This is a genomic window from Burkholderiales bacterium (assembly GCA_035560005.1).
GTDB lineage: Bacteria > Pseudomonadota > Gammaproteobacteria > Burkholderiales > Eutrophovitaceae > DASRFY01.
This window is the reverse complement of the sequence record DATMAN010000039.1, coordinates 1-56,460: the sequence shown is the minus strand read 5'-3', so window position 1 is coordinate 56,460 and position 56,460 is coordinate 1. Positions and strand designations below refer to the sequence as shown.

Below are 56,460 nucleotides of genomic sequence, written 5' to 3'. Positions count from 1 at the left end.
ACGATGACCTTGTCGCCCGGATCGACCAGATTGACGAAGCACATCTCCATACCGACCGAGCCGGGTCCGGACACCGGGAAGGTCAGTGCGTTCTTGGTGCGAAACGCATAGCGCAGCAGCTCCTTGAGCTCCTCCATCATTTCCACGAAGACCGGATCCAGGTAGCCGATGGTCGGCCGGCCCATCGCGGAAAAGACGCGTGGGTGGATCTCCGAGGGACCAGGTCCCATCAGGGTGCGCTGCGGTGGATAGAACGGGCCGATCTTCCTGACGGGCTTGGCGTCCATGAACGGGTTTCCTGTCACTGCACAAAAAAGAATCGCGCCCGGAGGGGCGCGACAGCGGCGAAGTGTAGGTGATGCCGCGCGGATAAACAAGCTTCAGTCGGGCTTGCGGCCTAGCACCCAGCGGAAGATCACCATGCCGGCGATGACGGCGGCGAGAAAGGCCCAGACGCGCGGGTCGCCGAAGCCGGCGGAGACCACGGCCGGTCCCGGGCAGAAGCCGCTCAGGCCCCAACCCACGCCGAAGATCGCCGCGCCGGAGACCAGGTTTGCGTCGATCTGCGTGCTTTCGGGCACGAAAAAGCGTTCGTCGAGCAGCGGCGCGCGCCGTCGCAGCGCCGCCCGGTAGAGCAGCGCAAAGACCGCGACCGCACCGGCCATGACGAACGCAAGCGATGGATCCCATCGGCCGGCGACGTCGAGGAAGCCGATGACCCTGGCGGGATTGCTCATCTGCGAAACGATGAGCCCGATGCCGAACAGCAGGCCGCAGGCGAAAGCAACGAGCGCGCGCTTCATGCCAGCAGGTGCCGGGTCAGATACACGGCTGCCACACCGGTCGCCATGAACACGCCGGTGGCTACCAGCGAGCGCGGCGACAGGCGCGAGACGCCGCACACACCGTGGCCGCTGGTGCATCCGCTGCCGAGCTGCGTGCCGAAGCCCACGAGCACTCCAGCCAGGACAAGTTGGGCGTAGCCGGCATCGAGCTGGAACTGGACCGCCCAAGGCAGGGCGACTGCGGCGCCCGCCCCCGACACCAGCAAGCCGGCGAGGAAAGCCCAGCGCCAGCCGCCCCGTGGCTCGCGCAACAGCACGGCGCCGCCCAGGACATTGGATACCCCTGCGATACGGCCCAGCAGCCACCACAGGCCGGCGGCGGCCAATCCGATCAGCGCGCCGCCGAGCAATGCCGGTACTGGCGCAAACTCTGCCACGTTCATGGGGTCAACTGCTCTTGACGGATTTGGGAAGCGGAAGCCGGATCAGCGTGGCCGGGTAGCGCTGCTCGTCGAGCGCAAGCTCCCCGGTCAGGTAGGCTTCATCTTGCGTCTTGAGCTTCGCGAAGTCGAAGCACCTCGGATCGAGCAGGTGGGAAGGCACGACCCGCTGGAGCGCGGCGAACATGGTCTCCAGCCTGCCCGGGAAACGCCGCTCCCAATCGCGCAGCATGTCCTTGACGACCTGGCGCTGCAGCTTGTCCTGCGACCCGCACAGGTTGCACGGGACGAGCGGGAACTCGCGCAATGCCGCATAGGCCGAAAGGTCCTTCTCCCTGCAATAGGCGAGGGGGCGGATCACGATGTGACGTCCGTCGTCGGAGGCCAGTTTGGGCGGCATGGCCTTCAACCGGCCGCCGTGAAACAGGTTGAGGAAAAAGGTTTCCAGGATGTCATCGCGGTGGTGTCCGAGCGCGATCTTGGTGGCGCCCAGCTCGGTGGCGGCGCGATACAGCGCACCACGCCGCAGCCGGGAGCACAGCCCGCACAGGGTCTTGCCCTCGGGGACCACGCGCTTGACGACGCTGTAGGTGTCCTGCTCGAGGATGCGAAACGGGACGCCGCGGGCGCCCAGGTATTCGGGCAGTACGTGCGCGGGAAATCCGGGGTGTTTCTGATCCAGATTCACCGCCACGATGTCGAAGTCCACCGGGGCGTGCTCCTTGAGCGAGAGCAGGATGTCGAGCAGGGCATAGCTGTCCTTGCCTCCGGACAGGCACACCATGACCTTGTCCCCGGCTTGGATCATGTCGAAATCGGCAATGGCTTCCCCCACCAGGCGGCGCAGCCGCTTGGCGAGCTTGTTGCCCTCGTAGACCTGTCTTTGCGGATCGAACATGTACTTACTTTACCCGAAAGACCTCGAAGCCGACGGCCTCGCAATCCGGGTAGACATCGGGCTTCTCGCTCGCCACGCGGGCGGCGATCACGCCGGGCTTTTCCAGGCACACCGCGAGGATGCGCTCGCAGAAGGTCTCCTGGAGATGGAAGTGCCCGCTGTTGGCGATGCGCTCGATCTCCTCGCGCAGAAAGTCGTAGTCCACCGTCTCGCGGATCGAGTCGCGCTCGATGCGGCCTTCCGGATCGAGGTACAGATCGACATTGACGATCACGCGCTGCCGCGCTGCCTTCTCGTGGGCGTGTATGCCCATCGAGATCTGCGTGACGAAATTGCGCAGGAAGATGCGCCGCGCCTGCTTCAGCTTGAGCGCGACCGCCATTTCCGCAGCCCCGCGTGGCTGCGCCACGTCGATCTTCATCTATTTCGCCTCGAACTGCACGTCGCGCCGCGACGGCCACAGGTGCTGTCCGCCATCCACGACAATGGTCGTTCCCGTGAGCGCGCCGGCGGCCACCGCGTAACGCACGGCCTGCACGATGTCGGCCGGCTCCGAGCTGCGCCCGAGCGGCGCCAAGCGGTGCGCGCGCTGGAAGTTCTCGTCGGTCTGCTGTCCGCTGCGCAGCGTGATCCCCGGCGCGATGCCGCACACGCGTACGCGCGGCGCCAGCGCGAGCGCCAGCAGCCGCGTGGCGCCCTCCAGCGCGATTTTGCTGAGCGTGTAGGACAGAAAGTCGGGATTGAGATTGAAAACCTTCTGGTCGAGCAGGTTGATCACGCAGCCCACGGTGTCGGGCGGAAGCTGTCTTGCCAAGGCACGCGCCAGCACGATGGGCGCGCGCAGGTTGACGGCCTGATGGCGATCCCACTGCTGGACGTCGAAGGCGTCCACGTCGTCGTATTCGAACACCGAGGCATTGTTCACGAGCAGCGAAAGCGGGCCGAGCCGGCGCGCGCATTCGGGCACCAGTTGCAGCACGGCCTTCGGATCGCCCAGATCGCAGTCGATCGCCATCGCATGCGCGCCCTGCGCGCGCAGCGCACGCACCAGCGCTTGCGCCTCGTCGCGCGAGTGGTGATAGTGAACCGCGACGTCCCAGCCGTCCTCGGCCAGACCGAGCGCGATCGCGCGTCCGATGCGCCTGGCCGCGCCGGTCACCAGAGCGGCCCTGCCGTATCCTGGGGTCTCGTTCATCGGCGGCTGGAAAGTTGCGGCGTTCGCGGGTGGCGGGAAGAATGGCGATTCTAGCCCAAGCGCCTCCCGCTCTTGCCATGCCCGCAGCGCAAAGCACTGTCAGTCCCAGACTGCCCCTGCCCGGGGCGGACGCGCTCGCGGCAAGCCAGGCGCTGCGGGCCCGCATCGCCTGCGAAATCGACGCCGCGGGGGGATGGATCTCCTTTGCCCGCTACATGGACCTTGCGCTCTACGCCCCCGGCCTGGGCTACTACACGGCGGGCGCCGCCAAACTCGGAGAGTGCGGCGATTTCGCGACTGCGCCGGAGATCTCCCCGCTGTTCGCGCGCGCCGTGGCCCGACAGCTGGCTCAACTCGTCGCGTCGGGCGCGGAGGAGATCCTGGAGCTGGGTGCGGGCTCGGGAAGGCTCGCAGCCGGCGCGCTGCTCGAAATGGAGCGCGGCGGGCGTCTGCCGCAGCGCTATCGCATCCTGGAAGTCAGCCCGGAGTTGCGCGAGCGCCAGCGCGCGCTGCTTGCCAGCCACGCACCGCGGCTGCTGGAGCGCGTGTCGTGGGTCGATGTCCTGCCCCGGCGCATCCATGGCGTCGTGCTGGCCAACGAAGTGCTCGACGCGCTTCCGGTGCACGTGGTGGCCTGGCGCGAGCAGGACATCCTGGAACGCGGCGTGGCGCTGGAAAGCGGCGCGTTCGTCTGGCGGGAGCGGCCGGCCGACGCGCAGCTTCTGCGCGCGGCGCAGGCCATCGAGGTTGCGCCGCCTTACGTGAGCGAGATCGGCCTGCACGCCCGCGCACTGGTCGCTACACTCGCGCAGCGTCTGGAGCGCGGCGTATTGCTGTTCATCGACTACGGATTCGGGCGCGCCGAGTACTACCATCCGCAGCGCAACACGGGAACGCTGATGTGCCATTACCGGCACCGGGTGCACGACGACCCTTTCGCGCTGCCCGGCCTGCAGGACATCACGGCCCACCTGGACTTCACCGCCGTCGCCAAAGCGGCGCAGCAGGAAGGCTTGGCGCTGCTGGGCTACACCACCCAGGCGCAGTTTCTGCTGAACTGCGGATTGATCGATCTCCTGAGGGAGACGCCGGCCGAGGACGCCGCACGCTACCTTCCGCAGGCCGCAGCGGTGCAGAAACTCGTCTCGCCCGCGGAAATGGGCGAGCTGTTCAAGGCGATCGCTCTGGGCCGGGGGGTGGAGCCACCCCTGCTGGGCTTTGCCCGCGGCGATCAGTCGCGGCTTCTCTGAATGGACATTCTGCGCACACCCGAGGAGCGTTTCGTCGACCTGCCCGGATTTGCGTTTGCGCCGCGCTATCTCGACGATCTGCCGGGCTACGAGGGGCTGCGGCTGCACTACGTCGATGAAGGACCGGCGCACGCGGAGGTGTTTCTGTGCCTGCACGGCGAGCCGACCTGGGCGTACCTCTATCGACGCATGATTCCGGTGTTCGTGGGTGCAGGGTTGCGCGTGGTCGCACCCGATCTCTTCGGGTTCGGCCGCAGCGACAAGCCGGCGGACGATGCGGTCTACGGGTTCGATTTTCACCGCGGCCTGCTCAGCGCGTTCATCGAACGTCTGGATCTGCAGCGCGTGACACTGGTGTGCCAGGACTGGGGCGGCTTGCTGGGCCTTACCCTGCCGATGGAGATGCCGCAGCGCTTCGCGCGCCTGCTGGTGATGAACACCGCCCTCGGCACCGGGGACGTTCCCCTGCCGGAGGGCTTTCTCGCCTGGCGCAAGTGGGCTGCGGAGCACCCGGACATGGAGGTGGGCAAGCTGCTCGGTCGCGCCTGCCCGCATCTGACGGCTGCGCAGCGGGCGGCCTACGATGCACCGTTTCCCGACGGACGCTACAAGGCCGGGGTGCGGCGCTTTCCGCAACTGGTGCCCGACCGCCCCGACGCACCCGGCGCGGAAATCTCGCGGGCGGCGCGCGACTGGTGGTCGCGCCAGTGGAGCGGCGAGGCGTTCATGGCGATCGGGATGCAGGACCCGGTGCTCGGGGCGCCGGTGATGCGGCAGCTGCAGCGGACGATCCGCGGCTGCCCGGCGCCGATGGAGGTCAGTGAAGCCGGCCACTTCGTTCCCGAATGGGGCGATAGAATCGCTGCCGCCGCGCTGGCAGCATTTCGTGCTTACTGATTGACCCACCGCAGAGATACGGAGGCGCACGGAACTGCGAAGAACAGTTGTGCTCCTGTGTCTCGGTGATTGATCGAACTGGCGAATGCACATCCACATCCTCGGCATCTGCGGCACATTCATGGGCGGCATCGCGGTCATCGCGAGGCAGGCCGGTTATCGCGTCACGGGTTGCGACGCCAACGTCTATCCGCCGATGAGCACCCAACTTCAGGCGCAGGGCATCCATCTGATCGAAGGCTGGGATCCGAAGCAGATCGACCTGAAGCCGGACCTGTTCGTGGTCGGCAACGTGGTCTCGCGCGGCAACCCGCTGATCGAGGAGATCCTCGATCGCGGGCTGCCTTACGTCTCAGGGCCCCAGTGGCTGGCCGAAAACGTGCTGCGCTCCAAGTGGGTGCTCGGGGTGGCGGGCACCCACGGCAAGACCACCACGAGCGCAATGCTCGCCTGGATTCTCCAGCAAGGGGGCTTGAACCCGGGTTTCTTGATCGGCGGCGTGCCGATCAACTTCGACGTCTCCGCACGCGAAACCGGCTCGGCCTTCTTCGTGATCGAAGCCGACGAATACGACACCGCGTTCTTCGACAAGCGCTCCAAGTTCCTGCACTACCGGCCGCGCACCGCAGTGCTGAACAATCTGGAGTTCGACCACGCCGACATCTTTCCCGATGTGGCGGCGATCGAAACCCAGTTCCACCACCTGGTGCGCACCGTTCCCGGCAACGGCCTGATCGTGGCCCACGGACGCGAGGCGACCATTCGGCGCGTCATCGAACGCGGCTGCTGGACGCCGGTGGAGTGGCTCGGTACGGCCGACGGCTGGGCCGCCGGCGACCCTGCCGATGACGGCGCTTTCGAGGTGTTCTTCAATGGCAAGCCGCAGGGCCGGGTTCACTGGGCGCTGCTGGGCGAGCACAACCGCATGAACGCGCTGGCGGCGCTGGCCGCGGCCCGCCACGCCGGCATCCCGGTCGCGAGGGCCGTCGAGGCGTTGAGCACGTTCCGCAACGTCAAGCGGCGCATGGAACTGCGCGGGACGGCCGGTGGCGTGACCGTCTACGACGATTTTGCACACCATCCGACCGCGATCGAGGCGACCATTGCGGGACTGCGCAAACAAGTCGGCGGCGCCCGCATCCTGGCGGTGCTGGAGCCGCGCTCGAACACGATGAAGCTCGGCGCGATGAAGGAGGCCTTGCCAGGGAGTCTGGCTGCGGCCGACCGGGTGTTCTGCTACACCGACGGCCTGAAATGGGACGCGCGCGCAGTGCTCAGCCCACTGGGTGCGCGCGCCGAGTGTCACGGGGATCTCGAAACGCTGGTGAAGGCCATCGTCGCGGCTGCTCGAGCCGGCGACCAGGTCGTAATCATGAGTAACGGCGCCTTCGGCGGGATCCACGCCAGGCTCCTGGAGGCCCTGGCGCGGCGCTGATTCGCCTTCAGGTTCTTCGGTGGGCGCCATGTGTTCGCAGGCTCTTGGGCACTCGGCGCACGCGCCTGACCTCGGCTGTGATGTCGCCAAGCCGGGAGTCCATGGGCAGTCACAATCCGAGCACGCACCACCGTCTCTGTCAGGATGATTCTCTACATTCACGGATTCAACAGCTCGCCGGCGTCGCACAAGTCGAACCAGCTCCGCGAGTACCTGCGCAGAACGCGCCCCGGAACGGTCTTCTCCTGCCCCGCATTGTCCCACTGGCCGGCGCAAGCGATCCGCACGCTCGAGTCCGAGGTACGACGGGCGGGGACGGAAGGCGTCACGCTGGTGGGCAGTTCCCTCGGTGGCTTCTATGCGACCTGGCTGGTCGAGCGCTTCGATTGCCGCGCGGTGCTGGTGAATCCGGCGATCACCCCCCAGGAGGGATTGCGGGCCTATCTCGGGCCGCAGCGCAATCTCTATACGCAGGAACAGTACACGCTCACCGAGGAGCACCTGCAGCAGCTGGCTGCGCTGTATGTGCCCGGCTTGCGGCGCGTCGACCGTTATCTTCTGCTGCAGACCACCGGCGACGAAGTGCTGGACTGGCGTAAGGCGGTTGCGCGCTATGAAGGCTGCCGCCAGATCGTGATTCACGGCAGTGACCACGGTTTCAAGGAGTTCGAACAGTATCTGGAAATCGTGGCTTTATTCGCGCGCGTATAATCGCGGCCTCCCCCTGTCCCTCCGGTCTGTTTCCTGCTTTGCGTCGCCCGCCATGAATGTCCTGTACGAGGAGGATGGCGCCTTCAAGGCCGCCACGGTGCTGGAGGACCACAACACCTCGCTGCAGGTGCAGACCCAGCACGGCAAGCGCGCCAAGATCAAGAGCGTGGCGGTGCTGCTGCGCTTCGAGCACCCGTCGCTCAACGATTTCATGCGCGAGGCGCAGGCGATCGCTGCTTCGCTCGATCCGGATTTTCTCTGGGAAGTGTGCGCACAGCAGGAATTTTCCTTTGACACACTGGGGCGCGAGTACTTCGGGCGCGCGCCCCGGCCGGAAGAAGCGGCCGGGCTGCTCATGCGCCTGCATGCAACACCGACGCACTTCTATCGCAAGGGCAAAGGGCACTACAAGCCCGCCCCGCCCGAGGCGCTCAAGGCGGCCTTGGCCTCGATCGAGCGAAAACGCCGCCAGGCGCAGCTGCAGGCCGAGTACGAGGCGCAGTTGCGGCGCTTCGAGCTGCCCGCCAGCTTTCGCCCTTTACTGCCGCAACTGCTCTACAAGCCGGACCGCAACGCGATCGAGACCAGGGCCCTGGAAGCGGTCTGCGGCGAGCTGAAGCTGTCGGTACCGCGGCTGCTCGAACGGTGCGGGGCGCTGCCCTCCACGCACGACTATCATCTGGGCCGCTTCCTGTTCGAGCATTTCCCATCCGGCACCGGCTTCGCCCCGGGGCTTGCGGCCGAAGTCCCGACCGGATTGCCCGATGCCGGGGTCGAAGCCTTCAGCATCGACGATGCGACCACCACTGAAATCGACGATGCCTTTTCGGTCCGCGCCCTGTCGAACGGCCACTGGGAGATCGGGATTCATATCGCGGCGCCGGCCCTGGGCATCGCACCGGGCTCGGCGCTCGACGCCGAAGCCGCCAGACGCCTGTCCACCGTTTACTTTCCGGGCGACAAGATCACCATGCTGCCGCCGCCGGTGATCGAGCAGTTCACCCTGTCCGAGGGGCGCGAGTGCCCCGCGCTGTCGATGTACCTCGAAGTGACCCCGGAACTCGCACTGGCGGGCACGCGCACGCGGATCGAGCGCGTGCACATTGCGCGCAACCTGCGCCACGACCTGCTCGACCAGGTCTTCGACGAAGCCGCGGTGAGCACGGGACGGGTAGCCTCGCCGTACGGTGAGGCGCTGCTTGTGCTTTACCGGCTGGCGCTGGGCCTGGAGAAGGCGCGAGGCCGGGCCGACAGCACCGCTCAGCGTGTGGAGTACAGCTTCCACATCGACAACGACCGCGTGCGCATCGTGCCGCGCCGGCGCGGATCGCCGATCGACAAGGTGGTCTCGGAGCTCATGATCCTGGTCAACAGCACCTGGGCGCGGCAGCTGTCCGAAGCCGACGTCGCCGCGCTGTATCGCGTGCAGAGCAACGGCAAGGTGCGCATGTCCACGGTGCCGGCGGCGCATCAGGGCCTCGGCGTCGAGCAGTACGTGTGGGCGAGCAGCCCGATCCGGCGCTACACCGATCTCATCAACCAGCGCCAGTTGCTGGCGTGGGCGCGCGGCGAGCCACCGGTCTACGGCAAGGGCGACGAACGGCTGCTCGTAATCCTGCGCGATTTCGAATCGGCCTACGAGGCATACGCGGAGTTTCAGCGGCAGATGGAACGCTACTGGTGCCTGCGCTGGCTGCTGCAGGAGCAGGTTACGGTTGCCACCGCGCAGGTGGTCCGCGAAGACCTGGTGTGCCTGGAGTGCATTCCCTTGTACTGCCGCAGCGCTTCGCTGCCTGCGCTCGCGCCCGGCACACGGGTCGAGGTGACGCTGTCCCGCGTGGACTTGATCGAGCTTTCCGTGCACTGCGAGTTCCGTGCGACGCCGGCCCCGCAGCACGCTGACACCGCCGCCGCGGCGCCTTAGAATGGCTCGCGTCGTCAACGCCGACTAGGTCTTTTGCCGGAACAGATCCTCACTGCGACGGGTTCGCAGACCGGTTCGTCCACGCCCGCGCTGTCGCACCTGCTCGTATCCGCCGACGCACTGCCGGTGGCGATGGCCTTCTCCATCGTCCTGCATGCCTTTGTGCTCCTGATCACGTTCAGCGGCCCGGATTCCGCGAACGACAAGTTCACCGCGCAGCTCGACGTGGTGCTGGTCAACGCGCGCTCATCGGCCAAACCGGCCAAGGCCGATGCGCTCGCCCAGGCTCATCTCGACGGCGGCGGCAACACGCAAGCGGACCGCCGCGCGCAGTCCAATCTGCCGGCCGTGCGCGACAGGGAAGCGGCTGATGCGGTCGAGCTCGCAGCGCGCCGGGTGCAGCAGCTCGAGCAGGAGGCGCAGCGGCTGCTGCAACTGGCTTCCGAGAAGGCCCTGAGCGAGGCCCGCGACAAGCCGGTGCGGCAGACTGGCGCTCGCGACAAGCCCAACGAGCCGGCCACGGAACAGCGGCGGATGCTCATCGCCAGACTGGAGGCCGAGATCGCGAAGGACTGGGAGGCCTATCAGAAGCTGCCGCGGCGCAAGTTCATCGGGGCGCGCACCGAAGGCGTGGTCTATGCCGATTACGTGGACAAGTGGCGGCAGCGCATCGAAGCGGTCGGCACCGCGAACTTTCCCGAAGAAGCAAAGCGCAGGCAGATCTTCGGCTCGCTGTTGATCACGGTATCGATCAAAGCCGACGGCACGGTGGAAAAGATCGAGATCGAGCGCTCCTCCGGACACAAGGTGCTGGACGCCGCGGCGCTGCGCATCGTGGATCTCGCCGGGCCTTTTGCGCCGTTTCCGCAGCCGATCCGGGCGCAGTACGATGTGCTGTCCATCACCCGCAACTGGTCGTTTACACGCAGCGACCTCGAAGTCACCATCGAGCAATGACCGACCGCTACGCCGTGATCGGGAACCCGGTCGCGCACAGCAAGTCACCGGAGATCCACGCGCTGTTCGCCCGACAGACCGGCCAGGACATCGAGTACGTGCGCCTGGCCGCGCCGCTGGACGGCTTTCGCGCCACGGTGCAAGCCTTCGTCGCCCAGGGCGGCCGCGGCGCCAACGTCACAGTGCCCTTCAAGCTCGAAGCGTTCGATCTGGCGCACGAGGTGTCGGCACGCGCCAAGGATGCGCGCGCCGCGAATTTCCTGAAATTCGAGGGCGGACGCATCAGCGCCGACAACACCGACGGGTACGGATTGGTGCGCGACATCACGATCAATCTCGGCGTGACGCTGGCCGCCAAGCGCGTATTGTTGATGGGCGCCGGCGGCGCGGCACAGGGGGTGCTGATCCCGCTGTTGCAAGAGCGTCCGGCGATCCTGACGATTGTGAACCGCACCCCGGACAAGGCGCTGCGGCTGGCGGAGACCACGCGCCATCACCCGGCGGCCGAACACAGCGTGATCTCCGGAATCGGCTATCCGGACCTGGCGGGCAAACACTTCGACATCGTCATCAACGCCACCTCGAGCAGCCTGTCCGACGCCTTGCCGCCGCTGCCAAACGCCTTGTTCGCCGCGGGTGCGCTGGCCTACGAGATGGTGTACGGCAAGGGCCCGACCCCGTTTCTCGCCTTCGCGAAGGCTCAGGGCGCCCAAGTGCTCGCGGACGGCCTCGGGATGCTGGTCGAACAGGCGGCCGAGTCGTTCCGCCTGTGGCGCGGCGTGCTGCCGCAAACCCGCCCGGTTATCGAGGCGCTGCGCGCAAACTGAGCCGATGACGTACGTCGGCCGTCTGCTCGGCCGCCTTCTCGTGCTGGCGGCCGCCCTGCTGTTGATCTATCAGTCGTGGCTGTTCGGCCACGTGGTCTGGTGGGTCTGGTTCAATCCCAAGACCACGGCGTTCATGGACGCGCGGCTCGAGGTCCTGCGCGATGCCAATCCGAAGGCCAAGCTGCAGCACCAGTGGGTGCCTTACGAGAACATCTCGGTGCATCTCAAGCGCGCGCTGATCGCCGCGGAGGACGCCAAGTTTCTCGACCACGAAGGCTTCGACTGGGAAGCGATTCAGGAAGCCGCCGAGAAGAACCTGCGCAGAGGAAAAGTCGTGGCCGGCGGCTCCACGATCAGCCAGCAACTCGCCAAGAACCTCTTTCTGTCCGGCAGGCGCACGCCCTGGCGCAAGCTGCAGGAGGCCGCGATCACCGTGATGATCGAGACAGTCATGTCCAAGCGCCGGATTCTCGAGATCTACCTCAATGTGATCGAATGGGGCAACGGCGTGTTCGGCGTCGAGGCGGCCGCCCGCCACTACTTCGGCACCAGCGCGACATGGCTCTCGCCCTGGCAGGCGGCGCAGCTTGCCGCCATGGTGCCAAGACCCCGCTTTTACGACCGCGTGCGCTCCACGCCGTTGCTGCAACGGCGCACGGCCGCGATCCTCGAGCGCATGGAGATGGTCCAGGTTCCCTGATCGCCATCGGGCGCAAGCGGGCACCGGGCGCTCGCATATATATAATCGCGCGGTCATGCTCCGCCGCCGATGCTGATCCATCCTCAGTTCGATCCCGTCGCCCTGCAGCTCGGCCCGATCGCCGTGCGCTGGTACGGGCTGATGTACCTGCTCGCGTTTGCGCTGGCGCTGATACTGGGGCGCTATCGCATTGGCCGCCAGCCCTGGCTGAAGCTCGTCAACCGCGACCTCGACGACCTGCTCTTCCTGTGCGTGATCGGCGTGGTGCTCGGCGGCCGGCTCGGCTACGTCATTTTCTACAAGCCGCTCGAGTATCTGCACGATCCGCTCCGCATCCTGTTCGTGTGGGAGGGCGGCATGTCCTTTCACGGCGGATTCCTCGGCGTGGTCGCCGCGCTGTGGTGGTTCGCGCACTCGCGTGGCCGGCACTGGTTCGAAGTGACCGACTTCATCGCGCCGCTGGTGCCGCTGGGCCTGGGCGCGGGACGCATCGGCAACTTCATCAACGGCGAACTCTGGGGCCGACCGGCCGAGGTGCCTTGGGCGATGGTGTTTCCCCAGGTCGACAGCATCGCGCGGCATCCGTCGCAGCTCTACGAGTTCGCTTTGGAGGGGGTGGCGCTCTTCGCCCTGGTGTGGATCTATTCGCGCCGCTGGCGTCCGGTCGGCGCGGTTTCCGCGATATTCCTGATCGGCTACGGGGTGCTGCGTTTCCTGGTCGAGTTCACTCGCGAGCCAGACAGCTTTCTGGGGCTGCTCGCACTGGGACTGTCGATGGGGCAGTGGCTGAGCATTCCCATGTTCATCGGCGGCATCGTCATGCTGATCTGGGCCAACCGCCGGGCGTTGGCCCGTGGGGAGAAAAAGGGTTAGAATCGGCTGCCTGTTTCCGGGGACGTAGCTCAGCTGGGAGAGCGTCGCGTTCGCAATGCGAAGGTCGGGAGTTCGATCCTCCTCGTCTCCACCAGAAAACCGAAGGCCATCCATGCGGGTGGCCTTCGGTTTTTCGGGGACGCCGCGCCCCATGCGCGGTCGCCACGGATGGATGAGTGCGCAGCGCGTCGACGACGGGACTGCCTTCGCTACCGGTGCTCAAGACAAGTCGCGATGAAGGCCCTGGCGCCCGCAGTGTACGGGGCAGAAATGCGGGCAGATCCTAGTCGTCGTCGACCGGGGCGCGAATCTTCCAGTGCTGCCAGAGTGGTTCGGGGCAAAGCACCAGGACGTATTCGCAGTAGTCGACCAGGTCTCTGTATTCCGCTTCTTCGTCGGACAGCACCGGCTCGATTGCCGACGGTGGCACATCGATGTCTCTGTTGCGCATGGTCTGAGCACCTCTGCAAAGGCGCCCGGGACTTTCTCCACGATCACGCGATCGTTTTCACTGGTTCCCGTGACACACCCGGGCGCATTCTCGACCGCGCATTCGCCATGCCAGCGCAGGCTGTCAGAAAACCGACAGCGCAGGCGCATCGAAGAACCTGAACAGCCGGGGGTTGATGAGTTGTCGGACAGTCGACAGCAGAGCGCGTTGCCAGCCCGTCAACAAGCCGCCCCGACACGACACCGGGCGACGCCGCGCGGCGTCAGCCGGCGTGCAGAGGGTTTTGCGACGATTGAGGGACTTTAAAGAAACCTCGCCAGCACAAGGGAGGTAATGCTGGCGAGGCGCCGCCCGAAACTGCCTGGAACGGCTTGAAGCAGCATCCTACGCAGTCGGGAGGCTTGGACTGATCGCCCCCAAGTCTCCCGATTACAGGCAATGATAGAAGTCTGACCGCCGGCGATCAAGGGCCGATCGAGTCCCTGGCCGCAGATCGTCGTGCCGCGGTGCCTCGCTTGGCGCCAAAATGGGCGCTTATGCCTTGCGCACCCGGTTGCGCTGCACTATGGGCGGCCGGGCACTGGTCGACGGAGATGCCAACATGAATTCGCAATTTCCCGTTTCGGCGCGTCGCTTCGCGTGGGTCGCCTTGGCCGCGCTTGTCGCGCTGCTCGTCTGGTACGCGGTCCCGACGGTGGAACACACGGTGTTCGGGGCCGACGCCGTTCCCAGGCCAGTGACGCCGCGGGGCGACCTCGCCGCGGACGAGAAAGCCACCATCGAGCTGTTCGAGCGATCGAAGAATTCCGTGGTCTACATCTCGACCAGTCAGCGCGTGATGGATCTTTGGACGCGCAACATCTTCACGATTCCGCGCGGTACCGGTTCGGGTTTCATCTGGGACGAGAAAGGGCATGTGGTCACGAACTTCCACGTCGTGGCGGGCGCGGCGGAGGCGCGCGTGCGGCTCAACGACGGGCGCGAGCTCGTCGCGGCGCTGGTCGGGGTGAGCCCCGCGCACGATCTGGCCGTACTGCGCATCGGCGTGGGGTTCAGGCGCCCGCCGCCGGTACCGGTCGGTACCAGTCACGATCTGAAGGTCGGCCAGAAGGTGTTCGCCATCGGCAACCCGTTCGGGCTGGACTGGACGCTGACGGTGGGGGTGGTATCCGCGCTGGACCGGTCCTTGCCATCCGAGGACGGGCGCAGCGTCATCGAACACCTGATCCAGACCGACGCCGCCATCAATCCCGGCAACTCGGGAGGTCCCCTGCTCGATTCGGCCGGCCGGCTGATCGGCATCAACACCGCAATCTACAGTCCATCCGGTGCTTCGGCGGGCGTGGGCTTCGCCGTTCCGGTCGATACGGTCAACCGCGTCGTCCCGCAGCTCATCGCCCGCGGCAAGTATGTGCGCCCCGCGCTCGGCATCGAGGTGGACGAAGCGCTCAACCGCGTGGTCACCGAGCGTCTGGGTACACCGGGGGTGGTGGTGTTGCGCGTCAACCCCGACGGCGCGGCGGCCGCGGCCGGGCTGCGCGCCGCGAGGCTTGGGCCCGACGGCAGCTTCGTGCCGGGGGACATCATCACGGCGGTGGAGGACAAGCCGGTGGACAGTGTGGCGAAGCTGCTCGCCGCGCTCGACGACTACGAGGTCGGGCAGAGCGTGCGGCTGACGGTGCTGCGCGATGGGCAGAAGCGGCAGATCAACGTGGTGCTGCAACCGGGGAGCTGAGCTTGGCGGTCATTTGGTCAGGCGGCGCAGGAACACCCCCATCTCCCGGGCAGCCTGCTTGTCGCCGCGCGCCTCGGCGGCCTCGATGCCGCGCTGCCAGGCCGCCTGCGCGCCTTGCGCGTCCCCCGTGCGCAGACGCGCCTTGCCGAGCAGCTTCCAGGCGGCGGAATAGCCCGGGTCGAGCGTTGTTGCCCGCTCCAGGTGCCCGATCGCGAGCCGATCGTCGCCGAGCTTGAAATACTCGTTGCCCAGACTGAAGCGCAAGACCGCATTGTCCTTGCCTCTGGCCAGCAGCGCTTCGAAACTGCGGATCGCGCGGTTGCTCATCGCGGCCTTCTCCAGTGCCGGTACGCGCTAGATCTCGATGCGAGTACCGAGCTCCACCACCCGGTTGGCTGGAATGTTGAAGAACACCGTCGCGCTCGAAGCATTGCGCGACATGGCCGAGAAGAGTTTTTCCCGCCACAAGGCCATGCCGTCCCCCATCGTCGGCACCAGTGTCTGGCGCGACAGGAAGAAGGAGGTCTCCATCATGTTGAACTCCAGCCCGTGCTCCCTGGCGAGCGCGAGCGCCTTGGGAATGTCGGGTTCGTCCTTGAAGCCGTAGTAGACGATGATGCGGTAGAAGCTCTCGCCCAGTTCCTTGATCTCGAGCCGTTCCTCGTCTGGCACGTGGGGTACGTCGCGCGTATGCACGGTGAGCAGCACGATGCGTTCGTGCAGCACCTTGTTGTGGTTCAGATTGTGCAGCAGCGCGTGCGGCACGCCTTCGGTGGCCGCAGTCAGGAAGACCGCCGTGCCAGGCACCCGCGCCGGCGGATGCAGGGTGATGCTCTGGATGAATGGCTCCACTGCGATGGCGCCCGGCGCGAGCTTGCGCATCAGCAGCACCCGGCCCTGCCGCCAGGTGGACAGCAGGACGAAGAGCAGGATCGCCACCACGATGGGGAACCAGCCGCCGTGCAGCAGTTTCACTGCGTTGGCGCTGAAGAAGGATAGATCGATGGACAGAAAAACGACCAGCAGTGGCACGGCGATCCACTTCGACCATCGCCAGAGCCGTGTCATCAGGAAGAATGCAAGGATGGTGTCGATCGCCATGGTGCCCGTCACCGCGATGCCGTAGGCCCCCGCCAGATTGCTCGAGGAGCCGAAACCGAGCACGAGGGCCACGACCGCAGCGAGCAGCGCCCAGTTGATCCACGGCATGTAGACCTGGCCGATCTCGCTTTCGGAAGTGTGGAAGATCTCGAGCCGCGGACAGTAGCCGAGCTGAATGGCCTGGCGCGTGAGCGAATACGTTCCGGAGATCACCGCCTGCGAAGCGATCACGGTGGCAAGCGTCGCCAGCGCCACCATCGGGTACAGCGCCCATTCGGGCGCCATGTGATAGAAGGGATGGGCGATGGCGGCGGGCTCGTGCAGGATCAGTGCGCCCTGCCCGAAATAATTGAGCACCAGTGCCGGCATGACATAGGCGCCCCACGCCAGACGGATGGGCGTCTTGCCGAAATGGCCCATGTCCGCGTACAGGGCCTCGGTACCGGTAATCGCGAGCACCACAGCCCCGAGCACGAAGAAACCTGTCCACCGGTTGTGGGCAAAGAAGTCTATTGCGTAGCCCGGGCTCAATGCCGCCAGCACCGACGGCTGCTGCAGGATGTTGATGACGCCGAGCAACGCCAGCGTGGCGAACCACAGCGCGGTGATGGGACCGAACAGCGCTCCGACGCTGGCCGTGCCGCGCTGCTGAAACAGGAACAGGGCGACGAGGATCGCGATGGTGACCGGGAGCACCACCGGTTTCAACGCCGGGGTCGCCACTTCCAGCCCTTCCACCGCGGAGAGTACCGAGATCGCCGGCGTGATCATGCCGTCGCCATAGAACAGCGCGGCCCCGAACAGACCCAGCGATATCAGGGTCCAGCGCCGCCGCGTGCCGCGAGGAGTCGCGCGCAGCACGAGCGCAAGCAGCGCCATGATGCCGCCTTCACCGCGGTTGTCCGCGCGCATCATGAAGACCACGTACTTCAGCGTCACCACGATCATCAGCGACCAGAACACCAGCGACAGCACGCCGAGCACGTTGTCGTGCGAAGGCTCCAGCCCGTGGGCTTCGCCGAAGGCTTCCTTGATCGTGTACAGCGGACTGGTCCCGATGTCGCCGAACACCACCCCGATCGCCGTGATCGCGAGGGCGACGACTCCGGGCTTGTGCGTTTGCTGTGCGGGGGCGCTCATCGCTGATCGGGAACGTGCCTCGGCGCGGTGGAAGCGGCACGCGCGCACCGCCCCGGCCCGGCCATGCACGGGGCGGCGCTGCGCCGCCTCCATCCGGTATCATCCGCGCCTTGGGACTGGGCCGGTTCGTGGGATATTCCGGTCATGTTGTGGCGCAGCATTCTATACCCGGGCAAGGGCCGTGGCCAAACAAGCGATTCACACCACGCATGCGCCTCAGGCGATCGGTACCTATTCGCAGGCTGTGCGCGCCGGCGCCACGCTCTACCTTTCAGGCCAGATCGGGCTGGATCCGCAGTCGATGCAGGTCGTGGAAGGGTTCGAGGGTCAGGCGCACCAAGTCTTCCGCAACCTGGAGGCAGTGGCCCGGGCGGCCGGCGCCCGGCTCGACCAGGCGGTGAAGCTCACGGTGTTCCTGACCGATCTTGCGAATTTCCCCAAGCTCAACGAGATCATGGCGCAATACTTCAACCAGCCGTATCCCGCCCGCTCGGCCGTGGGCGTATCGCAGTTGCCGCGCGGGGCTCTGGTGGAGATCGACGCCATCATCGCCACGGCGCAGCAGGATCGGCAGTCGTGAGCGGCGCGTGACAGCGGCAACCCGGCCTCGCCGAAACGCCGCCGGGCGCGGGGCGCGCGACCCGCACGGCGTCACGAAGGGGGTGCTGTGCGACGGCGCGGACGCCCCGAACCGCCCGGAAGCGAAATCGGTGCGCCAGACCCCGTACGCTCCCTCGCTCGCCTTCGCCACTTTGCCCGTGCGCGAAAAGCTCGCGCGCATCGGCGTGGCGCAACTCTCCGATCTGGTGCTGCACCTGCCGCTGCGCTACGAGGACGAGACGCAGGTCGTGCCGATCGCGCGAGCGCCCTCGGGCGAAACGGTCCAGATCGAAGGTACGGTCGTCGAGTCCGATATTCGCTATCGTCCGCGCCGGCAACTGGTCTCGCGCGTGGAGGACGGCACCGGCACGCTCTACATGCGGTTCTTCAATTTCTATCCCGGCCAGGCGAAGGCGCTCGCACCCGGGACGCGCGTGCGCGCGCTGGGTGAGATCCGGCAAGGCTTTTTCGGCGCCGAAATGGTGCATCCGCGCGTAAAGGTGCTGCGCGGCGAGGCGCCGCTCCCCAAGTCGCTCACACCGGTCTACCCGACCACCGCCGGGCTGTCCCAGGACAGCCTGCGCAAGCTCGCGGCGCGTGCGCTGCTCGCGGCGGACCTCAGTGACACGCTGCCCGAGCCGGTGCGGCGCAAGCTGGGGCTCGAGCCCTACGGCGAGGCAGTGCGCTATCTGCATCACCCGCCGCCGGATGCCGACGCGCTGGCGCTTGCCTCCCACGCGCATCCGGCTTGGCGCCGGGTGAAGTTCGACGAACTGCTGGCCCAGCAGCTTTCGATGCGGCTGCATCACGAGCGGCGGGCGCGCACCCGCGCTCATCCGCTGGTGCAGTACACGCGCCTGTCGCGCAGGCTCATCGATTCTCTACCCTTCCGGCTGACGCGCGCGCAGTTGCGCGCCTGGGAGCAGATCCGCCGCGACCTCGCGGCTCCGCACCCGATGCAGCGTCTGCTGCAGGGCGATGTGGGCAGCGGCAAGACCGTGGTCGCCGCGCTGGCGGCATTGCAGGCGATCGAGTCGGGATACCAGGCCGCGGTCATGGCTCCCACGGAAATACTTGCCGAGCAGCACTATCGTAAGTTCGCCCACTGGCTGGAGCCGCTGGGCGTGAACGTCGCATGGCTGTCAGGCGGGCAGAAGAAGAAGGGACGGGAGCTGGCCCTTGCCGGGATCGAATCGGGCGCGGCTCAGCTTGCGGTCGGCACGCACGCGCTGTTTCAGGAGCAGGTGACGTTCGCCAAGCTCGGTCTGGCGATCGTCGACGAGCAGCATCGCTTCGGCGTGCATCAGCGGCTCGCGCTGCGCATGAAAGGCGGGCGTGGCGAGCAATCGCCGCAGCCCCATCAGCTGATGATGAGCGCCACGCCGATCCCGCGCACGCTGGCGATGACCTACTACGCCGATGTGGACGTGTCCGTGATCGACGAGCTGCCGCCGGGACGAACTCCGGTCACCACCAAGCTGGTCTCGGAAGCGCGGCGCGTGGAGGTGCTGGCCCGCGTGCGCGATGCCTGCCTCGCCGGGCGCCAGGCTTACTGGGTGTGCCCGCTCATCGAAGAGTCGGAGGCGCTGCAACTGCAGACCGCGATCGAGACCTTCGAAAACCTGCGACGCGAATTTCCCGCGCTACGGGTCGGCCTGGTGCACGGCCGGCTCACGAACCAGGAGAAGGCGGCGACCATGGCTGCCTTCCAGAAGAATGAGATCCAGCTGCTCGTGGCCACCACCGTAATCGAGGTCGGCGTGGACGTACCCAACGCCTCGCTGATGGTGATCGAGCATGCCGAGCGCATGGGCCTGTCGCAGCTGCATCAACTGCGCGGACGCGTGGGGCGCGGGGGCGAGTCGAGCACCTGCATTCTGCTCTATCAGGGGCCCCTCTCGGAAACGGCGCGCGAGCGCCTGAAGATCATCTACGAGAACAGCGACGGGTTCGAGATCGCGCGCCATGACCTGCGCTTGCGTGGCCCGGGAGAGTTCCTGGGCGCGCGCCAGTCCGGCGTGCCGATGCTGCGCTTCGCCGATCTCGAGCACGACCTCGATCTGCTCGATCAGGCGCGCAACATCGCGCCGCAGTTGATCCGCGATCATCCCGACCTCGTCGAAAGACATCTCGATCGCTGGCTCGGCGGCCGGCAGACGTACTTGCGCGCGTGATCGGCCGGGCACACCGCATGGTCGCGCTAGGGTATCATCGCGGCGTTCGCTTCGTGTTCACGAGCAGTTCGCACTGGCCACGCAGTGGCCCCTGCATCTGTCCGCAGCGAAAGCGAAACCGGTTGAAGAATAGCAGCAAGTAGAATGCCGGACGTACCACTGGTTTTGCTCGTCCTTGCCGTCCCACTGTTCTGGATTGCGATCGGCCTGATCGGACTCGTTTTGAGTGCGATCCGCGCGTTTCGCCCGCGAATCCTGTTCCCCCTCGGCGCCTTCGGCGCCGTGCTCCTCGCTGCGGTCGCGCTGGTGGCGCTGCCCCAGCCTCCGACGGAACTGATCCTGCCGCTCGGGCTTCCCGACCTGCCGTTCCACATCCGGCTCGATCCGCTGGCGGCGTTCTTCCTGGTCTTGATCGGCTCGGTGTCGTCGGGCATCTCGATTCACGCCGCCGGCTACTTCAGGGACGAAACCGCGGCCAGGTGCTCGCTCATATGCCTGCAGTACCACGTGTTTCTGGCTTCCATGGCGCTGGTCGTTCTGGCCGACGATGCCTACCTGTTCATGGTGGCTTGGGAGACCATGGCCCTGTCGTCGTACTTCCTGGTGACCACCGACCACCATCTTCCGGCCATCCGTTCCGCCGGATTCCTGTACCTCCTGATCGCGCACCTCGGCGCGATCGCCATCCTGCTTTGCTTCGGCGTCATGAGCGGCGGCCACGGCGACTACACGTTCGAGGCCTTGCGCGGCGCGAATCTGAGCCCGCTGTGGGCGACCGTGGCATTCCTGCTTGCATTCTTCGGGTTCGGCGCCAAGGCGGGAATGCTGCCGCTGCACGCCTGGCTGCCCGAGGCGCACCCGGCGGCGCCCTCTCCGGTGTCGGCGCTGATGAGCGGCATCATGCTCAAGACCGCGATCTACGGAATGGTGCGAGTGGTCTTCGATCTGATCGGCGGCGTGCGCTGGGAGTGGGGAGTGCTGATGCTTATCGTGGGCGCGGCCACCACGCTTTTCGGCGTGCTCTATGCCCTGATGCAGCACGACCTCAAGCGCCTGCTCGCGTACCACTCGGTCGAGAACATCGGCATCATCCTTCTCGGCCTTGGCATGGCGATGGTGTTCATCGGTTTCGGCCATCCCGCCGCCGGCATGCTCGGTCTGATCGCCGCTCTCTACCACACGCTCAACCACGCGGTGTTCAAGGGACTGCTGTTCCTCGGCGCGGGCTCGATCCTGCATTCGACCGGGCTGCGCGACTTGAACAGCATGGGCGGCCTGATCCGCACGATGCCTCATGTTGCGCTCTACTTCCTGATCGGCGCGCTCGCGATCTCCGCGCTTCCCCCGCTCAACGGCTTCGTGTCCGAATGGCTCACGTTCCAGACCGCGCTGCAGGCGCCGATCCTGGCCAACGGCGTGGTGCGCAGTGCGCTGCCGCTCTTCGCCGCTACCCTTGCATTGGCCGGTGCGCTGACCGCGATGTGCTTCGTCAAGGTCTACGGCGTGGCCTTCCTTGGCCAGCCGCGCGAGCCGCACAACGCCGAGCAGTCGTCGGCGGCGAGCCCTGCACAGGACGCCGGCGCCATGGAAAGACTCGGAATGGCGTGGCTTGCCGTCGGCTGCGTTCTGCTCGGACTGTTCCCCACCGCGATGCTGACCATGCTCAACACCGTCGGGATTGCACTCGTCGGGCAGGGCCTGTCGGACGAGGCGCTCGCTTCGAGCTGGCTCTGGCTGGTGCCCATGTCTGCCGCGCAAGCCAGCTACAGCCCGGTGATCTTTCTGGTGGTGATCGTCGGCGTGGTGCTGGTGACGTTCCTGCTGGTGCGCGGGTTCTATCACGGCCGCGTGCGCGTGTCCGATCCCTGGGACTGCGGTTTCCCCGAGCAGACTTCGCGCATGCAGGATACCGCCGATGCATTCGGCCAGCCGATCCGCCATGTATTCGGGCCGCTGTATCTCATGCGGCGGGAACTGCCGGGCGCGGATGATCCGGCACCGCGGTTCTTTCTCAAGATCGAGGATCGCCACTGGTATTGGCTGTATCTGCCGGTGGCGCGTCTGGCTGAATACGTCTCTTCCAGGATCGCGCTGTTGCAGCAGGGCAGGATCAGCACCTACCTCGTGTACAGCTTTCTGACCCTGATCGGGCTGCTGATCTTCGCGCGATGAGCGTCGCTGCCGAAAGCGCGTTCCAGATACTGCAGTCGGCGTTCGTGGTGCTTGCCGCGCCCCTGCTCATGGGCTGGGTAAACATGTGTCGAGCCTGGTTGCAGAACCGTTCCGCGCCCAGCATCCTGCTGCCCTACTTTACGATCGGCAAACTGTTTCACAAGGACGCGGTGATCGCCGCCCGCGCCTCGCCGCTGTTCCGTCTGACGCCTTATGTACTCTTTGGCTGCATGTGGCTCGCCGGTGGAATCGTGCCGGTGCTCGCGGTCGATCTCCCGTTTGCGCCCACCGCCGACATCATCGCCCTGGTCGGAGTGTTTGCCCTGGCGAGGGTATTTTCCGCTCTGGCGGCGATGGACATAGGGACCTCGTTCGGCGGCCTCGGGGCGCGGCGCGAAATGCTCATCGGATTCCTTGCCGAGCCGGCGATGCTGATGACGCTGTTCACCGCCGCGTTCATCAGCGGGTCCACGCAGCTCACCACCATCGTCGTCTCCCTCGCCCACCGCGAGTTCGCCATCTACCCCAGCCTCGCATTTGCCGCGGTCGCCTTCGCCATGGTGCTGCTGGCGGAAAACGCCCGAATACCGGTGGACAACCCGACCACCCATCTGGAACTCACGATGGTTCACGAGGCCATGATTCTCGAATACTCGGCGCGCCACCTCGCGCTGATCGAGTGGGCGGCCGCGATCAAGCTGTTCGCCTACGCCACCATCGGCATCGCTCTTTTTGCCCCATGGGGAATCGCCGACGGCGGCAACTGGGCGGCGCTGCCGGTGGCGGTAGGCGCGCTCGCGCTCAAGCTGTTCCTCTTTGGCGCCGGCCTGGCGCTGCTCGAAACGCTTCTTGCCAAGCTGCGGCTGTTTCTGGTGCCCGAGTTTCTCTCCGGGGCCTTCCTGCTGGCGGTGCTCGGCATGCTCACCCATTTCCTCGTGAGGGGATGAGATGAGCCAGTCGCTTTCCGGCCAGCTCGTAAACCTGCTCGCGGCTTTCCTGCTGCTGCTGGCGTTCGAAATGCTGTCGCAGCGGCGCATCCTGACGCTGATCCGGCTGCTCGCATGGCAGGGCGCCGCGCTCGCCGCTTCCACGTTGATCGTGGCGTATTCCACCGGCCAGACTCACCTGTACTTCTCGGCCGTGCTCACGCTGGTGCTGAAGGTGATTTTGATTCCGTGGGTGCTGCACAGGCTGATCGACCAGTTGCACGTTCGCTGGGACGTGGAGACCCTGATCAACATTCCGACGACCATGCTGATAGGAATCGGCCTGGTGATCTTCGCTTTCGCCTTGGCCGCTCCGATCTCGGAAATGGCGAGCACGATCACGCGCTCGACGCTCGGGATCGCGCTCGCCAGCGTGCTGCTTTCCTTTCTGACGATGATCGTGCGCCGCAAAGCCGTGCCCCAGGTGATCGGCTTCCTCGCCATGGAGAACGGCTTGTTCTTCGCCGCAACCTCGGCCACCTACGGCATGCCCCTTGTGGTGGAGCTGGGGGTGGCGCTCGACGTGCTGGTGGGCACGTTCATTTTCGGCATTTTCTTCTTCCATATCCGTGAGCAGTTCGACAGCCTGGACATCCGGCATATGGAAAAGCTCAAGGAAGACTGAGGTGGAGATCGCACTGGTCCTCGGCGTCCCGCTGTTGGGCGGCTTGCTGCTCGCGCTCGTGGGTCACACTCGCCGCGCTCCCGAGTTCAACGCGCTGATGAGCCTGATCACGCTGGGTGCGGCGGCGCTGCTTACCGGCCGCGTCATCGCCGATGGGCCGATCACGGCGCTGGAGGAACAGTTTTTCGTCGATTCGTTCAATATGTTCCTGGTCGCGCTGACCGCGTTTGTCGCGTTTACCACCGCGCTCTTTTCCCGGCCTTACATGCGTATCGAGGAGCATCACGGGCGAGTGAATTCGGCCCGCCTCAGGCTGTATCACAGCATGTACCAGCTGTTCACCTTCACGATGCTGCTGTGTCTGCTTTCGAACAACGTCGGAATCCTGTGGGTAGCGATGGAGGGCGCGACGCTGACCACCGTGCTGCTGGTGAGCCTGTACCGCACGCCCGCCAGCCTGGAGGCGGCGTGGAAGTACTTCATCCTTTGCAGCGTCGGCATTGCCCAGGCGCTGTTCGGCGTCATCCTTCTGTATTTCGCCGCCGAGAAGGTGCTCGGTCCCGGAGGGACCGCGCTCCTTTGGACGCACTTGCATGAGGTGCGCAACGAGCTCGAGCCCACAGTGCTCTCGCTCGCATTCGTGTTTCTGCTGGTCGGTTTCGGCACCAAGGTCGGGCTGGTGCCCCTTCATAACTGGCTTCCCGACGCGCACGCGGAAGGCCCGACACCGATTTCAGCAGTGCTTTCAGGGTTGCTGCTCAACGTGGCTCTCTACGCCGTCATCAGAAGCAAGGTGCTCGTGGACGGCGCCCTGCAAAGCAATCTCTCCGGTGCGCTCATGATGGGTTTCGGTCTGCTGTCGGTCGTGGTGGCGGCGTTCTTCCTTTCGCGCCAGAAGGACATCAAGCGCATGTTCGCCTACTCCTCGATCGAGCATATGGGTCTCATGACGTTTGCTTTCGGCATGGGCGGGCCGGTTGCGGCCTTCGCCGGGCTTTTGCACATGACGGTGCATTCGCTGACCAAGAGCGCGATCTTCTTTGCGGTGGGTCACGCCTCGCAAGCCACCGGCACGCAGAACATGGAGAGCATCCGCGGCTTGATCCGGCAAAGCCCCACGATCGGCTGGGGACTGGCGCTCGGAAGCCTCGCCATTCTCGGAATGCCTCCGTTCGGGGTGTTCACCAGCGAATTCATGGTGCTCACTACCGCGATGCACGAGCATGCGTGGGCGACGCCGTTCCTGCTGGTCGCTCTCGGAGTGGCCTTTGCCGCGATCTTCGGAAAGGTGCAGCCGATGGTGTTTGGAGAAACGACGGCACAACGCTTGCCCCATCCACCGGCTCTGGTGCCGGTATTCGTGCATTTGACGATCGTGCTGGTGCTGGGCCTGTACATCCCGCCGTACCTGGTGGACTGGTATCGGCAGGCCGCCGCCCTGATCGGCTGATGAGGACCGATGATGCGGCTTGACGAGCTCTCGCTCGAGGTTCGCGCCATCCCGGGAGCGATCCCGGCTTTTCACGCCACTGTGGACGCAGGTTCGCTGCGGGGTCTACTCGAAGCGGCACGTTCGCGGAAGGCGCGGCTGGTGGCTTTGTGGGGAAGCGACGCGACGCTGCGGGGCGCGGGATATGCGTTGCATCTAGCCATCGGCTTGCGCTCGGGCCTGTTATGGCTCGAGTTGCCGCTGCCACGCGACAACCCGCGCTACCCGGGCATCGCCGACATTTTCCCCGCCGCAAATCGCATGCAGCGCGCCGCGCGCGACCTGGTCGGCATCGAGGCCGATGATGCCACCGATCGCCGCAAGTGGCTGCGGCACGGAGCCTGGCCCGATGGAGTATTTCCGTTGCGAAAGGCGTTTGACGCAGGCTCGGTGTTTGTCGACAGCGGCGACCACTACCCCTTCCAGAAAGTCGAGGGTGAAGGGGTGCACGAAATCCCGGTCGGCCCGGTGCATGCAGGCACGATCGAGCCGGGCCACTTCCGCTTCTCGGTGGTCGGAGAGAAGCTTCTTCGCCTCGAAGAACGCCTCGGATACAAGCACAAGGGCACAGAGAAGCGCTTCGAGAGCATGACACTCGAGCAGGGCTTCAGGCTCGCCGGCAGGGTGAGCGGCGATTCCACCGTTGCCTATGCCTGGGCCTACGCCATGGCGGTGGAAGGCGTCACCGGAACCGAGGCGCCCGACCGAGCGCTGGCATTGCGCGGCGTCCTGCTGGAGCTGGAGCGCATCGCCAACCATCTCGGCGACCTCGGCTACCTCGGCAACGACGTCGCGTTGTCGTTTGGATTCTTTCAGTTCTGGCGGCTGAAAGAAGATCTGCTTCGCCTCAACCAGCAGGTGTTCGGCCACCGCTACCTGATGGATACGATCGTGCCCGGCGGCGTAGCGCGGGATCTGTCGAACGCCGAATCCCGGCTCCTCCTGCAGGTCCTGGAGCGTATCCGGGACGACACGCAAACGCTCAGGTCGATATACGAGGAACACGCGGGAGCCCAGGACCGCTTCATCCTCACCGGCCAGATCGTGCCGGAGCTCGCCGCGAGGATGGGCCTGAACGGCTTCGCCGGCCGAGCCAGCGGCATTGCCCACGATCTGCGCGTCGACCATCCGATCGCTCCCTATCGGGGGCTCGATGTGCGAATGGCATCTCACCAGCGAGGCGACGTTGCGGCGCGGGTTTCGGTTCGATTCGATGAACTCTTCGAGTCGATTCGACTGGTCCGCTCCCTGGTGTCAGCGCTTCCACCCGGCGAGACGCGCGTCCCGGTGGCCCGCGCACAGGCCGGGTCACGGGGCGTGGGCTGGGTCGAGGGCTGGCGCGGCGACGTCTTGATCGCTCTCGAAACGGCCGAGGACAACCGCATCGAACGGCTGCATCCGCACGACCCCTCCTGGCAGAATTGGCCGCTGCTGGAGCGCGCGGTATTGGGGAACATCGTTCCGGACTTTCCGCTGATCAACAAGTCCTTGAATTTGAGTTACTCAGGCCATGATCTATAGGCGTCGTTTCACCGAAGAGGCACTGAGGAAATGCGAATCGCCAGTCCAAAAAAGGAGGTGCGCCATTCGGAATCTGGTTTCCCTCGGTACCCCGCTTTTCTTCGTGCTGACAGTTGGCTCTTGAATGTCTTTGTGTCTTTGTGTCTTTGTGTCTTTGTGTCTTTGTGCCTCTGTGCCTCCGTATTTAGATCGGCATTGATATGTATCAGCTCCTGAAGCAGATCGTAACGACCGGCATCGTGACCGAACCGGCACCTGAATCCGACGAGTCGCTTCGTCAGGTCGAGCAGCGGTTGAGCGACATCATCCTCAGGCACTTCGGCCGGTCGCTCTCGATCCGTCACGTCGATGCAGGCTCCTGCAATGGTTGCGAGCTGGAGATCCATGCCTGCAACAGCCCCTACTACAACCTGGAAAGACTCGGCATCCGCTTCGTGGCGAGCCCGAGGCACGCCGACCTGCTGCTGGTGACCGGGCCGGTGTCGCGGCACATGGAGACCGCGCTGAAGCGCACCTACGATGCCGTGCCGGATCCGAAGCTCGTGGTGGCCATCGGCGATTGCGGCTGCACCGGTGGCATATTCGGCGAGAGCTACGCCAGCCGTGGGCGTGTGTCCAACGTGATACCGGTGGATGTAGCGGTTCCGGGTTGTCCACCGACGCCACTCGCGATCATGCAAGGCATCCTTACCGCGATTTCAAAGAGCCGGTCGGGGCAGCCGTGAATCTCGCCGAGCGGTTGAATGCCTACGAGAGACTGATCCGGCTCGACAAGCCGATCGGCATTGTGCTGCTGCTCTGGCCGACGCTGTGGGGGCTGTGGCTGTCGGCGCGTGGCCATCCAAACTGGACGGTGGTATGGATCTTCGTTCTCGGCACCGTGCTGATGCGTTCGGCCGGCTGCGCGATCAACGACTATGCCGATCGCGACTTCGACCCGCATGTGAAACGCACCAAAGAGCGGCCGCTGGCCGCGGGTCTGATCGCGCCTTACGAGGCGCTGGCGGTCGCCGCAGTGCTGGCGGTTTGCGCCTTCGCCCTGGTGTTGAAGTTGAACAAGCTGACCGTGGCGCTCTCGTTTGTGGCGCTCTTGCTGGCCGCAAGCTATCCCTTCACCAAGCGCTTCCTCGCGCTGCCGCAAGCCTGTCTAGGGGTGGCGTTCGGTTTCGGCATTCCGATGGCCTACGCCGCGCAGACCGGGCGACTGCCGGCCGAGGCGTGGGTGCTGCTGGCGGCCAACGTGTTCTGGACCATCGCCTACGACACCGAGTACGCGATGGTCGACCGCGAGGACGACCGCAAGATCGGCATCCGCACTTCGGCGATCCTCTTCGGCCGATGGGACGTCGCCGCGGTCATGGTATTTCACGGATTGTTCTTCGCCACGCTCGCGCTGCTCGGCTGGTGGCTGCGACTGGGGCCTTTCTACTTCGCCGGCGTGGGGCTGGCGGCGGCGCTGGCGGGCACGCAATACGGGCTGATCAAGGACCGCGACCCGGCGCGCTGTTTTCGCGCTTTCAAGCACAACAACTGGGTCGGCGCGGCGGTGTTCGCCGGCATCGCCGTGCACTTTCTGCTGCCGTGCACTTGAGAGCGGGCAGCGCGATTGTCAGGCCGTGGCCGCCCACCTATAGTGGGGCGCTTCCGGTCCTCGGGCGATCATGGATCTTGGATTGAGAGACCGCATCGTGCTGGTCACCGGCGGCAGCCGCGGCATCGGGCTCGCCTGCGCGAGAGCTTTTCTCGAGCAAGGCGCGAGGGTCGCCTTGGCATCGCGCTCGCACGATCACCTGGAAGGCGCGGTGCGATCGCTTGCGCCGGCCGGGCGCGCGCTGGCTTTCGTCGCCGACCTGGCGCGTCCCGAAGACGCGCTCTCGCTGGTCAGGCGCGTGGAAAAGCAGCTCGGGCCGCCCGACGTGCTGATCAACTCGGCCGGCGCCGCGAAGCGCTATTCGCCGGAGCAGCTCGACATCGCCGCCTGGCACGACGCGATGGACGCCAAGTTCTTTACCTACGTGCACGCGCTCGAAGCGGTACTGCCGGGCATGCGGCAGCGGCGCCGCGGCGCGGTGGTCAACATCGTCGGCATGGGCGGAAAGATCGCGGCTTCCATCCATCTTCCCGGCGGCGCGGCCAACGCCGCGCTGATGCTCGCCACGGTGGGCCTCGCGAGCGTGCACGGGAAGTTCGGCGTGCGCATCAACGCGATCAATCCCGGTCCGACCGCAGGTGAAAGGCTCGACCGGGGAATCGCGGTCGAAGCGCAAGCGCGCGGGCTGCCGCCGGCCCGCGTGCTCGAGGACCTGCAGGCGAGGATTCCACTGGGGCGCCCCGCGCAACCGCAGGACATCGCGCAACTGGCGCTGTTTCTGGCCTCCGAGCGGGCTGCCTACCTGACCGGCGCGATCGTGCCGATGGATGGCGGGGCCACACCGGTCATATGAAATACCGCGACCTGCGCGAGTTCTTGTCCCGGCTCGAAACGCTCGGAGAACTCAAGCGCGTCGGAGTCCCGGTTTCGCCAAGGCTGGAGATGACCGAGGTCTGCCAGCGGGCGCTGCAGGCCGGCGGTCCCGCGATCCTGTTCGAGAAGCCGACCGGCTTCGATATCCCGGTGCTCGGCAATCTGTTCGGCACCGTGCGCCGGGTGGCTTTGGCGATGGGACAGGAATCGATCGGACAACTGCGCACCGTGGGCGAGTTGCTGGCCGCTTTGAAGGAGCCCGAACCGCCGCAGGGCATGCGCGACGCGCTCGACAAGGTGGCGATGCTCAAGGCGGCGCTCTGGGACATGCGGCCGAAGAGCGTTTCGAGCGCGCCCTTTCACGAACTCGTGCTGGAAGGCGACGACGTGGACCTGTCCGGGCTGCCGATCCAGGTGTGCTGGCCGCAGGACGCGGGACCGCTGATTACCTGGGGTCTGACGGTGACGCGCGGTCCGCTCAAGGCGAGGCAGAACCTGGGTATCTATCGCCAGCAGGTGATTGCGCGCAACAAGGTGATCATGCGCTGGCTCGCGCATCGCGGCGGCGCTCTGGATTTCCGCGATCATGGCGAGCGCAACCCCGGACAGCCGTTTCCGGTCGCGGTGGTGCTGGGCGCGGATCCGGCCACCCTCCTCGGGGCGGTGACGCCGGTGCCGGACAACCTGTCGGAGTACCAGTTCGCCGGCTTGCTGCGCGGCTCGCGCACCGAGCTCGTAAGATGTCTGGGCTCGGAGCTGCAGGTTCCGGCCGGCGCCGAGATCGTGCTCGAAGGCGTGATTCTTCCCGGCGAAAGCGCGCCGGAAGGACCGTTCGGAGACCACACCGGCTACTACAACGAACAGGAACCGTTTCCGGTGCTGACCGTGGAACGGATCGCGATGCGCCGTGCGCCGATCTATCACTCCACCTATACCGGCAAGCCGCCCGACGAGCCCGCCATCCTCGGCATGGCGCTCAACGAAGTGTTCGTGCCGCTGTTTCAGCGCCAGTTTCCGGAAATCGTCGATTTCTACCTGCCGCCGGAAGGTTGTTCCTACCGGGTCGCGGTCGTGAGCATGCGCAAGCAGTTCCCCGGACACCCCAAGCGGGTGATCTTCGGCATCTGGTCGTACCTGCGCCAGTTCATGTACACGAAGTTCATCATCGTCGTCGACGAGGACATCGATGCCCGCGACTGGAAAGAGGTCATGTGGGCCGTGTCCACCCGGGTCGACCCGGCGCGCGATGTGACGCTCGTCGAGAACACTCCGATCGACTATCTGGACTTCGCGAGCCCCGTGCCGGGGCTCGGCTCCAAGATGGCGATCGACGCGACCGACAAGTGGCCGGGAGAAACCGCGCGCCGCTGGGGCCGTCCCATCGTCATGGATCCGAATGTGAAACGGGCCGTGGACGAACTGTGGCCGCGGCTCGGCCTCTAAGCGAGATCGCCGATCGTTGCCGCGCTCGGATGCCATGCTTGGCCTGCAACGGCTTGGCATCGACTGCGGTCGCGGCGCCTCGAGGAGAATTGAGTTGGCCAATCGCCTCGCTGGACAAACCAGTCCGTACCTGCAGCAGCACGCGCACAACCCCGTGGATTGGTATCCGTGGGGCGAGGAAGCCCTGGAGCGCGCGCGCCGGGAGGACAAGCCGATCCTGCTGTCCATCGGTTACTCGGCGTGCCATTGGTGCCACGTGATGGCCCACGAATCGTTCGAAGATCCCGAGGTCGCCGCGGTGATGAACCGGCTCTTCGTCAACATCAAGGTCGATCGCGAGGAACGCCCCGACCTGGACCAGATCTACCAGACGGCACATGCGCTGCTCATACGCCGCAACGGCGGCTGGCCGTTGACGATGTTCCTGACTCCGGACGGCAAGCCCTTCTTCGGCGGTACCTATTTTCCGAGGGCAGCACGCTACGGTTTGCCGGGGTTCGTCGACGTGCTCGAGCAGGTCGCGCAGGCCTGGCGCACGCGCCGTGCCGACATCGAGGCACAAAATGCCGCTCTGCTGGAAGTCCTGCAGAGCACCCTTCCGGCCCCGGTATCCGCGGAGGTGACGCTGACCGATCAGCCGCTGGAGTTGGCCGTCGCCGAGTTGCTCGGCAGCGCCGATCTTTCTCATGGCGGCTTCGGCAGCGCACCGAAGTTCCCGCATCCCGCCGAGCTGGAGTTCTGCCTGCGCTTCGGCGCGCGGCAATCGAGGCTGCGCGAGCACGCGTTGTTCACGCTCGAGAGGATGGCGCAAGGCGGAATCTACGACCAGCTCGGTGGCGGCTTTTGCCGCTACAGCGTGGACGCCTACTGGATGATCCCGCACTTCGAGAAGATGCTCTACGACAACGGGCCGCTGCTCGCGCTCTACGCCGACGCCTGGGCGGCGACGCGCCAGCCCCTGTACCAGCGCGTCGCCGAAGAGACGGCCCAGTGGGTGATGCGGGAGATGCAGTCGCCGGAAGGTGGCTATTACTCGTCGCTCGACGCCGATTCCGAGCACGAGGAAGGCAAGTTTTACGTATGGTCGCGCGAAGAAGTCGCCCGCCTGCTGACCAGCGAGGAATACGCGGTGACGAGCGCGCATTACGGATTGGAGCGCCCGCCGAACTTCGAGAACCGCCACTGGCACTTGTATGTGGCGCAGCCCCTGGGCGAGGTGGCCGCTACGCTGGGCGTCAGCGTGCAGCTGGCCCAAGAATGCCTGCGCCGCGCCCGGAGCAAGCTGTTCCAGGCCAGAGAAAGACGAATGCGTCCCGGGCGCGACGAAAAAATCCTGACCGGCTGGAACGCGCTCATGATCCGCGGCATGGCGCATGCCGCGCGCGTCTTCGGCCGACGCGACTGGCTCGATTCGGCGCACCGGGCCCTCGACTTCGTGAGCGCTCGCATGCGAAACGGCGCGCGGCTGTTCGCGACCTACAAGGACGGCCGGGCGCACTTGAGCGCCTACCTCGACGACTACGCTTGCCTGGCACAGGCAGCGCTGGAGTGCTTGCAGGCGGATTTCCGCGTCGAGACCCTGAGGCTGGCCGTCCAGTTGGTGGACGCCATGCTCGAATGGTTCGAGGACCGCACTGGCGGCGGGTTCTTTTTTACCGGCCACGATCACGAGCGGCTGATCTTGCGCCCGAAGCCTGGCCACGATTCAGCCACACCCTCCGGCAACGGGGTGGCCGCGCTGGTGCTCGCGCGCCTGGGTCATCTGCTGGGTGAGCCGCGTTACCTGGAAGCTGCCGAACGCACGGTGCGCGCGTTCTTCCCCTCGATGTGTCGGCAACCCTCCGGGTTTGCGACTTTCTCGATGGCCTTGGCGGAGCTGCTCGCGCCAACGCGCACCGTCGTGCTGCGCGGCCCGCCCGACGAGCTTTCCGCTTGGGCGCGCGAGCTGGCGGGGTTGTTCATGCCGGACACGTTGCTGCTGGGAGTGGATACGGAGCAGCGCGCGCTTCCCCCGGCGCTCGACAAACCGGCCGGTCCCCGCGGCGCTGTCAACGCCTATGTCTGCGAAGGCGTTAGTTGCAATGCGCCGGTCAGCGATTTGCGCGAACTGCAAGCGCTGCTGGCACAGGAACGCCCCGGCCAAGCCGGAAAGTTCCAGGAGACGGCAAAAAGGACTACAATCGCCGCCTCCGCAACTCCAATCCCACGTCAGGAAAGGTGAGAGAGCAATGAAACGGAGCATCATGGTGGTCCTCGCCAGCGCAGCCCTCGGGTTCGCGGCGCACGCCGGCGCGGCGGTCGACGCAGCCAAGGCAAACCAGCTGTCGAAGGACAAGAACTGCGTCTCCTGTCATACCGTCGACAAGAAACTGGTCGGCCCGGCCTTCAAGGAAATCGCGGCGAAGTACAAGGGCAACAAGGACGCGCAGGCCATGCTGGTCAAGAAGGTGATCAACGGCGGCGGCGGGGTGTGGGGTCCGATCCCGATGCCTCCCAATCCGGTCAAGGAAGACGAGGCCAAGCTGCTCGTCGATTGGATTCTCGCCATGTAACGGGCGCCAGTCTCGTCAGAAAAGCCGGCAGATGCCGGCTTTTTTGTTTCCGGCGCGATCCGCGATCGGCTCCAACTCAATGAATTAACGATCTAAAATTGACAACGGTCGCGGCGCTGGCCGATAATCGAAGAGGGTTTGCGCGGCCGTTGCTCATCCAAGGAGAAGAACATGGACATCGAACGTCATGGCGTTACGCGGCGCGTACTCGCCGCCGTCTGTTCAGTCGCCGTCGCGGCAGTTCTGGGTGCTTGCGGAAAGAAGGAAGAGCAGCCCGCTACTACGGACGGCACGACTTCGGCGCTGGAGCGAGTGGTCAAGATCGGGCACGCGGGACCGCTCACCGGACCGATCGCGCACTTGGGCAAGGACAACGAGAACGGGGTGAGACTGGCCATCGAAGAAGCCAACGCCGCCGGCTTGGTGATCGGCGGAGAAAAGATCCGGTTCGAACTGATCTCGGAGGATGACGAGGCCAACCCGCAGAAGGGCACGGTGGTGGCGCAGAAGCTGGTGGACGCCAAGGTAGCCGGCGTGATCGGCCACCTGAACTCCGGCACCACCATCCCCGCCTCCAAGATCTATCACGACGCAGGCATTCCGCAGATCTCGCCATCGGCCACCAACGTCGATTACACCCATCAGGGGTTCAAGACCGCATTCCGCGTGATGGCGAACGACGCGCAGCAGGGCAAGGTGCTGGGCGAATACGCGGTGAAGAAGCTCGGTGCGAAAAAGATCGCCGTGATCGACGACCGTTCCGCCTACGGCAAGGGCCTGGCCGACCAGTTCGAAGCGGCGGCGAAGACCGCCGGCGCGCAAATCATCACACGCGAGTTCACCGATACGACCAAGACCGACTTCACCGCCATCCTGACCAGCATCAAAGGCAAGCGCCCCGACCTGATCTTCTACGGCGGGATGGACTCGCAGGCCGGCCCGATGATGAAGCAGATCAAGAATCTCGGCGTCAGGGCGATCTACCTTGCCGGCGACGGAGTGCAGACCACGCAGTTCCTGACGCTGGCCGGGCCGGAGGGGGAATCGGCCTATGCTTCTTCGCCGGGCGTGCCGCTGGACAAGATGCCGGGCGGCAAGGAGTTCGCCGAGAAGTATCAGAAGCGGTTCAATCAGCCGATCCAGCTCTACGCGCCGTACGCCTACGACGCGATGAACGCGATGATCGAGGCGATGAAAGCAGCCGACTCGGTGGATCCGGCGAAGTATCTGCCGGCGCTCGCTTCGATCCAGTACCAGGGCGTCACCGGCCTGGTGCAGTTCGACGAAAAAGGCGACATCAAGGGTGGCAGCATCTCGCTCTACCAGGTCAAGAACAACAAGTGGGAATATCTGGAAACGGTCGGCTGAGCGGGACCGTCGCTATATCGGACTGACAAGAAAACGGCGCCTCGCGGCGCCGTTTTTTTGCAAGCGGGCGCAGCCATGGACATCTTCCTGCAACAGGTGCTCAACGGCCTGGTTCTGGGCAGCGTGTATGCGCTGGTCGCGCTCGGCTACACCATGGTGTACGGCATTCTCGGCCTGATCAACTTCGCGCACGGCGAAGTGGTCATGATCGGCGCCATGGTGGCCCTCACGGTGCTCAACGGGCTCGCTGGCGCCGCCATCGGCGCGCCGCCGCAGGTGGTCATCGCCGCCGCGCTGGCCGCGGCGATCGCGGTGTGCATGGGCTTGTCATTCTCCATAGAGCGCGTGGCCTATCGGCCGTTGCGGCGCGCGCCGCGCCTGGCGCCGCTGATCACCGCCATCGGCGTGTCGATCCTGCTGCAGAACATCGCGATGCTGATCTGGGGACGGCAGTACCACACCTTCCCCCGCCTGCTTCCCCCGACGCCGCACAACATCGCCGGCGCCACCATCACGGACCTTCAGATCGGGATCATGGTCGTGTGCGCAGTCATCATGGGCGGTCTTCTCGTCCTGGTTCAGCGCACACGGCTCGGACGGGCGATGCGCGCCACGGCGGAGAATCCCACGGTGGCCGGACTGATGGGCGTGAACATCAACCGGATCATCTCCGCCACCTTCGTGATCGGCGCTGCGATGGGTGCGGTGGCCGGCGTCCTGGTAGCCGCCAACTACAGCATCGCCCACTACTCGATGGGATTCACCTTGGGCTTGAAGGCGTTCACCGCCGCAGTGCTGGGCGGAATCGGCAACCTGGGCGGCGCCATGCTCGGCGGCCTGCTGCTCGGCCTCATCGAGAGCATCGGTGCCGGGTACATCGGAGATCTCACCGGAGGATTCCTCGGCAGCCACTATCAGGATGTGTTCGCCTTCCTGGTGCTGATCACGGTCCTCGTGTTCCGGCCCACCGGCCTGATGGGCGAGCGCGTGGCGGAGCGCGCCTGATGGGGTTCTGGCGGCAGCGGGTGACGGCCTGGAAGCGCGACCGGCGCGTGTTGTGGCTGGGTTACGTGCTCGTCGCGCTGGCGCTTGCGCTGCTGCCCTTCGCGATCGACACCACCATCGGCCGCACCTGGGTGCGCGTACTGGACTTCGCGCTGCTCTACGTCATGCTGGCGCTGGGGCTGAACATCGTCGTCGGGTTCGCCGGATTGCTCGACCTGGGCTACATCGCCTTCTACGCGGTCGGCGCCTACACCTGGGCGCTGCTCGCCTCGCCACAACTGGGGCTGCATCTGCCTTTCTGGATGATCCTGCCGCTGGGCGCGGGGCTGGCGGCTCTGTTCGGCGTGCTGCTGGGCGCGCCGACCTTGCGGTTGCGTGGCGATTACCTGGCGATCGTCACCCTCGGTTTCGGCGAGATTATCCGCATCTTCCTGAACAATCTGGATCATCCGGTCAACATCACCAACGGGCCGATCGGCATCAACCGGATCGACCCGATCTCGGTCGTCGGCTTCGAACTCACGCGCACCCACGAGATCTTCGGCATCACGTTCTCGGGCGCGCATCTGCACTACTACGTATTCCTGCTGGCCGCGCTGGCCAGCATCTTCATCTGCATCCGGCTGGAGGACTCGCGCATCGGGCGCGCCTGGATCGCCATTCGCGAAGACGAGATCGCCGCGCAGTCCATGGGCATCAACACACGCAACGTGAAGCTGCTCGCCTTCGCCATGGGCGCGACGTTCGGTGGCGTGGCGGGCGGACTCTTCTCCAGCTTCCAGGGATTCGTCAGTCCGGAGAGCTTCATCCTGCTCGAATCCATCATGGTCCTGTGCATGGTCGTGCTGGGCGGCATGGGACATGTAGCCGGCGTCGTGCTCGGCGCTCTGCTGCTCGCCACCCTGCCGGAGGTGTTGCGCCACACCGCCTCGCCCGTGCAGCAGCAACTGTTCGGCGAGGTCATTCTCGATCCGGAAAGCCTGCGCATGCTGCTCTTCGGCCTGGCGCTGATTCTGGTGATGCTGCTGCGCCCGGCAGGGCTGTGGCCGTCACCCACGCGCAAGCGCGAATTCGCCGACGCCGAGCGTCAGGCGACGGGTCGGACGGGCGCAGCAGCGACCGGCTGAGGACCGCAACCGCCGATGCGCGGCGCTCGAAACTGGAAGGATCGTCCCGTCTGGCGCGGAGCCGTGCGATGAGCACCGCAAGCGAAGCGCTGCTGGAAGCCAAAGGGATCGATAAACGGTTCGGCGGCGTCGTCGCGCTGTCCGGCGTTTCCCTGGGGATCCGCCGCGGAGAAATCTTCGGGTTGATCGGTCCGAACGGCGCGGGCAAGACCACGCTGTTCAACGTGCTGACCGGCCTGTACCGGCCGGACGCAGGAAGCTTCGCGTTCGCCGGTCGCAACCTGATTGGACTGAAGCCGCACCAGGTGGCGATGGCAGGTATCGCGCGGACGTTCCAGAACATCCGCCTGTTCGGCAACATGACGGCGATCGAAAACGTCATGGTGGGGCGCCACGCGCGTACGCGGGCCGGCGCGCTGGGCGCGATCCTGCGCACGCCCTCCACTCTGGCCGAGGAACGCGACATCCGCCGCCGTGCGAAGGAGCTGCTCGATTACGTCGGCATCGGCCAGCACGCGAATGCGCTTGCCAAGAATCTTCCCTACGGCGATCAGCGCCGCCTGGAAGTGGCGCGCGCGCTCGCCACCGAGCCGAAGCTGCTGGCCCTGGACGAGCCGGCGGCCGGAATGAACGCTACCGAGACCGCGGCCCTGCGAAAACTCCTGGAACGCATCCGCGACGACGGCATCACGGTGCTGCTGATCGAGCACGACGTGAAACTGGTGATGGGCCTGTGCGATCGCGTGGCGGTGCTCGACTACGGCAAGAAGATTGCGGAAGGCACGCCACCCGAGGTCCAGTCCGATCCGGCGGTGATCCAGGCCTATCTCGGCGGCGCCCTGCCATGAGCCTGCTCGAAGTGCACCGGCTGCATGTGTCTTACGGCGGAATCAATGCCGTCAAGGGCATCGACCTGAAAGTGGACGCGGGGGAAATGGTCGCGGTCATAGGCGCCAACGGAGCGGGGAAGACGACCACCCTGAAGGCCATCTGTGGACTGCTTCCACACGGCGGGCGTGTCCGTTACCAGGGCGAGGATGTCTCGAGCGCGGCGCCATATGAGTTGGTGGAGCGCGGTTTGTCGATGGTGCCGGAAGGCCGCGGCGTGTTCGGCCGGCTCACGGTGGAAGAGAATCTGGAAATGGGCGCCTATCTGTGCCGCGACAAGGCGCTGATCCGTGCGGGGTTGGGGCGAGTGTACGGTCTGTTTCCGCGGCTGAAGGAACGGCGCAATCAGACAGCTGGAACGCTGTCTGGAGGGGAGCAGCAGATGCTGGCGATCGGTCGCGCGCTGATGAGCAACCCCAAGCTTCTGTTGCTAGACGAGCCGTCGATGGGGCTGGCGCCCATGATGGTCGAGCGGATTTTCGAAACCGTGCGCGGCATCTCGCGCGAAGGGGTCACCGTGCTGCTAGTGGAGCAGAACGCCAAGCTGGCGCTGGAGATCAGCCACCGCGGATACGTGATGGAGAGCGGCCAGATCGCGCTGTCCGGCCCTTCGGCCGAGCTGCTCGACAACCCGCAGGTGCGAAAGGCCTACCTCGGCGAGTAGCGTCTGAGGGGCGAACCGCCAGTAACGCTGAGTCACCGTAAAGACACTGCAGAGGTTTTGCGCTTTCCGGGCACCTGCGGTGCCTTGGCGTCCGTAGCGACGGGTCGCGCGGCCGGTCCAATTCCGCGCGGTCAGACCCAGTCCCTGGGCACCAGGAACCCCTCGTACAAGCGTGCTTCGGGCGAGCCGGGCGCCGGCTTCCAGTCGTAGCGCCACTTCACTAGGGGCGGCAGCGACATCAGGATCGACTCGGTGCGCCCGCCGGATTGCAGGCCGAACAAGGTGCCGCGGTCGTACACCAGGTTGAACTCGACATAGCGGCCGCGGCGGTAGGCCTGGAAATCGCGTTCCCGCTCGCCGAACGGGTGGGTTCTGCGCCGCTGCGCGACTGGCACATAAGCTTCCTCGAAATGGTCCGCCACGCTGCGCGCCAGCGCGAAGCAGGTCGCGAAGTCCGGCTCGTTGAGATCGTCGAAGAAGATCCCGCCGATACCGCGCGGCTCGTTGCGGTGCTTAAGAAAGAAGTAGCGATCGCACCAAGCCTTGAACCTCGGGTAGTAGTCCGGCCCGAACGGGCGCAAGGCCTTGCTGCACGTGGCATGGAAATGGATCGCGTCTTCCTCGAAGCCGTAGTAAGGCGTCAAATCCATGCCACCCCCGAACCACCAGATCGGTTGACTGGATGCGGCGTCCGCGGCTTGCGCAACCGGAGAGCGCGCGACAAAGCAGCGCACGTTCATGTGGACGGTGGGAACAAAGGGGTTGCGCGGGTGCAGCACCAGCGACACGCCCATTGCCTCGAACGAGCGTCCGGTCAGCTCGGGACGCGACGCGTTCGCCGATGGGGGCAGCTGGGCGCCCTGAACGTGCGAGAAGTTCACGCCGCCGCGCTCGAACAGATCACCCTCCTCGATCACGCAACTGAGGCCGCCCCCACCCTCGGGCCGCTCCCAGGCGTCGCGCCGAAAAGCCCTGCCATCCAGGGCTTCGAGGCACGCCACGATGCGCTCCTGCAGACCGGTCAGGTACTGCCTGACCGCAGCGGTGTCCACTGGCGCGCTCACAGCGTACTCTTTCTGGCACCGATCGCGCGATAGCCGATGTCGCGCCGCATCTGACGCCCCGCGAAGTGGATTCGCTCGGCGATCTCGTAGGCGCGGCGCTGCGCGGCGCGAACGCTGTCGCCCAGCGCGGTGACGCACAGCACGCGCCCCCCGCTCACCACGACTTTGCCGTGCAGCAGGGTGGTACCCGCGTGGAATACATGGAAGTCTTCGCCGTCGAGCGGCAGTCCCGTGATCTCGTCGCCCTTGCGCGGATTGTCGGGATAACCCTCCGCCGCCAGCACCACTCCCAGTGCCACGCGGCGATCCCACTGGGCCTCAACGTGGTCCAACCGCCCCTCGACGGCATGCTCGAGCAGGGTGAGCAGGTCGCTTTTCAGCCGCATCATGATGGGCTGCGCCTCGGGATCGCCCATCCTGCAGTTGAACTCGAGTACTTTCGGAGTGCCATCCGGCGAGATCATCAGTCCTGCGTAGAGAAATCCGGTGTAAGGCGTACCCTCCTGCTCCATGCCGGCGATCGCCGGCTGGATGACTTCACGCATCACCCGGGCGTGAAGCGCCGGGGTGACGATGGGCGCCGGCGAATACGCCCCCATGCCGCCGGTGTTCGGTCCGCGATCACCATCGAGCAGGCGCTTGTGATCCTGGCTCGAAGCCAGCGGCAGGGCACGCCTGCCGTCGACCATGACGATGAAACTGACTTCTTCGCCTTCCAGGAAATCCTCCACCACGACGCGTGCGCCGGCGGCGCCCATCTTGTTGTCGACGAGCATCATGTCGATGGCGGCATGGGCCTCGTCCGCGGTCATTGCCACGACGACCCCTTTGCCGGCCGCCAGACCGTCGGCCTTCACCACGATGGGGGCCCCGCGCCGACGCACGTAGTCGTGCGCGGGACCGGGTTGCGAGAAAGTCCGGTAACCGGCCGTGGGAATTCCGTGCCGGGCCATGAACGCCTTCGCAAAGTCCTTCGAGCTCTCCAGCCGTGCGGCCGCTCGCACGGGACCGAAGATCCGCAGACCCGCCGCGCGGAAAGCATCGGCTACCCCTTCGGCGAGCGGCGCTTCCGGGCCTACGACGGTCAGCGCGACGGATTCCTGCTTCGCGAATGCGACAAGTTCCTGCGCGCCTCCCGGCGCGACGTTGAACAGGCCGTCTTCGCGCGCCGTGCCGGCGTTACCCGGCGCGACGTAGACGCGCGAGACGCGAGGCGAGCGCGACAACCGCCAGGCAATGGCGTGTTCACGCCCGCCGCTGCCGATGACGAGAAGATTCATGAGTCGATCTAGTGCCGGAAGTGGCGCACGCCGGTGAAGACCATAGCGATACCGTGTGCGTCGGCGGCCGCGATCACCTCCTCGTCGCGCACGCTCCCGCCGGGCTGGATGATGGCGATCGCGCCGGCGCGGGCGATCACGTCCACACCATCGCGAAACGGGAAGAAAGCGTCCGACGCCACCACCGAGCCCTGAAGCGAGAGGCCGGCGTTCTCGGCCTTGATCGTAGCGATGCGCGCCGAGTCCACACGGCTCATCTGGCCGGCGCCGATCCCCAGCGTCCGCCCGTCGCCGCAAAAGACGACGGCGTTGGACTTCACGAACTTCGCCACGCGCCAGGCAAAGAGCAGGTCGGCCAACTGCGCCGCCGTGGGTGACTTGAGGGTCACGACCTTCAGTTCGGCGGCGCCGACGTTGCGCGCATCCGGCGTTTGCACCAGCAAGCCGCCCCCGACCCTCTGGTAGTCGAAGTCGTTGACTCCCTGACCGTCGGGAACTTCCAGCACGCGGACATTCTGCTTGTGCGCGAGCACATCTCGCGCGGCCACCGACACCTTTGGCGCGATGATCACCTCGACGAACTGCTGGCCCACCGCTTCCGCCGCCGGTCCGTCCAGTTCACGGTTGAAGGCGATGATTCCGCCGAAAGCGGAGACGGGGTCGGTCGCAAAAGCGCGGCGATAGGCCTCGACCGGCGAATCCGCGACCGCCGCGCCGCAAGGGTTGGCGTGCTTGACGATCACGCAGGCGGGCTGCTCCAGCGTCTTGACGCATTCCCAAGCAGCGTCGGCGTCGGCGATGTTGTTGTAGGACAGTTCCTTGCCTTGCAGTTGAACGTAGCCGGCCAGCGTACCGGCCGGCGGGGCAAGGTCGCGATAGAACGCGGCGCTCTGGTGCGGGTTTTCCCCGTAGCGCAGGTCCTGGACCTTGGTGAAGCTGACGTTGAACTGCCCGGGATAGCCCAGCCGCCTGCCGTTGCTGTCGACCGCGGTCAGGTAATTGCTGATTGCGCCGTCATACGCTGCCGTGTGGGAAAAGGCCTTCTGCGCCAGGCGAAACCGGGTCTGCGCGCTGATCGCTCCACTGGCGGATTCCATTTCGGCGATCAGAGCGGGGTAGTCGGCCGGATCAGTCACCACGGCCACGTGCTGCCAGTTCTTGGCCGCAGCCCGGACCATCGTCGGACCGCCGATATCGATGTTTTCGATCGCTTCTTCGAGCGTGCACTGTGCTCTGACAACGGTCTGCACGAATGGATAGAGGTTCACGACGACGAAATCGATCGTCGGAATGCCGGCACGTTGCAGGGCTTGCATGTGTTGGGCAAGGTCGCGCCGCGCCAGGATTCCCCCGTGTACCTTGGGATGGAGCGTTTTCACACGGCCGTCGAGCATCTCCGGAAAGCCCGTATAGTCGCTCACTTCGGTCACTGGGACGCCCGCCGCGCGCAGCAGTTTCGCCGTGCCGCCCGTGGACAGAACGTCCACGCCAAAACGACCCAGCGCGCGCGCAAAATCCACGATACCAGTCTTGTCGGAAACGCTGACGAGCGCCTGTCTGCGTGTGCTCATGCTCTTCCTGGCTCAGTCTGCAGAAAACAAAACCGCCCGCGATCGTCGCGGGCGGCGCTTCTCATACGGAAAGTTCTGACGCGACCTACTTGATGCCGTAAGCCTTCATCTTCTTGCGCAGCGTGTTGCGGTTCATGCCGAGCAGCTGCGCGGCCTGGGTCTGGTTCCCGGCGACGCGATGCAGCACGACCTCGATCAGCGGCTTTTCGACCGAGCTGATCACCATGTCGTAGATTGCGCAGGGCTTCTCCCCGTCCAGGTCGCGAAAGTATCCATCCATCGCTCTGCGCACGTAGCGGGCAATTTCATTGTCGTTGATCATGCTGCGAGTTCCGTGACGTATGCCAGGCGTTCGCCCTGTTCGGCAAGCCCGGCGAAGAAAGCGTCGACCGCGGCCAATTGCGCGTCGGCGCCCTCGAGCTTGTTCATGTTCTGCCGGAAAGCCTCGGCCCCCGCGAGACTTTTCGTGTACCAGCCGATGTGCTTGCGCGCCACACGCACACCGAGGCACTCGCCGTAAAACGCGTAAAGGTCCTGCAAATGCTCGACCAACACGCGGTGAATCTCCGCCACGCGCGGCGCGGGAAGCTCCCGCCCGGTCTGAAGAAAGTGCTCGATCTCCCGGAAAATCCAGGGCCTTCCCTGGGCCGCACGGCCGATCATGAGTGCGTCGGCCTGCGTGTGATCAAGCACTTGCTTGGCTTTGCGCGGTGAATCGATGTCGCCGTTGGCGACGACGGGAATTCTAACGCTCGATTTGACTTCGGCAATCGTGTCGTACTCGGCCAGTCCGTTGTAGGCGTCTTCGCGCGTGCGTCCATGAATGGCGATGGCGCGCACCCCGGCCGATTCCGCCATTCTTGCCACGCGCACCGCATTGCGCTCCTGCCGGCTCCATCCGGTCCGGATCTTCAGCGTCACCGGTCGATCGACCGCGCCAACCACCGCGTCGAGGATGCGGCCGACCAGCGGCTCGTCGCGCAGCAGCGCGGAACCGGCGGCGACGTTGCACACTTTCTTGGCCGGGCAACCCATGTTGATGTCGACGATCTGCGCGCCGCGGTCGACGTTGTAGCGCGCCGCCTGCGCCATCATGCCGGGATCGGCGCCGACGATCTGAACCGAGACGGGATCGGGCTCGCCCTCGTGGTCCGCGCGCCTCCGAGTCTTTTCGCTGCCCCACAAGGCGCTGTTCGACGCGATCATTTCGGACACGGCCAGAGCAGCGCCCAGACGCCTGCACAGTCGTCGGAACGGCCGGTCGGTCACGCCGGCCATCGGTGCGACGATCAACTTGCCGATGAGCGAGTATTGACCGACCTGCATGACTGACACGCGCCACAAGAGGGGCGCCATTGTAGCGCAACAGCCGGATGGCCAACGCCCTCGTCGAGTGTCAGGCTGCAGTGCCGAAGATCATGCGGCGCATCAGGAAGCGCCTGGCGGGAGGCAGCAGGTCGAGCAGTGCGATCCCGAGACCGCGCGCCTGTTCGATGACCGGAAAGTCGTTGGAGAAGATTCGCGTCAGCAGATCGGTGGCCGTGATTCCGGCGATGCGGTCGATGCGCCGCGAACGGCCGTATCGGGCCAACAGCGCCGGTATCCCGGGATCGCTGACGGCGCCCCTTCGCAGCAGCCGTGCCAGCTCCCAAGTGTCGCGCAGCCCAAGGTTGAACCCCTGCCCGGCAATCGGGTGCAACATCTGCGCGGAGTTGCCGAGCAGCACGATGCGATCGCGCACGATCCGGCGCGCAAAGCGCAGGCTCAAGGCAAACGCGGCGCGGCTGCGCACCGAGACAAAGCGCCCGGCGCGGTCCCCGAAGTGCTGTTGCAGCATCACAAGGAACTGCCCATCGGACAGGGAAATCAGGTGCGGCGCGGCCTCGGGCCGGCAAGTCCACACCAAGGCGAACTCGTCGCTGGAGGGCAGCAACGCGACCGGTCCGTGCGGCGTGAAGCGCTCGTAGGCGCGGTTGCCGTGGGCGCTCGCGCTTTGAACCATCCCGACCACAGCGGCCTGCGCGTAATCGCGCATGCAAAATCCCGCGCCGGCTTGCTGCCCGAGGGAGGTTGCTCCGTCGGCGATGACCGCCAGGCGCGCGCGGAGGACGACCTCGCCCTCGTCGCTGCTGCAATGGACGCACACCGCGTCGAGCGCCGGCGCCAGCCGGGTCACACGGGTGCCGAAACGCACCTCGACCCCGCTGCGGTCGAGCACCGCGAACAGCGCCTCATGCAGGGCGGCGAAAGGCATCACGTACCCCAGCGCTTCCAAGCCGACGTCCGCGGCCTGGAGCAGCGCGCGCCCGAACGCGCCTTGCTGCGAAACGTGAATGCCGACGATCGGCGTCACGGGGTCGATCGCGGACCAGGCGCCGATGCGTTCGAGAATCAACCGGCTGGCGAACGACAGCGCAAGCGTCCTGCCGTCCGCCGCCGCGCTGCGGCCGGAACGCGCTTCCAGCACGACGCACTGGAAGCCACCGCCGCGCAATGCCGCCGCGAGCGCGCAGCCGATCGGCCCACCCCCGATGATCGCGATGTCGCAGCGATCGTTCATGCAGCCGCCCCGCGCATCACCGACTCGATGTCGGCGATGGCCTTCGGTGCTTCCGCCGTCAGGATTTCGCAACCGGAATCGGTCACCAACGCGTCGTCCTCGATGCGCACGCCGATGTTCCAGAACGGCTGAGGCACGTCGTCGGCTGGCCGCACGTAGCAGCCCGGCTCGACCGTCAGCACCATGCCCGGCTCCAGCTTCAGCCACGCCCCGTCACGCTTGTAGTCACCGGCGTCGTGCACGTCCATGCCCAGCCAGTGCCCGGTGCGGTGCATGAAAAAGCGCCGATACTCGCCGGTCTCGATGATCGCGTCCGCGCTTCCCTTGCACAGCCCGAGGTCGATGAGACCGCGCGCGAGCACGTTCACGGCGGCCCGATGCGGGTCTTCCCACTCATTGCCCGGTCGCACCTGCTCGATGGCCGCCGCTTGCGCGGCCAGCACCAGCTCGTAGATGTCGCGCTGCGGCCCGGAGAACCTGCCGTTCACCGGAAAGGTGCGCGTGATGTCTGAAGCGTAGCCATCGACTTCGCAACCGGCATCGATGAGCAGCAAGTCTCCGTCCTTGAGCTGCGCGGCGTTGGCTACGTAGTGCAGCACGCAGGCATTGGGGCCGGCCGCCACGATCGGCGTGTATGCCGGAGCCTGTGCGCCGTGGCGCCGGAACTCGTGCAACAGCTCCGCTTCGATCTCGAACTCGTGCAGCCCGGGACGCGCGGTCTGCATCGCCCGTCGGTGCGCGCGCGCGGAGATCTGCGCGGCCCGGCGCATGAGCTCGATCTCCCCGGCGTCCTTGCGCAGCCGCATGTCGTCGAGGTGCGCCCGGACATCCTTGATTTCTCTGGGGGCGGTGATGCCGGAACGGACGCGGGCGCGGACCTGGTTGATCCAGCCGATGACTCGCGCATCCCAGGCGCTGTCCTCGCCGATGCTGCAGAAGACTGCGGGCTGGTTGGCCAGAAGCTGCGGCATCATTTCGTCCAGTTTGGCGATCGGGTGCGCCTCGTCGAGCGCGAAAGCCGCGCGCGCCCCGTCGGGACCGAAGCGAAAGCCGTCCCACACCTCGCGGTCCGGATCGCGCTCCCGGCAGAACAGAATGGAGCGCGCGGGAGGACCGGCGACGATCACCAGTACCGCTTCCGGTTCCGGGAAGCCGCACAAGTAGTAGAAGTAGCTGTCGAAACGATAGGGGTAATGCGCGTCACGGTTGCGAATGCGTTCCGGCGCGGTGCGCACGATCGCCACCCCCGCGCCCATCTGTTCGGCAAGCCGCTCGCGGCGCCGCTGGTAGGTCAGAAGCTTGTCCATGATCAGCAGGGTATGACCGGGGTCATCCGGTACCGGTTTGCTCGCCCTCGCGCATCAGCTCGGCCACTTCGCGCGCCGCGTCCGAGCCCACGGCCTGCAGCGCGGCGATCACGCGCGGGCGGTCGTCGGCCGGCCGGTTCTGCGAGAGCTTGAACTTGCCGTCGATGCTGGCGATCGGCACTTCGAAGCCCACGATTCCACGGAGCATGGCATCGAAATACTCGCGCGGCAGCCGCATCGGCCAGGGATCTGTGTCGCCCTCCGCCGCGGCGACCAGATCGGCGAGCAGGCGCTCCAGGTCCTGCGTCGTGGTGAGCACCCGCGGGCGCCCTTCCACATGCACGGTGGCGTAGTTCCATGTCGGCACGCTCGGATGATTCCCATACCACTTCGGTGACACATAGTGGTGGGGACCATGGAAGACGACCAGCGCATCGCGGCCCTCGTCGAAGACTTTCCAATGCGGGTTGGCACGCGCCATGTGTGCGCGCAGCACCCTGCGACGGCGGTCGAGAAGAAAAGGCAGGTGCGACACCCAGGGCGTGCCGTCGCGGGCGACGCAGATCAGGGTGGCGAACCGGCAGCGCTCGATCAGCGCGAACAGCCGCGCCTCATCGCGTTCGCGGAAGACTTCAGGCACATAGATCATCGGATTCGCTCCCTGAGCATCGCGTCGAGTTGTTCGAGGCGTTGCGGCGTGCCCACGTCGATCCAGAACCCGCGATGGTGCTCCGCGCTCGCTCTGCCCGCCTCGATGGCACCTGCGATCAGCGGCGCGAGCGGGTGCCTGCTGCCGGGCACGATTCCTTCGAACAGCTCGCGGCGGTAGGCACCGATCCCGCTGAAAGTCAGCCTGCGCGTGGCCTGGGCCTTCGGCGCTCCTTCCTCGAAACAAAAGTCGCCGCCCGGATGATGCGGGGGGTTGTCGACCAGGACCAGGTGAGCCAGGACCGCCGGGGCGGATGCCATCGCCGCGACCCGCGCCGCGAGCCTGTGGTAGTCGTAGTCGGTGTAGACGTCGCTGTTGACGACGGCAAAGCTGTCTGCGGCGATCAACGGCAGGGCAAGCCGGATGCCGCCGGCGGTCTCCAGCGGTTCACCTTCCGCCGAATAGCGGATCTCCAGACCCCAGCGCCGCCCGTCGCCGAGCGCGGTCTCGATCATCTGGCCGAGATGAGCGTGGTTGATCACGATACGGCGAAAGCCGGCCCGGGCCAGCTTGTCGAGCTGGTATTCGACGATCGCCTTGCCGCCGGCCTTCAGCAGCGGCTTGGGCACGTGGTCGGTGAGCGGGCGCATGCGTTCTCCGCGGCCCGCCGCCAGGATCATCGCCGTCCTTTGCGAAGCCCCCATGCTCAGAAGCTCAGGCCGACCTGCCGCGCCCGATTCTCGAGCTGATCGAACAGGCGCAGCAGCGGCGCAAGGGCGTCGTATCTGCCCGCACACGCGCGCACGTAACGGACGAAGCGCGGCGTGTCCTCCAGATACCCTGGCTTGCCGTCGCGGTAGCGAATGCGCGCAAAAATGCCCAGCACCTTCAGGTGGCGCTGCAAGCCGGTCCACTCGAACTCACGGTAGAACTGCGCGAAGTCCTCGCGTACCGGCAGCCGCGCCGCGCGCGCCTTTTCCCAATAGCGGATAGTCCAGTCGAGCACTCTGTCTTCATCCCAGCTTATGAAGGCATCGCGAAACAGCGAGACGATGTCGTAGGCGATCGGGCCGCAGACGGCATCCTGGAAATCGAGGACGCCGGGGTTGGGTTCGCTCAGCATCAGGTTGCGCGGCATGAAGTCCCGATGGACGAACACAGCCGGCTGTCGGGTGGCGTTCTCCGTCAGAAGGCGAAAGATCGATTCCAGGGCAGCCTGCTGAGCGGCGGTGAGCTCGATGCCGAGATGGCGGTGCACGTACCAGGCCGGGAACAGCTCCAGCTCGCGCCGCAGCAGCGCCTCGTCGTAAGGCGGCAGTACGCCCGGGCGGGTGGCGCTTTGCCAGCGCAGCAGCGCATCGACGGCATCGCCGAACAGCGCGTCGGCGTTGGCCTCGTTCAGCGCTTCGAGATACGTAGTGCTCCCCAGGTCGGAGAGAAGAAGGAATCCCCGTTCGATGTCCTGGGCGAGGACGCGCGGTACATGCACGCCCGCCTCGGCCATCAGTTGCGCGACCTTGACGAACGGCCGGCAATCCTCCCGAGCCGGAGGCGCGTCCATCGCGATCAGCGTCTCTTCGCCGAAGCGCACGCGGAAGTAGCGGCGGAAACTGGCGTCGGCCGAGGCCGAAGCAAGCGTGAAATTTCTACCGGGAATCTGCTCGGCGATCCAGCGCTCGAGCGCGGCGGCACGGTCCAACGCGGTTTTGCCGATCGTCGTTTAGAATCAGCGCGATTCTAACATTAGGCCTATCCACAGCCTGGAATGCGTTTGCGTTTGCGTCTGTGTCGCCTCGCCGTATTTGTGGTGCTGTCAACCTGCGTCCCTGCCCTTTCCCAGGAATTGGGACTCAAGCTCAAGCTGCAACGTGAGCTGATCCCCTATTCAGTGGAGGACGACGAGCCCACGCCGATCTTTCTCGAGGCCGACCGTGTACAGGGTCGCGTGCAGCGGGAACTGGAAGCCGAAGGCGCCGTGCGGCTGCGAAAGCGCGGAGAGGCGGTCTTTGCGGATTACCTGCGCTACTCATTCCAGCACGAAACGCTCGAGGCGAGCGGGCGGCTGCGCTTCGAGTACCGCGGCAACGTCGTGCAGGGCGAAAGCCTGCGCTACAACCTGCGCGATGGAACCGGAGTGATCGAGAAGCCGAGCTACTACATCCTCGACCTCGATGCGCACGGAAAAGCGGAAAGGATGATCGCGGAAAGCCGGACCCGGTTTCGAGTGGAGAAGGCGACCTACACCAACTGCGAGGTCGGAGACGACGACTGGTACCTGCGCGTGAGCCGGCTGGAAGTCGACCGCGCGCGCGACCTGGGCGTGGCCCGCAACGCCAGCGTGGTATTCAAGGGGGTGCCTCTGCTGTATTCGCCCTACCTGGATTTTTCGCTGAGCGGCAGCCGCAAGAGCGGCCTGCTCGCGCCGTCGATCGGACAGACCGCCCAGAGCGGATTCGAGTATACGCAGCCCTATTACTGGAACATCGCCCCCAACCGCGACGCCACGATCGCGCCCAGGTTCCTTTCCCGGCGCGGCGTCCTGTTCAACGGCGAGTTCCGCTATCTCGAGCCGAGCTTCAACGGCGAGTGGCGCGCAGAGTGGCTTCCCAACGACCGGATTCGGGAGGACAACCGCTACGGCTACCTACTCAACCACCGGCACGACTTCGGCCATGGCTTCTCCGGCAGCATCAACTACCAGGGTGTATCAGACGACGCCTATTTCATCGATCTGAGCGACAAGATCGCTGTGACCTCGATCACGAACCTGCCGCGCGAGGGCGGGCTTTCGTACAACGGTCAGTGGTGGAACGTCAATGCCCGGGTGCAGAAGTTCCAGACCCTGCAGGACCCGTTGGCGCCGGTGGTACCGCCTTACGAACGGCAGCCGCAGATCACCCTGTTCGCCGACCGCCAGCTCACGGCCTACCTCGGCGTCAACGCCACCGGCGAGCTGGTCCACTTCCGCCATCCCACGCTACTCAACGCGCGGCGAGAGATGCTCTATCCGAGCGTGAGCGTGCCGCTGGAGACTGCGTTCTTCTACCTGACGCCGAAAGCCGGCTATCACTACACGCGCTATTCCTTCGCCGATGACGCGCAGGCGCCGGAGGTGCGCGCGCTGCCGATCTACAGCGTAGACAGCGCCGTTACCTTCGAGCGCGATGCCCGGCTGTTCGGACGCGACTATCTGCAAACGCTGGAACCCAGGCTCTACTACGTCTATATCCCGTTCAGACGCCAGGATCAGTTGCCGGTCTTCGATACCGCGGTGGCCGACTTCAACCTTGCGCAGATCTTCACCGAGAATCAGTTCAGCGGAGGCGACCGGATCAACGACGCGAACCAGGTGACCGCCGGGGTAACCAGTCGTTTCATCAACGCCGCAAACGGAGCGGAACTGCTGCGCCTGATCTTCGCGCAGCGCTACTTCTTCGACGAGCAGCAGGTGACGCTGAACACAGCGCCGCGCTCCGCGGACCGCTCCGACGTGCTCGCCGCCGTGAGCGGCTCCGTGACGGCGGCGTGGAGCGCGGAACTGGGGCTGCAGTACAACGCGTCGGCCGACCAGATCCAGAGGAGCAACTTGAGCCTGCGTTACCGGCCGCAGGGCGGCCGAGTGCTCAATCTCGGCTATCGATTCACGCGCGACTCGCTGGAGCAGGCGGATCTTTCCGCGCAGTGGCCGCTGTCGCAGAAGTGGACCGCGCTAGCCCGCTGGAGCCATTCCATTCCCGAGAAGCAGCTCTTAGAGGGTCTGGCCGGGCTTGAGTACAATGCCGGGTGCTGGGCCGCACGTTTCGTCGCCCATCGATTCGTCAGCGGCACGGAAGACTACGTCACCTCGTTTTTCGTCCAGCTCGAGTTGACCGGCGTGTCGCGCATCGGGCCCAACCCGCTCGACGTGCTGCGACAGAACATCAGCGGCTACCAGTCGAGCCTGCGGCCGGCCTCCGAGCGAAATGCCTTTCCGGGCTACTGATGGGAGCGAGGCCGGCGCGCCGCTCCGGTCGCGCTCGAACTTGAACTTACACTGCCATGCGATTGATTGCCTTTGCGGTTCTGCTGGTCGCGAGTCTAGAAGTACGCGCCCAGAATGCGCCATTGGCCGCGCAACCGGTGCTCCTGGATCGAGTGGTCGCCGTCGTCAATAGCGAGGTCGTGACCAAGCTCGAGCTCGAAGAACAGGTAAAAATGGCCGCGATGCAGCTCAGGCGGCAGGGCGCGCCGCTGCCCTCCGATGACGTGCTGGAACGGCAGGTCTTGGAGCGCATGGTCACCTCGCGCGTGCTTGCGCAGGCGGCGAGGGAAAGCGGTTTGCGCGTCGACGACACACAGCTGCAGCGGGCGCTGCAGCGCATCGCCGAGGATAGCAAGCTCACGCTGGACGGGTTTCGCGAGGCGATCGAGAACGACGGCGTGGACTTCTCGCGATTCCGCGAGGAGATCAGAAACGAGATATTGATTTCCCGTCTGAAGGAACGCGAGGTCGACAGCAGGATCGTGATCACGGAAGCCGAGATCGACAGCTATCTGCGCAACCAAGCCGCTCAGGGCGACCGGGACGACGAATACAACCTCGCGCACATCCTCATCCTGGTTCCGGAAGAAGCGACCCCGGAGCAGATACAGGCGAAAAAGGCGGTCGCCGAACGGGCGCTCGCGCAACTGAAAGGCGGGACGGATTTCAGGCAGGTGTCCGCCAGCTTCTCGGATGCCCAGAACGCGCTGGAGGGCGGCGTGCTCGGGTGGCGCCCGGCCGGACGGCTTCCGCAGCTGTTCGTCGATGCCGTGAGAAGTCTGAACGTCGGTGACGTGAGCCCGATCCTGCGCAGCTCGAACGGCTTTCATATTCTCAAGCTGCTGGACAAACGCGGCAACCGCAGTCCGGTGATCGTGCAGCAGACCCACGTGCGCCATATCCTAGTACGGAGCAATGAGGTCGTGTCGGAAGCCGAAGCCAGACAGCGCCTGGCCGATCTGCGCGAGCGGGTCGTGCTCGGCAACGCCGACTTCGGCGAATTGGCGCGGCTGCATTCCGAGGACGCGAGCGCCGTGCGCGGAGGCGATCTGGGCTGGGTCTCCCCAGGGGAAACGGTTCCGGACTTCGAGCGCGCCATGGATGCCTTGCAGGTCAACGAAATCAGCGAGCCGGTACGTTCACCGTTCGGCTGGCACCTGATCCAGGTGCTGGGACGGCGCACCGAGGACTTGTCGGGCGAGCGACAGCGAATGGCTGCCCGTCAGGCCATTCGCCAGCGTAAGGCGGAGGAGGCCTATCAGGAGTGGGTTCGCCTGCAGCGCGACAGGGCCTATGTCGAATACCGGATCGAAGAGCGCCAATGAGCGCGCCAGGCCTTGCGCCTAGCTCCGTGCTCCCCCACCCTCCGCACAGGCCGCGCCGGCGCTTCAGCCAGAACTTCCTGGTCGACCGCGACGTCGTCCGGCGCATCGTCGAGGCGATCGACCCTCGCCCGGGTGACACGGTGGTCGAAATCGGTCCGGGGTTGGGGGCGCTCACCACCCCGCTGTTGGAGCGGCTGCCGGTTCTCCACGCCGTGGAAATCGACCGTGATGTCGCAGCCTCGCTGTTCCAGCGCTTTTCGCCGGAGAAGCTGCGGCTGCACGTCGGCGACGCGCTGGCGTTCGACTTCTCGTCGCTGGGGGAGGCGTTGCGGGTGGTGGGTAACCTGCCGTATCACATCTGCACGCCGCTTCTGTTCCGCATCGACCGGCTGCACGCCGGGGTGAGGGACTGCCACTTCATGCTGCAGAAGGAAGTCGTCGAGCGCATGGCGGCGCGACCCGGTTCTCCCCAGTACGGGCGGCTCAGCGTGATGTTGCAGTATCGCTGGGGCATCACGTCCCTTTTCGATGTGCCGCCTGAGGCATTCCGGCCCAGGCCCAAAGTGTGGTCTTCGGTCGTCCGGCTCGTGCCCCACGCGCAACTGCCGTGCCGCGCGGTGGATGAAGCGATGCTTGCTCGGTTGGTCGGCGCAGCGTTTGCGCAACGTCGCAAGACGCTGCGCAACGCGCTGCGCGCCCTGCTGGACGAGAAGGCCATCGCCGGCTGCGGAGTCGATCCGCGCCTGCGCGCAGAGACGCTGGAGGTTGTCCAGTTCGTGCGACTCGCGGACGCCGCGGCAGCGCAAATCAGCGCTTCCTCTGGATGAATTCGATCTTGTAGCCGTCGGGGTCCTCGACGAACGCGATCACCGTGGTTCCGTGCTTCATGGGCCCGGCTTCCCGGGTGACCTTGCCGCCGCGCTTCTTGACTTCCTCGCAGGCCTTGTAGGCGTCGTCGACTTCGATCGCGATGTGCCCGTAGCCGTTGCCGAGATCGTACCTAGCCGTGTCCCAGTTGTGGGTCAGCTCGAGCACGGCTTCGCGCTCCTCGTCGCCGTAACCGACGAACGCGAGCGTAAAGCGGCCCTCGGGATAGTCTTTCTGTCGCAACAGCTTCATGCCGAGAACCTGTGTGTAGAAGTCGAGCGAGCGTTTCAAATCGCCGACCCGCAGCATGGTATGAAGGATTCGCATGTGAAGGGCTCTCAGATTTCCACCAGTTCGAAGTCTTCCTTGCGGGCGCCGCATTCCGGACAGACCCAGTTCACCGGAACGTCTTCCCATCGCGTTCCGGGCGCGATACCTTCTTCCGGGAGCCCGGCGGCCTCGTCATAGATGAACCCGCAGACAAGGCACATGTAGGTCCTGTAGACGGTCGTCTCCGTGGTGGTCATGTTCGTGCGCGCGTTTCCGATAGAATGAGATTTTAAAGCGAACCTTGGCCCTTCCCGAAACCGCACCCGTGCAGGATGCTCCCCCGATCGTGTTGGTTTTCGCCGCGACCGATCCCAGCGGCGGCGCCGGGATTCAAGCCGACATCCTCACGTTGGCGAGCATCGGCTGCCACCCGTTGTCGGTGGTCACCGCGGTCACGGTACAGGACACCCTGGGCGTGGAAGACCTGATGCCGATCGAGGCCGAATGGGTCGCGGATCAGGCGCGGCGCGTGCTGGAAGACGTTGCGGTCTCGGCGTTCAAGATCGGGCTGCTCGGCAGCGCGGAAGCTGTGGCCGCAATCGCCGAGGTGGTGTCGGATTATCCTGAGGTGCCCCTGGTGCTCGATCCCGTGCTCGCCTCTGGACGCGGCGACCCCCTCGCCTCCGAGGACGTGATTTCGGCCACGCGCGAGTTGCTGATTCCGCAGACCACCGTGCTCACGCCGAACAGCCTGGAAGCCCGGCGCCTGGTGCAGGAAGACTCCGAGGAGAGCGAAGACATCGGCCTGGAAGAATGCGCACAGCGCATCCTGGGGCGAGGCTGCGAGTATGTGCTGATCACCGGCTCACACGAGAACACCCCACAGGTGATCAACACGCTCTACGACCGCGACGGCGTTGTAAGGCGCGACCACTGGGAACGTCTGCCGGGCGCCTATCATGGATCCGGATGCACTTTGGCCTCGGCGATCGCGGCCACCATCGCTCAAGGCTCGGACGTGCCGGAGGCGGTACGGGACGCCCAGGAGTACACGTGGCAGGCGTTGAGGCGCGCCTACCGCGCCGGCATGGGTCAACTCATACCCGACCGTCTGTTTTGGGCGCGCGAGGGCGAATCGGAAGATGGGGATTCGGATTGAGGGCGTCTACGCGGTCACGCCCGACAGCGACGACAGTGCCGAGCTGGTGCGCAAGGCGCGCGCGGTGCTGGCGGGCGGTGTTCGGCTGCTGCAGTACCGCAACAAATCTTCCGTTCCTGCTCGCAGGGTCGAGCAGGCCGCTATGCTGGCTGCTCTGTGTCGCGAATGGGAGGCCCGGCTCGTGTTCAACGACGACCCCGCGCTGGCCGCGTTGTGCGGCGCCGACGGCGTGCATCTCGGAATGCACGACGCTTCCATCGGCGCTGCGCGACGTGTCCTCGGGCCCGAGCGTATCATCGGCGTTTCCTGTTATGCCAGCCTGTCACGCGCGCTCCAGGCGCAGAGCACGGGGGCTGATTACGTCGCCTTCGGAAGTTTCTTCCCGTCGACGACCAAAGCCGGGGCACCACCGGCACCCCTCTCGCTCTTGCCGCAGGCACGAGCGCTCATCCGGTTGCCCATCGTGGCCATCGGCGGTATCACCGCTGAGAACGCAGCGGTCGTGGTCGAAGCCGGGGCCGATGCGGTCGCCGTCGTGAACGGCCTGTTCGGCGCGGCAGACATCGAGTCGGCGGCGCGCAGACTGCGCGAGGTTGTCGCCCAGGCAGCGCGCGCGCGGGACGCGAGAACCGAGTCGACCCGATAGCAATGCAAGGCAAGAACGAACTGCTGTTCCAGAAATCCCAGGCGCTCATTCCAGGCGGAGTGAACTCGCCGGTGCGCGCGTTCCGTGCCGTGGGAGGCACACCGCTGTTCTTCACCGCGGGACAGGGCGCTCGCGTCCGCGATGCCGACGGCAGAAGCTACATCGACTACGTCGGATCGTGGGGCCCGCTGATCCTCGGCCATGCGCATCCGGACGTGGTGCGCGCGGTCCAGGAAGCGGCCGCACGCGGATTGAGCTTCGGCACACCCACTGAAGCGGAACTGCAGATGGCCGAGTTGCTGACCGGCGCGCTGCCGTCGCTGGAACAGGTGCGGCTGGTCAGCTCCGGAACCGAGGCGACGATGACCGCGATCCGGCTCGCGCGCGGGTTCACGGGACGCTCGAAGATCGTCAAGTTCGAGGGCTGCTACCACGGCCATGCCGATTCGCTGCTGGTCAAAGCCGGTTCCGGGGCACTGACACTGGGACAACCCAATTCGGCCGGCGTGCCGGCCGAGACCGCGGCGCACACGCTGGTGCTCGACTACAACGACAGTGAAATGCTGGAACGAGCGTTCCGCGAACATGGCGACGCCATTGCGGCGGTGATCGTGGAGCCTGTGGCGGGCAACATGAATCTCGTCAAGCCCGCCCCGGAATTCCTGCAGACGATGCGCACGCTTTGCACGCGCCACGGTGCGGTGCTCATTTTTGACGAGGTCATGACCGGTTTTCGCGTCGGGCCGCGCGGCGCGCAAGGCCTGTTCGGAATTGCGCCCGATCTCACTACGCTGGGCAAGGTGATTGGCGGCGGCATGCCCATCGGCGCGCTCGGCGGCAGGCGCGACATCATGCAAAGAATCGCCCCGGTCGGACCCGTCTACCAGGCGGGCACGCTCTCGGGCAACCCCGTGGCGGTGGCGGCCGGGCTTGCGACGCTGCGCTTGGTGTCGAGCGACGAATTCTTCGTTCGCCTGGCTTCGCGCACCGCGCAGCTTGCAAGTGGCCTGGAGCAGCTTGCAAGGCAGGCAGGTATCGCGTTCAGCGCCCAGGCGGTTGGCGGCATGTTCGGGATCTACTTCCGCGCGCAGCCGCCACAGAGTTACGCGCAGGTGATGGAATGCGATCGAACCCGTTTCAACCGGTTTTTCCACGGCATGCTCAAGCGCGGGGTCTATCTCGCACCCTCCGCATTTGAAGCCGGCTTCGTGTCGGCCGCGCACGGGCCCGCTGAAATAAACGAGACCCTGGAAGCGGCGAGCCGCGTTTTCGCGGAACTCGCGTAGACGCCGGCGGCGGTCTAGCCGCGACGGGTCTTGACGGTGGGGTCGGCTTGCCGGCGCC

General features: G+C 65.7%; 55 protein-coding genes and 1 tRNA gene (1 of these 56 only partly in view). 35 read left to right on the top strand and 21 right to left on the bottom strand.

Annotated features, from left to right (window positions below):
- The 6 genes from VNM24_05670 to VNM24_05645 form a co-directional block, all read right to left on the bottom strand.
- Positions 1–287 carry the beginning of an alanine--glyoxylate aminotransferase family protein gene (locus VNM24_05670; protein HWQ38091.1) on the bottom strand. 946 nt of this gene lie to the left of the window's left edge, so 287 of the gene's 1,233 nt are visible here — the first part of the coding sequence; its start codon is at positions 285–287; its stop codon lies off the left edge, out of view.
- A gap of 93 nt (positions 288–380) precedes the next feature.
- Positions 381–803: a YeeE/YedE family protein gene (locus VNM24_05665; GenBank protein HWQ38090.1), complete on the bottom strand. Its 423-nt coding sequence runs from the start codon at positions 801–803 to the stop codon at positions 381–383.
- Positions 800–1,228: a YeeE/YedE family protein gene (locus VNM24_05660; GenBank protein ID HWQ38089.1), complete on the bottom strand. Its 429-nt coding sequence runs from the start codon at positions 1,226–1,228 to the stop codon at positions 800–802. Before VNM24_05660 ends, VNM24_05665 begins: the two co-directional genes overlap by 4 nt.
- 4 nt (positions 1,229–1,232) lie before the next feature.
- Positions 1,233–2,123, bottom strand: a complete 891-nt coding sequence (gene ttcA, locus VNM24_05655; GenBank protein ID HWQ38088.1) for a tRNA 2-thiocytidine(32) synthetase TtcA — start codon at positions 2,121–2,123, stop codon at positions 1,233–1,235.
- A 4-nt stretch (positions 2,124–2,127) separates the two neighbouring features.
- On the bottom strand, positions 2,128–2,505 hold the full coding sequence (locus VNM24_05650; protein HWQ38087.1) for a dihydroneopterin aldolase: 378 nt from the start codon (positions 2,503–2,505) through the stop codon (positions 2,128–2,130).
- A 39-nt stretch (positions 2,506–2,544) separates the two neighbouring features.
- Positions 2,545–3,318: an SDR family oxidoreductase gene (locus tag VNM24_05645; GenBank protein HWQ38086.1), complete on the bottom strand. Its 774-nt coding sequence runs from the start codon at positions 3,316–3,318 to the stop codon at positions 2,545–2,547.
- Between the two features lie 77 nt (positions 3,319–3,395).
- Between VNM24_05645 and VNM24_05640 the strand changes: the two genes are divergently transcribed.
- The 10 genes from VNM24_05640 to VNM24_05595 all read left to right on the top strand — a co-directional run bounded on the left by VNM24_05640 (position 3,396) and on the right by VNM24_05595 (position 12,986).
- Positions 3,396–4,568: an SAM-dependent methyltransferase gene (locus VNM24_05640; GenBank protein ID HWQ38085.1), complete on the top strand. Its 1,173-nt coding sequence runs from the start codon at positions 3,396–3,398 to the stop codon at positions 4,566–4,568.
- Positions 4,569–5,465 carry a haloalkane dehalogenase gene (locus VNM24_05635; protein ID HWQ38084.1) on the top strand — a complete coding sequence of 299 codons (897 nt, stop codon included), beginning with the start codon at positions 4,569–4,571 and terminating at the stop codon, positions 5,463–5,465.
- Positions 5,466–5,550: 85 nt separating this feature from the next.
- Positions 5,551–6,900 carry a UDP-N-acetylmuramate:L-alanyl-gamma-D-glutamyl-meso-diaminopimelate ligase gene (gene mpl / locus VNM24_05630; GenBank protein HWQ38083.1) on the top strand — a complete coding sequence of 450 codons (1,350 nt, stop codon included), beginning with the start codon at positions 5,551–5,553 and terminating at the stop codon, positions 6,898–6,900.
- A 144-nt stretch (positions 6,901–7,044) separates the two neighbouring features.
- The gene (locus VNM24_05625) at positions 7,045–7,611 is read left to right on the top strand and encodes a YqiA/YcfP family alpha/beta fold hydrolase (protein ID HWQ38082.1); all 567 of its coding nucleotides are present in this window, start codon (positions 7,045–7,047) and stop codon (positions 7,609–7,611) included.
- Between the two features lie 52 nt (positions 7,612–7,663).
- Positions 7,664–9,535, top strand: a complete 1,872-nt coding sequence (locus VNM24_05620) for an RNB domain-containing ribonuclease (GenBank protein HWQ38081.1) — start codon at positions 7,664–7,666, stop codon at positions 9,533–9,535.
- Positions 9,536–9,568: 33 nt separating this feature from the next.
- Positions 9,569–10,492, top strand: a complete 924-nt coding sequence (locus VNM24_05615; protein ID HWQ38080.1) for a TonB family protein — start codon at positions 9,569–9,571, stop codon at positions 10,490–10,492.
- Entirely contained in the window at positions 10,489–11,319 is an 831-nt protein-coding gene (aroE, locus tag VNM24_05610) for a shikimate dehydrogenase (protein HWQ38079.1), read from the top strand. Before VNM24_05615 ends, aroE begins: the two co-directional genes overlap by 4 nt.
- 4 nt (positions 11,320–11,323) lie before the next feature.
- Entirely contained in the window at positions 11,324–12,019 is a 696-nt protein-coding gene (gene mtgA, locus VNM24_05605; protein HWQ38078.1) for a monofunctional biosynthetic peptidoglycan transglycosylase, read from the top strand.
- Positions 12,020–12,088: 69 nt separating this feature from the next.
- A complete protein-coding gene (gene lgt, locus VNM24_05600; protein ID HWQ38077.1) occupies positions 12,089–12,892 on the top strand; it encodes a prolipoprotein diacylglyceryl transferase in 804 nt (267 codons plus the stop codon).
- Positions 12,893–12,910: 18 nt separating this feature from the next.
- Positions 12,911–12,986 (top strand) — tRNA-Ala (locus VNM24_05595).
- 189 nt (positions 12,987–13,175) lie between these two features.
- Here VNM24_05595 and VNM24_05590 read toward each other — a convergent pair.
- Positions 13,176–13,343, bottom strand: coding sequence for a hypothetical protein (locus VNM24_05590; protein ID HWQ38076.1), 168 nt, complete (start codon positions 13,341–13,343; stop codon positions 13,176–13,178).
- Between the two features lie 601 nt (positions 13,344–13,944).
- Between VNM24_05590 and VNM24_05585 the strand changes: the two genes are divergently transcribed.
- Positions 13,945–15,078 (top strand): trypsin-like peptidase domain-containing protein, encoded by a 1,134-nt coding sequence (locus tag VNM24_05585; GenBank protein HWQ38075.1) that lies wholly within the window; start codon positions 13,945–13,947, stop codon positions 15,076–15,078.
- Between the two features lie 9 nt (positions 15,079–15,087).
- On the opposite strand, the gene VNM24_05580 is transcribed toward VNM24_05585, so the two are convergent.
- Together VNM24_05580 and VNM24_05575 are read right to left on the bottom strand one after the other, a co-directional pair.
- A complete protein-coding gene (locus VNM24_05580; protein ID HWQ38074.1) occupies positions 15,088–15,405 on the bottom strand; it encodes a hypothetical protein in 318 nt (105 codons plus the stop codon).
- Between the two features lie 27 nt (positions 15,406–15,432).
- Complete coding sequence (locus VNM24_05575; protein HWQ38073.1) at positions 15,433–17,319, bottom strand: potassium transporter Kup; 1,887 nt, start codon at positions 17,317–17,319, stop codon at positions 15,433–15,435.
- 181 nt (positions 17,320–17,500) lie between these two features.
- On the opposite strand from VNM24_05575, the gene VNM24_05570 reads away from it, so the two are divergent.
- From VNM24_05570 to VNM24_05485, 18 genes are all read left to right on the top strand, one after another.
- A complete protein-coding gene (locus VNM24_05570; protein ID HWQ38072.1) occupies positions 17,501–17,899 on the top strand; it encodes a RidA family protein in 399 nt (132 codons plus the stop codon).
- A 130-nt stretch (positions 17,900–18,029) separates the two neighbouring features.
- Positions 18,030–20,093, top strand: coding sequence for an ATP-dependent DNA helicase RecG (recG, locus tag VNM24_05565; GenBank protein ID HWQ38071.1), 2,064 nt, complete (start codon positions 18,030–18,032; stop codon positions 20,091–20,093).
- Positions 20,094–20,237: 144 nt separating this feature from the next.
- Complete coding sequence (gene hyfB, locus VNM24_05560; protein ID HWQ38070.1) at positions 20,238–22,265, top strand: hydrogenase 4 subunit B; 2,028 nt, start codon at positions 20,238–20,240, stop codon at positions 22,263–22,265.
- Positions 22,262–23,212 carry an NADH-quinone oxidoreductase subunit H gene (locus VNM24_05555; protein HWQ38069.1) on the top strand — a complete coding sequence of 317 codons (951 nt, stop codon included), beginning with the start codon at positions 22,262–22,264 and terminating at the stop codon, positions 23,210–23,212. Before hyfB ends, VNM24_05555 begins: the two co-directional genes overlap by 4 nt.
- 1 nt (position 23,213) lies before the next feature.
- On the top strand, positions 23,214–23,876 hold the full coding sequence (locus VNM24_05550) for a formate hydrogenlyase (GenBank protein ID HWQ38068.1): 663 nt from the start codon (positions 23,214–23,216) through the stop codon (positions 23,874–23,876).
- A 1-nt stretch (position 23,877) separates the two neighbouring features.
- Positions 23,878–25,326: a hydrogenase 4 subunit F gene (locus VNM24_05545; GenBank protein HWQ38067.1), complete on the top strand. Its 1,449-nt coding sequence runs from the start codon at positions 23,878–23,880 to the stop codon at positions 25,324–25,326.
- A gap of 12 nt (positions 25,327–25,338) precedes the next feature.
- Complete coding sequence (locus VNM24_05540) at positions 25,339–26,886, top strand: NADH-quinone oxidoreductase subunit C (GenBank protein ID HWQ38066.1); 1,548 nt, start codon at positions 25,339–25,341, stop codon at positions 26,884–26,886.
- A 200-nt stretch (positions 26,887–27,086) separates the two neighbouring features.
- Complete coding sequence (locus VNM24_05535) at positions 27,087–27,611, top strand: NADH-quinone oxidoreductase subunit B family protein (GenBank protein HWQ38065.1); 525 nt, start codon at positions 27,087–27,089, stop codon at positions 27,609–27,611.
- The gene (gene ubiA / locus VNM24_05530; GenBank protein HWQ38064.1) at positions 27,608–28,477 is read left to right on the top strand and encodes a 4-hydroxybenzoate octaprenyltransferase; all 870 of its coding nucleotides are present in this window, start codon (positions 27,608–27,610) and stop codon (positions 28,475–28,477) included. The genes VNM24_05535 and ubiA overlap by 4 nt, the downstream gene beginning before the upstream one ends.
- Positions 28,478–28,547: 70 nt before the next feature.
- Positions 28,548–29,330, top strand: coding sequence for an SDR family oxidoreductase (locus VNM24_05525; GenBank protein ID HWQ38063.1), 783 nt, complete (start codon positions 28,548–28,550; stop codon positions 29,328–29,330).
- Positions 29,327–30,793, top strand: a complete 1,467-nt coding sequence (ubiD, locus tag VNM24_05520) for a 4-hydroxy-3-polyprenylbenzoate decarboxylase (GenBank protein ID HWQ38062.1) — start codon at positions 29,327–29,329, stop codon at positions 30,791–30,793. The genes VNM24_05525 and ubiD overlap by 4 nt, the downstream gene beginning before the upstream one ends.
- 94 nt (positions 30,794–30,887) lie before the next feature.
- Positions 30,888–33,014, top strand: a complete 2,127-nt coding sequence (locus VNM24_05515) for a thioredoxin domain-containing protein (protein HWQ38061.1) — start codon at positions 30,888–30,890, stop codon at positions 33,012–33,014.
- Positions 33,015–33,021: 7 nt separating this feature from the next.
- Positions 33,022–33,345: a c-type cytochrome gene (locus tag VNM24_05510; GenBank protein HWQ38060.1), complete on the top strand. Its 324-nt coding sequence runs from the start codon at positions 33,022–33,024 to the stop codon at positions 33,343–33,345.
- A gap of 171 nt (positions 33,346–33,516) precedes the next feature.
- Positions 33,517–34,713, top strand: a complete 1,197-nt coding sequence (locus tag VNM24_05505) for a branched-chain amino acid ABC transporter substrate-binding protein (GenBank protein HWQ38059.1) — start codon at positions 33,517–33,519, stop codon at positions 34,711–34,713.
- Positions 34,714–34,788: 75 nt separating this feature from the next.
- Positions 34,789–35,718, top strand: coding sequence for a branched-chain amino acid ABC transporter permease (locus tag VNM24_05500; GenBank protein HWQ38058.1), 930 nt, complete (start codon positions 34,789–34,791; stop codon positions 35,716–35,718).
- The gene (locus tag VNM24_05495) at positions 35,718–36,845 is read left to right on the top strand and encodes an ABC transporter ATP-binding protein (protein ID HWQ38057.1); all 1,128 of its coding nucleotides are present in this window, start codon (positions 35,718–35,720) and stop codon (positions 36,843–36,845) included. The genes VNM24_05500 and VNM24_05495 overlap by 1 nt, the downstream gene beginning before the upstream one ends.
- Positions 36,846–36,913: 68 nt before the next feature.
- Positions 36,914–37,693: an ABC transporter ATP-binding protein gene (locus VNM24_05490; GenBank protein ID HWQ38056.1), complete on the top strand. Its 780-nt coding sequence runs from the start codon at positions 36,914–36,916 to the stop codon at positions 37,691–37,693.
- Positions 37,690–38,397, top strand: a complete 708-nt coding sequence (locus VNM24_05485; GenBank protein ID HWQ38055.1) for an ABC transporter ATP-binding protein — start codon at positions 37,690–37,692, stop codon at positions 38,395–38,397. The genes VNM24_05490 and VNM24_05485 overlap by 4 nt, the downstream gene beginning before the upstream one ends.
- Positions 38,398–38,528: 131 nt before the next feature.
- On the opposite strand, the gene hemF is transcribed toward VNM24_05485, so the two are convergent.
- The 10 genes from hemF to VNM24_05435 form a co-directional block, all read right to left on the bottom strand.
- Complete coding sequence (gene hemF / locus VNM24_05480; protein ID HWQ38054.1) at positions 38,529–39,461, bottom strand: oxygen-dependent coproporphyrinogen oxidase; 933 nt, start codon at positions 39,459–39,461, stop codon at positions 38,529–38,531.
- A complete protein-coding gene (purD, locus tag VNM24_05475; GenBank protein ID HWQ38053.1) occupies positions 39,458–40,741 on the bottom strand; it encodes a phosphoribosylamine--glycine ligase in 1,284 nt (427 codons plus the stop codon). Before purD ends, hemF begins: the two co-directional genes overlap by 4 nt.
- Positions 40,742–40,749: 8 nt before the next feature.
- Positions 40,750–42,312: a bifunctional phosphoribosylaminoimidazolecarboxamide formyltransferase/IMP cyclohydrolase gene (gene purH / locus VNM24_05470; GenBank protein HWQ38052.1), complete on the bottom strand. Its 1,563-nt coding sequence runs from the start codon at positions 42,310–42,312 to the stop codon at positions 40,750–40,752.
- An 85-nt stretch (positions 42,313–42,397) separates the two neighbouring features.
- Entirely contained in the window at positions 42,398–42,634 is a 237-nt protein-coding gene (locus VNM24_05465; protein HWQ38051.1) for a helix-turn-helix domain-containing protein, read from the bottom strand.
- Complete coding sequence (dusB, locus tag VNM24_05460) at positions 42,631–43,638, bottom strand: tRNA dihydrouridine synthase DusB (GenBank protein ID HWQ38050.1); 1,008 nt, start codon at positions 43,636–43,638, stop codon at positions 42,631–42,633. Before dusB ends, VNM24_05465 begins: the two co-directional genes overlap by 4 nt.
- A gap of 70 nt (positions 43,639–43,708) precedes the next feature.
- Positions 43,709–44,872, bottom strand: a complete 1,164-nt coding sequence (locus tag VNM24_05455) for an FAD-dependent monooxygenase (protein HWQ38049.1) — start codon at positions 44,870–44,872, stop codon at positions 43,709–43,711.
- Positions 44,869–46,179, bottom strand: a complete 1,311-nt coding sequence (gene pepP / locus VNM24_05450; protein ID HWQ38048.1) for a Xaa-Pro aminopeptidase — start codon at positions 46,177–46,179, stop codon at positions 44,869–44,871. The genes VNM24_05455 and pepP overlap by 4 nt, the downstream gene beginning before the upstream one ends.
- 22 nt (positions 46,180–46,201) lie before the next feature.
- Complete coding sequence (locus tag VNM24_05445; protein HWQ38047.1) at positions 46,202–46,828, bottom strand: FMN-binding negative transcriptional regulator; 627 nt, start codon at positions 46,826–46,828, stop codon at positions 46,202–46,204.
- Positions 46,825–47,532, bottom strand: a complete 708-nt coding sequence (locus VNM24_05440; GenBank protein HWQ38046.1) for a nucleotidyltransferase family protein — start codon at positions 47,530–47,532, stop codon at positions 46,825–46,827. Before VNM24_05440 ends, VNM24_05445 begins: the two co-directional genes overlap by 4 nt.
- A 2-nt stretch (positions 47,533–47,534) precedes the next feature.
- Complete coding sequence (locus VNM24_05435) at positions 47,535–48,527, bottom strand: phosphotransferase (protein ID HWQ38045.1); 993 nt, start codon at positions 48,525–48,527, stop codon at positions 47,535–47,537.
- A 144-nt stretch (positions 48,528–48,671) separates the two neighbouring features.
- Between VNM24_05435 and VNM24_05430 the strand changes: the two genes are divergently transcribed.
- From VNM24_05430 to rsmA, 3 genes are read left to right on the top strand one after another with little or no spacing between them, the layout of a single operon-like run.
- Complete coding sequence (locus VNM24_05430) at positions 48,672–50,810, top strand: LPS-assembly protein LptD (GenBank protein HWQ38044.1); 2,139 nt, start codon at positions 48,672–48,674, stop codon at positions 50,808–50,810.
- Between the two features lie 56 nt (positions 50,811–50,866).
- Positions 50,867–52,174 carry a peptidylprolyl isomerase gene (locus VNM24_05425; GenBank protein HWQ38043.1) on the top strand — a complete coding sequence of 436 codons (1,308 nt, stop codon included), beginning with the start codon at positions 50,867–50,869 and terminating at the stop codon, positions 52,172–52,174.
- Positions 52,171–53,001, top strand: coding sequence for a 16S rRNA (adenine(1518)-N(6)/adenine(1519)-N(6))-dimethyltransferase RsmA (rsmA, locus tag VNM24_05420; GenBank protein HWQ38042.1), 831 nt, complete (start codon positions 52,171–52,173; stop codon positions 52,999–53,001). The genes VNM24_05425 and rsmA overlap by 4 nt, the downstream gene beginning before the upstream one ends.
- Here the strand turns inward: rsmA and gloA are convergent.
- Complete coding sequence (gene gloA, locus VNM24_05415) at positions 52,982–53,368, bottom strand: lactoylglutathione lyase (GenBank protein ID HWQ38041.1); 387 nt, start codon at positions 53,366–53,368, stop codon at positions 52,982–52,984. The genes rsmA and gloA overlap by 20 nt on opposite strands.
- An 11-nt stretch (positions 53,369–53,379) precedes the next feature.
- A complete protein-coding gene (locus tag VNM24_05410; GenBank protein ID HWQ38040.1) occupies positions 53,380–53,568 on the bottom strand; it encodes a rubredoxin in 189 nt (62 codons plus the stop codon).
- A gap of 44 nt (positions 53,569–53,612) precedes the next feature.
- Here VNM24_05410 and VNM24_05405 point away from each other — a divergent pair, with 44 nt between their 5' ends.
- From VNM24_05405 to hemL, 3 genes are read left to right on the top strand one after another with little or no spacing between them, the layout of a single operon-like run.
- Positions 53,613–54,470 carry a hydroxymethylpyrimidine/phosphomethylpyrimidine kinase gene (locus VNM24_05405; GenBank protein ID HWQ38039.1) on the top strand — a complete coding sequence of 286 codons (858 nt, stop codon included), beginning with the start codon at positions 53,613–53,615 and terminating at the stop codon, positions 54,468–54,470.
- On the top strand, positions 54,454–55,116 hold the full coding sequence (gene thiE / locus VNM24_05400; GenBank protein HWQ38038.1) for a thiamine phosphate synthase: 663 nt from the start codon (positions 54,454–54,456) through the stop codon (positions 55,114–55,116). Before VNM24_05405 ends, thiE begins: the two co-directional genes overlap by 17 nt.
- 2 nt (positions 55,117–55,118) lie before the next feature.
- Positions 55,119–56,402, top strand: a complete 1,284-nt coding sequence (gene hemL / locus VNM24_05395) for a glutamate-1-semialdehyde 2,1-aminomutase (protein ID HWQ38037.1) — start codon at positions 55,119–55,121, stop codon at positions 56,400–56,402.
- Positions 56,403–56,460 lie beyond the last annotated feature (58 nt).

Excerpts from the sequence above, each read along its gene's own strand:
- VNM24_05665 (HWQ38090.1), bottom strand. The coding sequence starts at position 803 with ATGAAGCGCGCGCTCGTTGCTTTCGCCTGCGGCCTGCTGTTCGGCATC.
- VNM24_05660 (HWQ38089.1), bottom strand. The coding sequence starts at position 1,228 with ATGAACGTGGCAGAGTTTGCGCCAGTACCGGCATTGCTCGGCGGCGCG.
- ttcA (HWQ38088.1), bottom strand. The coding sequence starts at position 2,123 with ATGTTCGATCCGCAAAGACAGGTCTACGAGGGCAACAAGCTCGCCAAG.
- VNM24_05650 (HWQ38087.1), bottom strand. The coding sequence starts at position 2,505 with ATGGCGGTCGCGCTCAAGCTGAAGCAGGCGCGGCGCATCTTCCTGCGC.
- VNM24_05645 (HWQ38086.1), bottom strand. The coding sequence starts at position 3,318 with ATGAACGAGACCCCAGGATACGGCAGGGCCGCTCTGGTGACCGGCGCG.
- VNM24_05640 (HWQ38085.1), top strand. The coding sequence starts at position 3,396 with ATGCCCGCAGCGCAAAGCACTGTCAGTCCCAGACTGCCCCTGCCCGGG.
- VNM24_05635 (HWQ38084.1), top strand. The coding sequence starts at position 4,569 with ATGGACATTCTGCGCACACCCGAGGAGCGTTTCGTCGACCTGCCCGGA.
- mpl (HWQ38083.1), top strand. The coding sequence starts at position 5,551 with ATGCACATCCACATCCTCGGCATCTGCGGCACATTCATGGGCGGCATC.
- VNM24_05625 (HWQ38082.1), top strand. The coding sequence starts at position 7,045 with ATGATTCTCTACATTCACGGATTCAACAGCTCGCCGGCGTCGCACAAG.
- VNM24_05620 (HWQ38081.1), top strand. The coding sequence starts at position 7,664 with ATGAATGTCCTGTACGAGGAGGATGGCGCCTTCAAGGCCGCCACGGTG.
- aroE (HWQ38079.1), top strand. The coding sequence starts at position 10,489 with ATGACCGACCGCTACGCCGTGATCGGGAACCCGGTCGCGCACAGCAAG.
- mtgA (HWQ38078.1), top strand. The coding sequence starts at position 11,324 with ATGACGTACGTCGGCCGTCTGCTCGGCCGCCTTCTCGTGCTGGCGGCC.
- lgt (HWQ38077.1), top strand. The coding sequence starts at position 12,089 with ATGCTGATCCATCCTCAGTTCGATCCCGTCGCCCTGCAGCTCGGCCCG.
- VNM24_05590 (HWQ38076.1), bottom strand. The coding sequence starts at position 13,343 with ATGCGCAACAGAGACATCGATGTGCCACCGTCGGCAATCGAGCCGGTG.
- VNM24_05585 (HWQ38075.1), top strand. The coding sequence starts at position 13,945 with ATGAATTCGCAATTTCCCGTTTCGGCGCGTCGCTTCGCGTGGGTCGCC.
- VNM24_05580 (HWQ38074.1), bottom strand. The coding sequence starts at position 15,405 with ATGAGCAACCGCGCGATCCGCAGTTTCGAAGCGCTGCTGGCCAGAGGC.
- VNM24_05575 (HWQ38073.1), bottom strand. The coding sequence starts at position 17,319 with ATGAGCGCCCCCGCACAGCAAACGCACAAGCCCGGAGTCGTCGCCCTC.
- hyfB (HWQ38070.1), top strand. The coding sequence starts at position 20,238 with ATGCCGGACGTACCACTGGTTTTGCTCGTCCTTGCCGTCCCACTGTTC.
- VNM24_05555 (HWQ38069.1), top strand. The coding sequence starts at position 22,262 with ATGAGCGTCGCTGCCGAAAGCGCGTTCCAGATACTGCAGTCGGCGTTC.
- VNM24_05550 (HWQ38068.1), top strand. The coding sequence starts at position 23,214 with ATGAGCCAGTCGCTTTCCGGCCAGCTCGTAAACCTGCTCGCGGCTTTC.
- VNM24_05540 (HWQ38066.1), top strand. The coding sequence starts at position 25,339 with ATGCGGCTTGACGAGCTCTCGCTCGAGGTTCGCGCCATCCCGGGAGCG.
- VNM24_05535 (HWQ38065.1), top strand. The coding sequence starts at position 27,087 with ATGTATCAGCTCCTGAAGCAGATCGTAACGACCGGCATCGTGACCGAA.
- VNM24_05525 (HWQ38063.1), top strand. The coding sequence starts at position 28,548 with ATGGATCTTGGATTGAGAGACCGCATCGTGCTGGTCACCGGCGGCAGC.
- ubiD (HWQ38062.1), top strand. The coding sequence starts at position 29,327 with ATGAAATACCGCGACCTGCGCGAGTTCTTGTCCCGGCTCGAAACGCTC.
- VNM24_05510 (HWQ38060.1), top strand. The coding sequence starts at position 33,022 with ATGAAACGGAGCATCATGGTGGTCCTCGCCAGCGCAGCCCTCGGGTTC.
- VNM24_05505 (HWQ38059.1), top strand. The coding sequence starts at position 33,517 with ATGGACATCGAACGTCATGGCGTTACGCGGCGCGTACTCGCCGCCGTC.
- VNM24_05500 (HWQ38058.1), top strand. The coding sequence starts at position 34,789 with ATGGACATCTTCCTGCAACAGGTGCTCAACGGCCTGGTTCTGGGCAGC.
- VNM24_05495 (HWQ38057.1), top strand. The coding sequence starts at position 35,718 with ATGGGGTTCTGGCGGCAGCGGGTGACGGCCTGGAAGCGCGACCGGCGC.
- VNM24_05490 (HWQ38056.1), top strand. The coding sequence starts at position 36,914 with ATGAGCACCGCAAGCGAAGCGCTGCTGGAAGCCAAAGGGATCGATAAA.
- VNM24_05485 (HWQ38055.1), top strand. The coding sequence starts at position 37,690 with ATGAGCCTGCTCGAAGTGCACCGGCTGCATGTGTCTTACGGCGGAATC.
- purD (HWQ38053.1), bottom strand. The coding sequence starts at position 40,741 with ATGAATCTTCTCGTCATCGGCAGCGGCGGGCGTGAACACGCCATTGCC.
- purH (HWQ38052.1), bottom strand. The coding sequence starts at position 42,312 with ATGAGCACACGCAGACAGGCGCTCGTCAGCGTTTCCGACAAGACTGGT.
- VNM24_05465 (HWQ38051.1), bottom strand. The coding sequence starts at position 42,634 with ATGATCAACGACAATGAAATTGCCCGCTACGTGCGCAGAGCGATGGAT.
- dusB (HWQ38050.1), bottom strand. The coding sequence starts at position 43,638 with ATGCAGGTCGGTCAATACTCGCTCATCGGCAAGTTGATCGTCGCACCG.
- VNM24_05455 (HWQ38049.1), bottom strand. The coding sequence starts at position 44,872 with ATGAACGATCGCTGCGACATCGCGATCATCGGGGGTGGGCCGATCGGC.
- pepP (HWQ38048.1), bottom strand. The coding sequence starts at position 46,179 with ATGGACAAGCTTCTGACCTACCAGCGGCGCCGCGAGCGGCTTGCCGAA.
- VNM24_05445 (HWQ38047.1), bottom strand. The coding sequence starts at position 46,828 with ATGATCTATGTGCCTGAAGTCTTCCGCGAACGCGATGAGGCGCGGCTG.
- VNM24_05440 (HWQ38046.1), bottom strand. The coding sequence starts at position 47,532 with ATGGGGGCTTCGCAAAGGACGGCGATGATCCTGGCGGCGGGCCGCGGA.
- VNM24_05425 (HWQ38043.1), top strand. The coding sequence starts at position 50,867 with ATGCGATTGATTGCCTTTGCGGTTCTGCTGGTCGCGAGTCTAGAAGTA.
- rsmA (HWQ38042.1), top strand. The coding sequence starts at position 52,171 with ATGAGCGCGCCAGGCCTTGCGCCTAGCTCCGTGCTCCCCCACCCTCCG.
- gloA (HWQ38041.1), bottom strand. The coding sequence starts at position 53,368 with ATGCGAATCCTTCATACCATGCTGCGGGTCGGCGATTTGAAACGCTCG.
- VNM24_05410 (HWQ38040.1), bottom strand. The coding sequence starts at position 53,568 with ATGACCACCACGGAGACGACCGTCTACAGGACCTACATGTGCCTTGTC.
- thiE (HWQ38038.1), top strand. The coding sequence starts at position 54,454 with ATGGGGATTCGGATTGAGGGCGTCTACGCGGTCACGCCCGACAGCGAC.
- hemL (HWQ38037.1), top strand. The coding sequence starts at position 55,119 with ATGCAAGGCAAGAACGAACTGCTGTTCCAGAAATCCCAGGCGCTCATT.